Source organism: Paenibacillus sp. FSL R10-2796, from assembly GCF_037965315.1.
In the GTDB taxonomy this organism is placed as follows: domain Bacteria; phylum Bacillota; class Bacilli; order Paenibacillales; family Paenibacillaceae; genus Paenibacillus_AQ; species Paenibacillus_AQ odorifer.
The window spans coordinates 6,166,478-6,224,148 of record NZ_CP150178.1 but is presented as its reverse complement, the minus strand read 5'-3'; the positions used below and the strand labels follow the sequence as shown (position 1 = coordinate 6,224,148).

The following is a 57,671-nucleotide window of genomic DNA, read 5'->3' as shown; positions in this document are numbered from 1 at the left end:
GGATCAATTCTTCCTGTTGGGTATTCTCCCAGCTTATTGTGTATTCCTTTCTGGCTGCACTTGGAGCCGAAGCGTTAGCAGCACGCACGTATCTTAACACCTTGGAGTCCTTTTGCTTCACGCTTGGTTATGCTTTTGCGCTGGCGGGGCAGATACAGATTGCTCATTTATTTGGAGCAGGCAAACTAAAAGAAGCTTATCGCAGTGCGTATCGTACACTCTTTATTGGTTTGAGCATTGTGTCAGCTAACATGTTGTTATTATTCTTGTTCGGAAAACAGCTGCTCGGTTATTTCACATCTGATCCGAAAATTATTGCGATCGGGGTTTCTTTGTTAGCTCTAAATCTATTGCTTCAGCCCTCCAAAATGCTGAATATGGCCCTCGGCAACGCGCTGAATGCCATCGGGGATACGCGTTATACGATGTATACTTCCATCGTGTCTATGTCCCTCATTGGCGTGGGCTGCTCCTATTGGTTAGGAATCAGCGTCGGCTGGGGACTCATAGGTATCTATTGTTGTATGATAGCCGACGAATTGGTGAGAGGTTTGCTTGTTTTGGCGCGCTGGAGGGGGCGAAAGGTTCTCCGCCAAGCGGATATCGGCTTGAGTGAAGAGAATGCTTCACTACATGGAGCGGGGAAAAGAAGCGCCTCGTTAACCACATAAGCGGGACTCTATAAGCCTAGCTTGATGGGCAATGGAGTGGCTTTAGAGTCAGATGTTGTTTGTGGAGTAGTGTTTTTGTTTCGGCAGTAGGGTGGTAGTAGTGCTGCAGTAGTGCGATAGTAGGGCGGTTGCGGGAGGCGGTAGTAAGGCGGTTGCGGGAGGCGGTAGTAAGGCGGTTGCGGGAGGCGGTAGTAAGGCGGTTGCGGGAGGGATGACGTTGTGCTTTCGGACTCAGATGCAGTTATTTGCTAATTTAGAGCCTTTTCCGGTTAGTTTCGGACTGGAGGGGCGCTATTCCTCGTGAAATGGCTCATGTAGGGGTGATTTTTCGGCAATAGTGACACTGGAGTCCGATAGCTTATGAAAAGAGACGTTTGTGCGGAAATAACGGCTCTGGAGTCCGAAAGCGACTTTGAAAGCCCAAGTAACACCGTGCACCCAAGCGACAACGAGCACTTCAAGTAACATAGAGCAACTCTGTGGCTTGAAAATTGATTAACAGGGCGTTGTGCTTTCGGACTCAGATGCAGCTATTTGCTAATTTAGAGCCTTTTCCCGTGCGTTTTGCACCAATAGTGACTCTGGAGTCCGATAGCCCATGAAAGAGGCGTTTGTGCGAAAATTGAAATAACGATAGTTTCGGACTGGAGAGGCGCTATTCCTCGTAAAATGGCTCGTTTTGCACCAAAGTGACTCTGGAAAGCGACTTTGAAAGTCGAAAGCGACTTTGAAAGTCCAAGTAACACCGTGCACCCAAGCGACAACGAGCACTTCAAGTAACATTAAGCATCCTGAGTAACGGCGAGCACTCTAGGTAATAATTGAGCATTCCAAGTAACGATGAGCACTCCAAGTAACAATGATCATCCCGATTAACATAGAGCAACTCTGTGGCTTGAAAATTGATTAGTTTAGGGGCAGTAGGGCGTTGTGCTTTCGGACTCAGATGCAGCTATTTGCTAATTTAGAGCCTTTTCCGGATAGTTTCGGACTGGAGAGGCGCTATTCCTCGTAAAATGGCTCCTAATGGGGTCGTTTTGCACCAATAGTGACTCTGGAGTCCGATAGCCCATGAAAAGAGGCGTTTGTGCGGAAATAACGGCTCTGAAGTCCGAAAGCGACTTTGAAAGTCCAAGTAACACCGTGCACCCAAGCGACAACGAGCACTCCAAGTAACATCAAATTTGCTGATGCTTTTTTGAAAGAGGTTACCTCATGAGTAATTACTTCTGTGAGGGCCTCTTTTTTATGCGCGTATAAAGTTTAAGTTTGACGGTCCTCAAATATGATTATTCATTCATATAGAGTTTGATTCTATGATATAAATGAGGTAGCCTTTATAGAATGGGTAGCCGTTATATAAATACATGTCAGTGAAGGGTTTGAGGGAAATGTTGTTGTCAAAATGGAGAGGGTTTTCGTTACTAGGGCTGCTCTTAATGCTTGTACTATTATCAGGCTGTTCTAAAGGAACAGCGCATGTCACAGTGAATAAGAATGGAAGCGTAGATTTTGCAGTGAATATGAAAGTGAATTCGCGGGCAGAAGCGTTGATTAGCGGAAAAATGGAAGATGCTCTGGTAAACAAACTTAAAGATCAGGGGATTGAGCTAGAGAAAAGCCAAGATGGAAAATCTACAGTCTATGAATTCATGAAATCTTATGCCTCTTTTGAGGAAATGAAAGCACTCTCTGGTGACTTGGATATTGTGGACCTGAAATTAGATACCAAAGATTATTGGTTTTATACCAAATATGATGTTGAGGCGAAGCCCAAATTAAATAGTTACATAGACACCATAATGGATAATATGGGATCGCTCAGCTTATCGAAGCCGATTATTCGGGCGTTTTTACAAAACATGGCTTTCGACTTTAAATTAACGTTACCTGTGGATTTATATGGAGACAATAATGCAAATGTGGAGGACGGCAGAACCCTTACTTGGAATGTTACACTAGCGGATACAGAGCCAATTCAAATGCAGGTTTATGTGCCTAATGTATGGAATATCGTGATTGTGCTTATCATTTTAGTGGTGGTTATTGTAACTGCGATTATATTGTTCGTCAGAAAAAGAAAGCAGCGTAATAGAAAACGTTTCTAAGTGGGTTCGTAAGGTTTAGGAAGTGCCGGGAAGCTAAGATGCTTTACCGGCCTTCTTTACTTTTTAGCAGGCACAGAGTTATAATTAGTACCAAGTACTAATATCAGATACTAATTGAAGAGGTGATTGGAATGACAGGTGCAAAAATTACCGCTATCGGAACCTATGTCCCAGCTAAAAGACTGACTAATGCCGATCTGGAACAGATCGTAGATACAAATAATGAATGGATTGTGCAACGGACCGGAATCCGTGAGCGTCGAATTAGTCGGCAGGATGAGTATACAAGTGATTTATGTGCAGCAGCTGTGCAGGATCTTATGACTCGTTATGGAAAAAGCGTTCAGGATGTCGATATGGTCCTGGTAGCTACGAGCACACCTGACTTTTCCTTTCCCTCAGTAGCTTCTTTGATTCAAAATCGCTTTAACATTCCACAGACTGCGGGTGCTATGGATTTGAGCGCAGCATGCGCGGGTTTTGTCTATGCACTGCATACTGCTCACAGTTATGTGGCCTCAGGAATGCATCGTAAGGTACTGGTTATTGGTGCGGATACGATCTCCAAGATTACGGATTATACTGACCGCAGTACATGTATTCTTTTTGGGGATGGAGCGGGAGCTGTGCTTGTGGAAAGTGATGAGCAGTCTACGGGATTTTTGGGCTTCCAGCTGGCAAGTGATGGCGGTGGGGCACATCATGTGTACCGTACGGGGCTTGCCCATACTGTAAACAATATTGAGCTGGTAGATACACAAATGCTGGTACAGAACGGACGTGAAGTGTTTCGCTGGGCGGTCAGAACGGTTCCTTTAGGTGTGCAACAACTGCTTGAAAAAGCGGAGGTAACTCTGGAGGAAGTAGACTGGTTTATTCCACACAGCGCTAATATGCGCATGATTGAGCCAATTTGTGAGCGATTAAATTATCCGCTGGAGCAGGTGCTGCACAGTCTTGTGAATTTCGGCAATACTTCTGCTGCCACGATTCCTTTAGCACTCGATTTGGGCATCCGCGAGGGTAAAGTACAAAATGGACAAAAGATCCTGATGTATGGTTTTGGTGCCGGATTGACCCAGGCTGGACAATTGATTGAGTTGAATTTGGATCATCAGGTAGGGATACCTACTCCATATTAAGAGGTGGAATTTGGCGAGTTAATGTCCAATGAATGTTTATAACGAAACGTTTCGGTTAATCAATAAAAAGACAGCGCCGTTTGCGGAAACCCGCTTACATTAGCCGTTGTCTTTTTTTGTTGAGTAACTAAGTATTTAATTGACTGCCACAGGATTCACGTACAATAAGCACAGGCTCCACTACAAACGATCCACCGCCAGACTGATTGTTAATCAAGTCATAGAGCATATGAGCAGCGAGGATCCCAAGCCGTTCTTTGTTCTGGCGGATGGTCGACAGTTTTGGACTGGTATATTTACAGGCTTCAATGTCGTCACAACCGATAATGGCAATATCTTCAGGAACGCTGAGGCCGTGTTCTCTCAAAGCCCGGATGGCTCCCAGAGCCAGCAAATCAGAAGCCGCAAAAATGGCTTTTGGTAAATTTCCGGCTTGAATTAATTGCTGCATAGCCGTATAACCGCTGGGCTCAAAGAAATCGTCGCCATGAACAAACCACTGACGGTTCAAAGTGAGGCCGAAGCTTTCAATAGCTTTGACATATCCAGATTCCCGCAGGTTAGAAATATCTGAATCCGCTGCACTTCCGATAAATCCAAGCTCTCTATAGCCAAGTAGATAAAAATGCTCCACGACCTTGGAAGAAACCTGAAAGTTATCTGACATCACAAAGCCAGATTTTTTGCCCTTTAGCTCAAGGTCGACCCCGATACAAGGAATACTGCTCATATCCAGATCGCGGATGGTAGGCTCCATCTTTTGCCCGGAAATAATGACACATCCATCCACATTAAAATGAACAGATCGAGCGAAATAATCGCCGCTGCTGATGAATTTCTCGTTGGAAAAGAAAATGAGATCGTAGCCCAGAACGCCCATCTGCTTTTTAAAGGAATTTAGCACTTCTACGAAAAAGGGATGGGTAAATTCGACATTAAGCTCGCCAGCAAAAATAACCCCGATCAGATTCGACTTCTTAGTTGCGAGTGTCTTGGCGGAGTTGGAAGGTGAATATCCGGTTTGTTCGATGATCTCCAAAACTCTTTGCTTGGTTTTTTCGGAAACATCGCTGTAATTGTTCATAATTTTCGAAACAGTCGAGACAGAAACGCCGGCCATTTCGGCAATCATTTTGATATTCATAGTTAATAAAGCCACCCTCCGCTAAATAGTTGAAATTTGAGAAAAAGACTGTTCTAGAGCGGTTATTTGCGAGTTATTATGAATAGGGTGAATGAAAATTCAATTATTTTCAGTCTATTATTATTGCCGAAACAAGTCAAATATATATTTCACTATGCAGATTTATTCCAAAATAATCTATGTAAAAAAATTCAAAATTATATCTTTACAAAAATAGAAAACTAAGCAACAATAGCATTGTCGAAACCGATTTCGATTTTTCGCTTGAATTACGAATATTACGAAATTCGAGGAGTGATGTTTAGGATGAAAAGGAATTTCACAGCAGCGCTTGCTGCTATGCTCCTTGTCACCGGGCTGCTATCACCGGTTGGGAGCATGAATGCTTCAGCGGCAGAGGCGTTAAAGGAAAACTCACCTGATTCAGCGGCAACGAAAGTGGAAAATGAACCAATCAATGGATTGAAAGCGTTTACCGATGTATCTCCAAGTCATTGGGCCGCAGGCCCATTACAGCGTTGGAGCGCAAATGGGATCATAAGCGGATATGACGACGGGTCGTTTCGTCCGGGTAAGGAAGTCACGAAGGCAGAATTCGCAGCTATTATGAATCGTATATTTAATTATCAGGAGCAATCGGATAAGGTTCCCGCTGATGTCCAGGCTACAGACTGGTATAAAAATGATATAGCCAAAGGGATTGCAGCTGGATATTTAAGCAGTGATCAGAAGAACAATATTTATCCTTCAAAAGCACTTTCGCGCGCGGAGGCGGCGTTAGCATTGGAGAAAGTGTTTCGTTTCAATGCAGACAAAAGCAGTACAGCAGCATTCACCGATCTGAACGGAGTCAGCGATGAAACCGCAAAAGCAATAGCTGTTCTATCGAGTGCAGGTTTTGTAAAAGGATATCCTGGAGGTTTGTTTAAGCCAGATGGTGGGATCACCCGTGCAGAGTTAGCTCAGTTGGCTGATCGAATGGTTTCGGGACTCCTCCTGAAATCAGGAGAGACTTCACTAGGAACAGTTAAGGGCAATGTAGTCATTAATCGGGCTGATGTGATTCTTAAAGACACGGTCATCCAAGGTAATCTTTATCTAACCGAGGGGATAGCTGACGGGAATGCAAAGCTTGAAGGTGTAAAGGTAACAGGGACTACTTTTGTACGGGGAGGCGGCGAGCAAAGTATCGGCTTATACCATACTTCTCTTGGACTGCTTCAAGTAGCCAAGCCTAATGGTAAGGTTCGGATTTATGCCAGCGGGTCGACAGCTGTGGGTACAGTGCAGCTGCTATCTGGGGCAATCTTGGAAGAAAGCAGCGATCTTACCGGGGCAGGGTTTGGGGATGTTGAGATGGATGTCGTTCCTCACAATATTTCGCTTCGCGGAACATTTGCAGCGGTTCGTTCGGCAGACTCAGCAGTCAGCGGTTCTTTGTTAAGAATCCTTGGAACTGTCGGCAGCCTTATTCTGGGAAGTCCGGCCCAATTAACATTGGAGAACAATTCACAAGTGGCGGCACTAATCCTATCTGCGAGCGCTGGAGGTACAACAATTCAAGGCAGCGGAAGCGTAACCACAATAGATAACAAAGCCGATGGAGTAACGATTGGCGGTGTAGCATTAAAAAAGGAAACACTGGCAAAACAACATTGCCAATAGCAAGCTCAGCGCCAAGCAGTTCGGGGAATGTAGGTCCAATATCGACACCAAACTCCACACCTGAAGCAACGGCGACACCTACGGCAACTGCTACGCCAATCGAAACACCAACACCAACACCAACACCAACACCAACAGCCACACCAACACCAACACCAACACCAACACCAACACCAACACCAACAGCCACACCAACACCAACACCAACACCAACACCAACACCAACACCAACAGCCACACCGACACCGACACCAACAGCCACACCGACACCAACATCAACACCGACACTAACACCGACACCAACAGCCACACCGACAACAATACCAACAGCCACACCGACACCAACAGCCACACCGACACCAACACCAACACCAACACCAACACCAACACCAACACCAACCACTGATCCGTGGACACTGGTGTGGGGGGATGAGTTTGATGATGGAGACATTGATGCCACAAAGTGGACCTATGACCTTGGAGATGGATCGCAATACAACAATCCAGGTTGGGGAAACAATGAGAAGCAGTGGTATACCAACGATGAGAAGAATGTAAAGGAACAGGACGGTAACCTGATCATTACGGCCCACAAAGAAGAAAAAGCTGGCAAACAATATACTTCTACACGGATTAAGACTAAAGGGTTGTTTAGTAAGAAATATGGGAAATTTGAAATTCGGGCCAAAGCACCTACTGGAAAAGGGTACTGGCCGGCGATCTGGATGCTGCCGGAGAACGATGTGTACGGGACTTGGGCTGCTTCCGGTGAGCTTGATATTATGGAAGGCTGGGGCAGTCGTCCAGACACGGTAGCGGGGACGATTCATTACGGCGGTATGGCGCCGAACAATGTATACTCCGGCAAAGAGTATGTATTTCCGGATAACGCTACGATTGAGCAGTTCCATACGTACTCTATTGAGTGGGAGCCGGGCGAAATTCGCTGGTATGTGGATGGTGAATTATATTCGACCAAAAATGACTGGTACAGCATCAGCAATGGGCAGCCTGCCAATAATGTGTATCCAGCGCCGTTTAATCAGAAGTTCCATTTGCTGATGAATCTGGCCGTAGGCGGTAACTTTGATGGTGATCCGACTAGCGAAACCGTATTTCCAAAATCGATGGAGATTGATTACGTTAGAGTCTACGAGCTGACAGGTCGTGAGTACCGCGAGCCTATTCCAGTTACACTGGAGAAGGAAGCCTATCCAGAAGGCTCCAAGCTTGCACTGGCAGACGGCAACATGGTCTATAACAACAATTATTCGGAGCAGGTGCCGGGGGATGACGGTATGGGAATCCCAAATACCGCACATTGGGCACTTTATAAAGAAGCAGGGGCTGAAGCTACGGTTTCTACCGTTCCTATTGGGGAGCGCAATTATGTGAAGGTAGATATCAGCAGTGGCGGCGGGAATTTTTATTCGATTCAACCCCAAGCTATCGTATCTATAGCTAAAGGCAGGTTCTATAAACTCAGCTTCGATGCCAAAACCGATATGTCCCGCAGTATGAGCGTTCGGTTAACAGGTGGAGAATCTCGTGGATTTGCAGCGTATTCTCCATCGTTTAAGGTAGATCTAACTTCAGCGATGACGCATTACGAAACGATGTTTCAAATGAAGGAGAACTCAGATATTGCTGCACGCGTCGAGTTCAACGTGGGTACCAATACTTCACCGGTATGGTTTGGTAATGTCAGATTAGAAGAGATTGAGAATATTCAATTCCCGCATGATAGTGTGAAGGAACCGCTGGCCAACGGTAATCATCTGTACAATGGTACTTTCGATATTGGCGAACCCAATCGGATGAGTTATTGGCATACGGAAGCAGCTGGTGGTGTCACGGTAGAATCAAGCGTTAATGACAATGGCCAGTTAAAGCTGCAGATTGGCGGCAGTGAAAATGGTGAGGTTCGGTTACTTCAGAAGGGAATTCAGCTCATTCAAGGGCAGGACTACGAGGTTACCTTCAATGCTTCAGTATCCTCTGCACGCACAGGAACGGTCCAACTACTAGGAAAAGACGGCAGTGTACAGGCAGAACAACCGGTTAGCTTAAGCGAAGGTGAGCAAAAAATTAAAGCCACCTTTATCAATCTTGCAGGTGCAACCGATCATGAAGGACAATTCGTATTATTGTTAAACGGGGCAGCGGATACAGTCGTTCTGGATAACTTCCAGATGATACGTACTAGCTTCTATTTTGATCCATCGCTAATATATTACCCGCTCCTGAATGGTGAATTTAACTTTGGGTTTAGCGCCTGGGACCGCCTGTTGACAGAGCAGGGTGGTCAGAGCAGCGCTACGGTTGTAGATGGAGCAGCGAAATTTAGCATTACGAATACTGGCAGTCAGGCTTATTCTGTAATGTTGTTTCAGAACAACTTGAAAGCTGCTGCTGGAATGGATTATGTGGTTGAATTTGATGCCAGTTCAACCGTAATCCGCAAAATCGGGGTGAACGTAGAAAATGGTACGTATCAGGCCTCGTTCAGCAATATTCTGGAGGTAACGCCGGAGACGAATCATTACAGATTCGAATTCCGGCAAGGCAGCAAGGATACATTGTCTCTTAAATTCCTGCTTGGGAAGGTTGAGGGGATTAGTATTCCTCAAAACCATGATATTATCATTGACAATGTGAAATTTGAGATCAAAAATGCACCGGCCAAACCGCAGGAGCTGCTGAGCGACAGCAGTAATAACAGAGTTTCGCAGCCGATTGAGCTTACTTTTATCGACAATGCAAATTGGCGGAATCAAATCATGGCGGTAAAGGTTAACGGTACAACACTTAATGCAGAGCAGTACACTATTGAACCGGGAAAAATCACAATTGAAGCAGCAGTATTTCCGGCAGAAGGAAGTTATACCATTACTGTTGAGGCTGAACATTATGTTACTGCAACTGTCGCGCAGACTATTCTAGCTAATGATAACAATCTAGTCATCAATGGTTCGTTTGGCAGCGATAAGACGGGCTGGACTACATGGTCCGGAGAAGGTGGCGTCTCCGCGTTTAATGTGAAGGATGGCGTAGCTGAAATCCTGATTACGTCGGCCGGATGGGAAGCGTGGCATACACAATTTTTCCAAGAGGGTATTCCACTGGAGGGCGGAAAAACGTATGAGGTGAGCTTCAAAGCGAAATCAACGGTTCCGCGCCAAATTGTGTTAGAATACTCCAATACTTCAGCTGCTTCCGCGCAAGCTAAGTTTGATATTCATGCGGATTGGGCTACTTATACAGCACAATTTACGGTGTCGAACAGCAACCCGCTGAAGCTTAATTATCTGATCGGCAAAACGCTGGGCGCTGATCCTGCGGCTAACAATACGCCGCATACGATTTCTTTTGACGATATTGTGGTCAGGGAAGTACAAGGGGGTCCACCAGTAATACCGCTAAGCGGTACGCTGGATAATGGAACCTTCGATGTAGATGCAACGGGCTGGAGCCAGTATTTTGACGGAATCGGATCTGCTTCTGTTCAAGAGGGGGAATTTGCTATCAACTTAACAGGTACCGGGCAAGCCCCTTATAGCGCACAGGTGGATTACGAAAATCTCAAGCTCGTTCAGGGAAAAACGTACACCTTGAAGTTTAAAGCTCGTTCTACAGTAAACCGCAATATTCAGGTAGCTGTGGAGCATAAAGGCGGGGACTACACCAAATATATGGAAGCTGAGCTTGTAGCCTTGACCCAGAATATGGACGAATACAGCTACACTTTTACAATGAATGGGGCAACAGACGCTGGTGTTCATCTGGTGTTTTTGCTAGGGCTTATAGATGGGAATAGTACGGAGACGAATAGTGAAATTAGCGCGGGCAGTACAATTTATTTGGATGATGTAAGCTTGATCGAAGGGTAAACGAAAAAAACGGCAGTGTTTTCCTTTTACAGGAGCACTGTCGTTTTTTTGTGTGTTTTTTGTGGGTTTGATTTAAGTTTCTTTAGGGATAAATTCAAAAATTTTGCCACTCTCAAAAGATTCTATTAGTTTCAGCAACCAGCGGTAGTAGTTAATGGATTCAGTTATTTTTTCTTCATCTGTATTTAAGAGCTGCATAAGTTTACTATCGTCACTATACTCTTTTTTCATATCGTTAATTTCTGCAAGTGATTTCGCTAGTGAGATCATATTACCTTCGACGGCTTTTCTCCATTTAATAGAGAAGTAATCACTGAAGTTCTGATGCCAGTCAGGCACAGTGGTGAACAAGTCTTTGCGCGTCCCTCTCCCCCATACTTTGTCGATCATTTTCAGATCTAGAAGGGTACGGACTCCCGTACTCATGGACGTTTTACTCATTCCCATTGTTTTGCTGAGCTCATCCAGTGTCACTGGACCTTGATTGAAGTACATATAACCGTATAAATGTCCAATAGACAAGGTAATGCCATACAGATCCATGTTTTTGCCGATAGAATCGATCACACGTTCACGGGCTTTACTAATCTTCTCTATTTGTTCGGGCGTAAGCCCTTCTAAATCGTTCATGATGTCCCTCCTGAGGAATAGGTCGATAGACTGCAACCTTATACAATGTATTGTAATCAAATCCCCCTCCATAAGTAAAGAATTCATGAATAAAGGAATTTGGCGTAAAACAGAGTATTCCATACATAAAGTTCGTAAAGTTAAAACTGTACACTAATTTTTATCCGTATATGGTGTTTGCATGAATTTTCAATAGTCCGGTAAACTACTATAAAGTGAACTAAACCCGGATAACATTTCGGGAGAAGGAGGACGGCATGGCTATTATAGAGGTGAAACAACTAACCAAAGTATTCGGTCATGATGCGGGACGCGCGATTCCTTTATTAGAGCAAGGGATGTCGAAGGAAAAAATTGCTCAGGAATTGAAGTTGACAGTCGGAGTCAACAAAGCCGAATTCAGCATTGAAGAAGGAGAAATATTCGTCATTATGGGTTTGTCCGGCAGCGGTAAGTCGACGCTGGTTCGTTTGTTGAACCGCTTGATTGAGCCTACAGGGGGGCAAGTTCTTTTTAAAGGGAAAGATGTTGTGAAAATGAATCCGGAGCAGCTGCGCCAATTCAGACGGAAGAACATCGGCATGGTGTTTCAGAAGTTCGCATTATTTCCACATCGAAGCGTACTGGAGAATGCAGCATACGGGCTTGAAGTTCAGGGCGTAGATAAAAAGAAAAGAACTGAACTGGCAACGGAAGCCTTGCATCTGGTAGGTCTGAAAGGTTGGGAGAATCATCGTCCTGATCAACTCAGTGGAGGGATGCAGCAGCGTGTTGGACTGGCACGGGGCCTTGCTAACGACCCGGATATCCTGCTTATGGATGAGGCATTTAGTGCACTGGATCCGCTTATTCGTAAAGACATGCAGCAAGAGCTGCTGGAATTACAGGCCAGAGTGAAGAAGACCATCGTGTTTATCACTCATGATCTAGACGAAGCTTTGCGGATTGGAGATCGGATCGCACTGATGAAGGACGGAGTCATTGTGCAAATTGGTACACCGGAAGAAATCCTCATCCAACCTGCCAATAAATATGTAGAGCGATTCGTGGAGGATGTGGACTTGTCCAAGGTGTTGACTGCAGCTCATGTAATGCGTCAGCCGGAAACAGTCAGACCTGAACGCGGGCCTCGGGTAGCGCTTCAATTAATGCGTGACAGTGGTATATTCAGTCTGTATGTAGTGGACAAGGAAAATAAGCTTCTGGGTGTTATTACAGCTGAGGATGCCCTTAAGGCACTGAATGATAATAAATCTATTCTGGAAGTAACGCGGAGAGAAATCCCACGTGTACAACCGGAAACGCTACTCAATGATTTCTTTGAATTAATATCTGAGACACATTTGCCTGTAGCCGTCGTAGATGAAGCGGATAAATTGAAGGGTATTGTGATTAAAGGAGCCGTTCTTTCCGCACTCGCCGGCAACGCGGTACCGGAAGGAGGATTATAATGGACATTCCTAAACTGCCTTTGGGAAAGGCACTCGAGTGGTTGGAAAATTGGCTGACGACTTATTGTGGGCCCCTGTTTGACTTCATCCATTCGATTATCGGTGGTATGGTGGCTGGCATTGAAAATGCACTTACCTTCCTGCCAGCACTAGTACTTATCGTGCTTATTGCAGCTTTGTCTTATTGGATCGGTAAATGGCGCATGGCACTATTTGCGGTCATTGGGTTGCTTCTGATCGATAATCTTGGATTATGGGGACCTTCTATGCAGTCCTTGGCCCTTGTTCTAACCGCCTCGATATTGGCTGTAGTAATTGGTGTGCCGATTGGTATTTTATGTGCGCAGAGAAATACCGTTAGAAATATAGTTACGCCTATTTTGGACTTTATGCAGACGATGCCGGCTTTTGTATATTTATTGCCAGCGGTATCCTTTTTCTCACTGGGCGTAGTTCCAGGGGTTATTGCTTCGATTATTTTTGCAATTCCGCCAACGATTCGCTTGACCAATCTCGGAATTCGTCAGGTTTCGGAGGAACTGGTGGAGGCAGCAGATGCTTTCGGATCGACACCTACTCAGAAATTGGTTAAATTGCAGCTTCCAATCGCTTTACCAACAATTATGGCAGGTGTGAACCAGACCATTATGTTGTCACTGTCAATGGTTGTTATCTCATCGATGATTGGTGCACAGGGCGTGGGTGCCTATGTATACCGTGCGGTATCACAGGCTAAGACAGGAGACGGATTCGAAGCAGGGATTGCGATCGTTATTATCGCCATTCTGCTGGACCGTTTGACACAGAACGCACTAAAACCAAAACAAAGATAGGAGTTTTAAATAAATGAAGAAGAAAAATATAGGGGTATTCCTGTTAGTTATTATGATGATTGCTGTTATTGCTGGATGTTCTTCATCAAGTAAAGAGAAGGTAAAATTAGCATATGTAGCATGGGATTCGGAAATTGCGAGTACTTATGTAGTAAAGGAAGTACTTGAAACTAAGCTTGGAGCTACCGTTGAAATGCTGCAGGTAGATGCTGGTCCAATGTGGGCTGGGGTTGCAGACGGTAGTGCGGATGGAATGGTTGCAGCTTGGCTGCCAAGCACCCATGCGGCTTATTTAGAGAAGTACGGTGCAAAAATTGAAGATTTGGGTGCAAATCTAAACGGAACTAAGGTTGGCTTGGCTGTTCCGGCCTATATGGATATTAACTCTATTGAAGACTTGAAGAACAGTGATATGGCAGCAAAGCTGAACAATCGCATTATCGGCATTGAGCCAGGTGCCGGCATTATGACAACCACAGAAAAGGCTATCGCGGAATATGATCTTAGCGATTACACACTTCTTGAAAGCTCATCCGCAGCGATGGCTCAGGAACTGCAAAAGGCTTATGACAATAACGAGCCAATCGTTGTTACAGGTTGGACACCACACTGGATGTTCGCCAATATGGATCTGAAATATCTGGAAGATCCAAAAGGGGTTTACGGTGCGGATGAACAGATCCACACGATGGTTCGCCAAGGTCTGAAAGATGACATGCCGAATGTCTACAAATTCCTGGATCAATTCGAATGGACAGCAGAAGATATGGCCAAAGTAATGATTGAGGTTCAGGGTGGCAAGTCACCAGAAGAAGCCGCTAAAACTTGGGTGGAGAGCAATCCGGATAAAGTGAATGCTTGGGTTGCAGGTATAGAATTGTAAGTAGATTAAAAACTGTGTTATGATGTGAAGAATAAATGGAAACAAAAATGTAACTTGTACGCTAACTACTGTTCTTTACACATTACACTTCATAAGCAAGCTCATTCAATAAAACACCCCGTAAGGGGTGTTTTTCTTGGGAATATAAGCAAAGTATTACAAGCTCTTAGTGTACCCTGCTTATATTTCAATAAGAATGGATACCTAGTTTACACACTTAGACTTATGCTTTGTCAAAGTAAATCAGGAGGCAGCTGCTGCAAGGAGTCAAGAGAGGAGACTGCTTCATGACAGAGACCATAAATACCTGGATTGATTGGCTGCTGCAAACGCTGGGCCTTAGCGGGCCATCTATTTTATTCGTGACCATCCCGCTCGCACTTTTGCAGAGTATATTAGGATTTTTTCCATTCGTAATTTTGATCGTGCTGCATGTCTCTGTTTTTAACGTAATTGGAGGCATGCTGATCAGTTGGCTGGCCTGCAATCTGGGCGGAATACTGATGTATTTTCTCATTCGGCGATATCTGTATAACTGGTTTGACCGAAAATGGAGAAGCAAACTGAAGCGCTATGATAAATGGCAGCGTTACTTGGATCGATATGGGATTTGGACACTGGTGCTATTGCGTACGATCCCGATTATTCCGAATAATGTAATCAATTTCATGTCTGCTGTTTCACCGATTAAAGCCTCATCTTTTATATGGGGAACCGTACTTGGTAATTTGTCTTATATATGGTTATTCGGTACGATCGGATCCACCCTAATTGTTCCGCGTGAAGAATGGAATGGTTATCTTACCTGGTATGCGGTGTTTATAGCTATTCTCATTGGCATCTTTATTCGGCGTCATTGGGACCATTTGCAGGAGGATAAGCGGAGCAGAATGCACTAATATCATCTTCCCAGTTCATGATCTAAAGGATGAAGAACGTTACTTCAGGCGCAGTTTGCCGGAGGGAACGTTCTTCTTTTTTGTCCTCTTAGCGAATACCTTAAATTAAGTGGAGGTGGCTTGACCTCTGCGTAAGGCGGGAGGGACTGTTGCAATGGGCAGATTGAAAAAATGGGGAAACCGAAGGCTGAGAATACCTGATCTAGGCCATTTTCGGCTGCCAAAAATAAATGGGGACACGAATCGGAGATTCTCAGCGAGAAGCTCCGCATTCAAGTCAAAACCCAGCCGGGCAGCGGTTAGGCCGCAGCGTACGCGCTTTGAAGCCAAACGTAGCAAAGGCCGCTTTAGATTATCCAGCCGGCCAGAGAGTAAGGTAACGGTTGCAGGCGGAAGAACACATAAGCCAAGAAGCCGACGTAAATTTTGGCTGATAGCCTCCTTAGTAATACTTGTGCTGGTGCTGCAATCCTTGCGCTATGTGGAGCTGCATATGAAACCGCCCATCCTGCATTTAGCACAAATACGTGTGAAGCAAATCGCTACGGAATCGATTAATAAGGCGATTACCTCACAGGTTGCGAATGGAGGGAATGCGGAAGAGCTAATTGATTGGAAGACGGATAAGAACGGGAAAATATCAGGGTTCATGCTCAACTACGCGGAGCATATGCGTATTACTTCGCAAGCGGCACAGGTCATTCAGTCTACGCTGCAGGAATTGCATAATCGAACAGAATATATTCCGCTGGGGCAAGCGCTGGGCAGTCCCCTTATTGCTTCTTATGGACCCGATATTCCGATCAAGATTGAACCACAAGGTGCGGTTAAGGTTGAACTCAGCACCCGCCAGCAAAACGCTGGGATCAATATGATTCTGGTCGAGGTATACATTCATATTGTGACAGAGGTTGCAGTCGTCATTCCTTTTGATATGGAGCCGCAGGTAGTGGATACAGAAATTCCTGTGTCTTATCTGATGGTTGTTGGAGATGTACCTATGTATTATTACGATAATCAAGGTCAACCTGTGGGGGCGAACGGCAGCAGTGCTCCGGGAATTGCCATTCCTGCTCCAGCTGTAGGCGGGGATAAGAGTGGAGTAGTGGATCAGGGCAAGGATACCACCAGTAACAGTCAGAAAGATAACAGCTCGTCTCCAGCGGCAACCGATCCCGCGAGTACGGGTGCAGATCATACGGAAGAAGACAAAGGCGCGGGCGGAGGAAATTAAGGGGATATCACGCTTCAGCGCTCATAGACTATAGGTAGAACAGCTTTAATAAATGGAGCGTGAATCCTAATGTCGCAAGAATCTCTGAATGTGGAACGCTTGGCGGGAAGGTATGGGTTCTTGGAGCGCACGGGACTACTTCCACTGCCGAGTAAAGATGGACTTACCCTTGTAGTTGAGCTAAGCCGCCTGGAATGTGCCGCAGCTTGCTTACCCTTGCTGCTGCTCCATTCTGGAGAGTCTGTGCGCATTATTGCTGTGGCGATGACTCCTGATTTTCCTATGGAAACTTTAGCGGAACAGTTCTCACCGGAGCAGTCGATTCTCTTTCTTCCTTATGAAAAGGAGGAGTACATGCCTAACCAGGCTTTGGCACAGATCGAAACCAGTTTCGCGGTTTTGCTTGAAGATTCGATCATGGTATCGCCTGGCTGGCTAAGTGAGCTATTGTGGGTTCCTTTTGATGACGCTTCAGTTAAGGTGGTGGCCCCTCGCTCTTCAACCGAAAGAGGGGAAGGGAAGAAACGTCTTCACTTCGGCACCTATGATGAGTTTGCTGCTCATGTAAGCTACAATCTTGGCCGGCATCAAGGAGAATGGCGAGAGATGGATGTACTAACGGGTTCTTGCCTCCTGTTCTCTAAAGAGCTGCTTCAGCGTATCGGAGGGTTGGACACCTCGCTTCAAGTGCGGTCTCTTATGATTGCCGATTGGTGTCTTCGAGCGCGGCAGTCTGGAGCCAAGCTGGCGCTAAGTGATGCTGTGTATGTTCATGCTATACATTCACTTGATAGGGGCCAGAGAAGGATGAACGGACCAACACTTGCGGATGGCTGGCAGGCGTATAGTACAAAATGGGCACTGGAAGATGTCTTAGAAGCCGAAGAACATCTTGTACCGCAGAATGGATTCTTACAATCAACACAACCTGTTATTCCACTCGGTAAGGCAACCTTGCAAACGCCATTAGTGACGGCGATTGTTTATTGTGAAGAGGATGGGAATGGGGACCATCTTCCGCAGGAATGGGCAGCTACACAGGAGCAGCAGAGCTACAAGAATATTCGCTGGATCTGGATCAAGGACAGATGGATGAACACAGCTTCCGGCTTGCCAGTAAATGAACAGGATGTAGTGATTGCAGTTCGTGGTCAAGAGGCTTGGCTGCGGGCTTTGAAGAATGCATCTGCATTATTTGAGAGTGAGATAACTGTGTATTTATCAGACTCTATCAGGTATGAGAAATATTACGTTGAACGGGTAGTGAAGGCGATCACCCAAGGTTCCGCGGATCTGATCGTTAGTTTATCTACGGATATGGACGAAGAGGTGGGGCGGTTGCTTAGGGGGGACCCTTCGGGAATTGTTTTTCCATTAGAGCGAGTTGCTCATAAAGGCGGGAATGTGCCTGGAGTGATTACCTGTAAGGCGTCTACTTCGCACCAATTGCAGCTTCACCCTGAAGCTTCACTAACTATAGGTTATGTGGGGGATTTGTCCGAACCGCAGGGGAAGAAGGCAGATAGGAGCAGGGGCAAGGAGGCGCAGTCATGAAATATTTAATTCTGAGCAGAGGCTCCTGGGAGGAATACGAATATAAAAGACTGTTGGATCTTCTGCCCGAGCGGGAAGAGGTCTGTTTTGCCGGAAGAATGACTCTTGAGCAGCAGACTAACAGCCAGATCAAGCCGGTAATGATCGCGGATATTCATACTCTCAAGGCGAGGGAGTACACATTTCTGGTCTCTTCTCCCTATTGGCTACCAGAGGTTCTTTCTTTGCAAGCGGGATATATAGTGGCTTTATTAGAGCGCTGTCCGGAAGAAGAAAATAAGGTCTTATGGGATAAATACAGCGGCTTGCTTGGAGCAAAGGCCGATCTAGTAGGAACCCGGTCAGAACGGATCTATTTGGAGCAGAGCTTGTGCAGGGAGAATATTATTTATCTCGACGGGGATCAGCAGGAATCGTATGGAGTTGTATGTCAGCGCGAGCGGATTTATTTTCTGACAGATTATGAGATGTTGTGGAGTAAGGCGATTGAGAACTTATGGCAGGAGGAGCCCCTCCTTGCTACGGACTGGTTTAGGATTCAACTCCAGCTTAGGGCGGATTATTATACCTCGATGTGCGCCAAGCTGCCCAGCCAGCCTGTTGTACATTATTTGGCAGCATCTTATTTGTATTTGCTTGGGGACTCCACAGCGAATCGATATCTGGCGCAATCCTTTGAGTTAATGGTGCTGTATGAATATTTGGATTGCCTTATTTCACACTTCCGGTTTTTTTCTGCAATAGAAGCCAAGACAGGGAATTTGGAAACGGCGGTCCGCCAATTTGCGATTACAGCATTTACCGCAGAGGAGAAGCAAGCAGTAGAAAGGATGGAGGGCTGGCTCCATTCCGGGCAGGATGAACTGGTTCGCGCGGAGTTGTTCCACCTGAATGAGGATGAGGCAGCGGCAGTAAGAATTTTAAGTCCGCTAACTTCTCCCGAGGCAAAAGCGTTGCTGGTGCAAAATTATGTGCGGACTTTTCAATGGGAAAAGGCAATAGTGCTGCAACATGAGCAGGAAGAAAATGTGGATGAAGCCATGGAAGGCACCATACACTTGCTGTATGGCAGGCGGCACGAGGCCATTCGCAGCTTTTTAAATGCAGGAGGGCAAGACAATCAGGCATGGCCACTTTTGTCAGAGATGGCAGATCTCGAAGAGGCTGTAAGACGATTGAGAAGGAGAGTGGAGGATGAGTAGTCATAGAGGGCCACTCCGCAAAACATCAGGCAACCGTCTGACCGCTATTATGCAGGTTAGGAACGAAGCCGGAAGGTATTTAGAGCAGGTGCTGGAGGAATTAAGTGAGTTCGTGGATGATATTGTGATCGTGGATGATGGAAGTACAGATCATACGGCTCAGTTATGTCTCTCTTTTGCCAAAGTTAAGAAGCTCGTAACCCTGCAAAGCTCTTTGTTTAACCGTGAATGGGAGCTACGGCAAACATTGTGGGAGCTGGCGGTATCTACGAATCCGGATTGGCTGCTGTCTGTGGACGCCGATGAGTTCTATGAAGAGTCTGCTAAACGGGAGATGAGGCGACTCATCGATCAGGATGTGTATGACTGGGTATCCTTCCGATTATTTGATTTTTGGGGCGGCACCACACATTACCGTGAAGATGAGCATTGGAATATCCACACGAAGCATACCCGTACACTAGTCCGCTATTTGCCGAACTTTCATTATTTTTTTCCGAAAATGGATCATCATGTGCCAAGACTTCCGCTCTCTTATTCGGTATTGCCGGGGTTTCTTACCGAGCTGCGTGTGAAACATTATGGTTGGGCGATATCCCCTGAGGAGCTTCGGCGAAAATACTCGCGTTACCTGGAGCTTGATCCAGAGGGGCGCTGGGGTAGTCTGGAGCAGTACGAATCTATCCTTGATGAGCAGCCCCATCTGGTGGAATGGCAAGAGGAGCTTTGAAATCCGCATCTGATCTGCCAACCGGCTAAGTCCGGCTGGCAGATCTCAGAAGCAGCGCAGAAGGGATATGAGCTGATGGTATCCCTTGCGGATATACTTCTGCTGCGAGCTGCAGCTTGTAATAAGCGAGGCTCACGGCTGCGGTAGCCCCCCCGACTCTACGCAAAGCGGCTTCATCCTCTACATGAAGGATGGGCATCTCTCCACAGGAGTAGGCTATCGCAGCGTATAATTGCCACTCGGTACAGTCCGCAGGTGTATGATATTGAGGGTGCTTGCTGACATAAATAGAGCACCATTGTTTTTTTATGGAGGTGGGGGCTTCAAGTAATCCGTAGAGTAAGGGCTGCGGCAGACTGGACCAGTGTAAGGAAGATCCTTCCGAATGGCGATAAAGTGCTAATAAACTATTCCAAGCACCAGTCTGAAGCAGCAATTGTGCTGCATAGCTTAGATCCGAAAGATCAGCTTTAAGGCTATAATTCCCTGCTAAAATATGATGGATCGATAAAATCCCCGGTCTGTAAGGCAATAGACAGACAAGCCAGCGCATGGCAGACTCTGTATCTCCAATACGGCAAGAGAAAGCCCACAGATAGCCAAGTACAAAGGATCGGTTGGAAAGATGGGAAGGATCATGAAGCAGCTGTTCAAGCGGTGCGAGTGTCTGAAGATGTTCCGGTTGATTGTTTATTTCCAGAATCGCCTGCAATGCAGTCTGAACAGATGAGGGTAACTGGCTGGCTGTAGAAAGCTCAGCTTGCCATTCCGGATCGCGGGCATTGAGCGCTGCGGGCAGAAGATAAGTCAAAGTATCAGGAGATAAAGAGTGCAGATGGTTGTGGGTCAATGCTCGTAGTTGTGCCTTCTCTCCAGATAGAAGGCTTAGTGGGATGAGTTCTTTCCACGCCTCGTTATAATCAGGCTTATGTTGTATGGCAGCCTCGTAATGTCTCCACGCATCCGGATATTGGTATAACTTCTCACAGACTCTTCCGGCTAGTAGTTCTGTCCGATACGTTCCACTGCCTGAGGAAGAAGGGTATTTATGTGCTGTATTTCCGCTCTGAAGTGCGTTCTCCAAGAAATGCTTGGCTGAGCTGAGCTTCCCTTGTTCCAGTAACAGGAGGGCATAGCTTTCTAATAAATCAGTGAAATCGGGAAAAAGACCGCTCCCCGTACGAAAAACTTCCTCGGCTTCCTGCTTTCGGCCACATAGTTGTAAGGCGTACGCCGTCTTAAGGTAAATATCTGAGACATAACCGGTAGGGGCTGGAGCATCGGTGAGCAGCGGAAGGAGGATCTCTGCCGCTTCTTTATATTGACCCTGCTGATAATACTCTGCCCCTAACGCGTAACGAAGAAAAAGATGGTTCGGTTGAAGCCGCAGACCCCTGTTGATGAGTGCTAAATTGCGGTTATATTTATTTTTACGCATCAGTTCATCTTCTAAATATCCGTAGTGGAAAATACGCAAATCTGCATAAGTGATCTCCCCAGCTGGAAGCTCCCAAATGCTGCTGGCAATCTCCTCATGAATACTTCCACGAAAAATAATTCTTTTATCATTTTTGAATAATCGACAGACATGATCTGTAACAAAATCCGCTTCAGGTATTTCACCGACATAGTGGATAATGGGCAGCCAATACCCATGAATATACTCGGCACCAAGCAAGGGCTGGAGCAGCTCCTCACTCCAATGATCCACAGCCTCATCAGCATCCAGTACCAGAACCCAAGCGGAAGTTGCATACTCTAGGCTTATATTCCGCGCTTTGGAAAAATCATTTTCCCAAGGAATGTCGATAATCTTTGCACCGAACCTCTGAGCGATTTCTTTACTGTTATCCTCTGAGCCTGTATCCGCAATGATAATCTCAGACACTAGCCCGCGCACAGAGGATAAGCATTTCTCCAGATGGTTTGCCTCGTTCTTAATAATCATGCAAAGTGTGATATCCGGTGTGGTCATAGGAATACGTCCTTCCTAATCTGAAACTCTGGGCAGTGGAAGTGCGAGTCGCACTCTTTTAGCCGCTGGAGAATAGGGGGTTGAAGAAGTGAGGGAGGCAAGCAGACGATCCGCCAACAAAAGCTCCGAACGCCCTGGGTGATAGGCTGGGTTGAATAACGAGTCATTAGATGAGGACTGCCCTGTGGTCTTCATCAGCTGTTTTGCTGCCTCTTCACATCCCTCAATCCGCAATAAATCTAAGAGAAGTCCGCTTTTAGCGGCTGTGTATTCGGGTAGATGAGCGTGAAGCCAGCCCAAAATTTCATTTTCGCGCTCAGCACATTTTAAGGCTCGGATCAGTCGGGTTATAATGGGCGTTGGCTCGGGATGAAGCTGAGCAGCTTTGGTATAACAGACACAGGCCTCGGTCTCATCGCCTATTTCTTCGCATAACTGTCCCAGCAAATAAAATGTCAAATAAGATCCGAATCCGGACTCGGTATGGTAACCGGAAGGAGCTTCTCCAATGACTAAGGCTTGCAGCAATGCTGTTTTGGCCTCAACTAGGGCCCCCATTTGAAACAGCAGCACACCTTTGATATGAGCCAAGTCAGGATAATCTGGATGTAAGGTTATCCCTGAGTCGCAAGCTTCCAGCGCCGCGTTGAAATCTTTTAATTCTGCCAGGCAGCGGATTTGATATTTGTGCAGCAGATGAACATAACTTGTGTCGGGTGGAGCTTCGTTAAGTGATCTTTTGATATGCTCTAGAGCCGGTTGATATTCACCAAGCCGCATATATTCAACAGCCATATTGAAATGGTGGAAGGGGTCATTGGGATTTAACTTTAGCTGTTCCTTGAGCAGCTCAACATTTCGTTTGATCTTATCTTTTTTTGCTACTACGCCGTCTGCATAACCGTAATGATGGATGACTACGTTGCTTAAATGCATTGCTGCTTTGGGTGTAGCTTTTACGATCGTTTCTGCAATCTGTTCGTGGATGATGCCGCTGAAACGGTACTGCGGGCGGTTACGGAATAGCCGGATAATCGGATTAACAGTAATGGTCTGGGAAGCTGCGGTTAAACCTTTATGATTATGAATGCGCAGAAAAAAAGCTTCATACTCCAAATGCTCCGCACACAGCAACAGCTCCCCCTTACTTTTCGCATCCAGTTCCTCGTCTCCATCCAGAATGAGAATCCATTGTCCGTGGGCTTGCTGAAGACCCGCGTTGCGGGCAGCGGCAAAATCGCCATTCCAAGGATGGTGAACAACTTTAGCTCCAAAGCTTAGAGCAATTTGTAGCGTGGAGTCAGTAGAGCCAGTATCGACTACAATAATCTCATCGGCGATACCACGTACACTTTTTAAACATTGGTTTAGGTTATCTGCTTCGTTCTTAACGATCATGCATAGAGAAATCAGAGGTTTTTGGCTGGGCATGCTCATTTGGCTGTCCTCCCCTCACTCTGGCGGAAGCTCCACTGTGTATGCCACGGTGTACGATTTAGTAAAAAGATGGATTTATGGATGGCACCAATATCCGTTTGCAGTGGACCATGAACGTTAGCTGCATCCAAGCTGTTTAGTGCCTCCTCCATGCTATGCTTCGCTTGCTGAAGGTAACAGAGTGCTAAACCCACTCGGGCAGCCTCATGCTCAGGCATCTGCTCCAGCGCTTGTTGAAACCATTCACTGGCTTCCGTGTAATGCCCTTTGTCAAAGACCATCTCACCTATATAAAAAAGAACCTTCGCATCAGCGGCTTGATCGCTAACTAACCTGATAAAATGCTCACCTGCCGCATTCCTATTGCCTTCTTTATATAATGCTGCGGCTAATTCAGACCGAAAGGTAGGGAACAGCTTTATCAAAGCTTCGCTTAACGCGGGCTGGTGTAGTTTTACTGATTGTTCGATCAATTCTGAAATGAATGAGGAATGTAATGGTAATGAATCTACCTCTGCTTCAGCGGGATCTACCTTTTGTTGCTGGTGGCACTTCTGAATGTATTGCAGTCCGAAACGGAGTTCGTCTGGTGCATAGGTTAGCAGGTCATTGTGGAATTCTCCAAAAAGCGCCCAAGAGCAAATAGCCCAGAGGGTAGCCCACTTTTTCAGATATTCTAAATCATGGTTATCTTGCGTAGCTAAGGAGGTCATTTGTCTTATGGTTGCATAGGCGTCCTCTAGCTTGTTGGTGATGAGGAGTGAAGAGATCATCCAATTTGCCGTCTCTAATTCCAAGGGAAAAGTGTCTCGGGATAAGTTAGTGATGGTCTCATTAGCATTTATCGCAAATAAGCTGTCAATGATCGCAGCTCGTTGGGCAGCATTAGTTGGGGGGACGAGTTGTATCAGCAAGCTGGCAATCTCCTCATCGGGTACAGCTAAGCGTTGAAAAGCAGAAGCTATTCCCTGCAAGGCAGGCCTATATAAAGAGTGGTGTTGAAGCGCACGGTGGTAGAATCTCGCAGCGTCCTCCTGAAGCTCAAGCCGCTCTGAGATTAAGCCTAGTCGATAAAGTGGGCGGAAGGTGTTCATCCCTTGCTCAGATACATATTTTTGACTAACCTGATCTCCAGAAATGGATGCTGCACGCTGATAAGCTTGAAAAGCACGTTCTAACAAGCCTTGACTCTCCAAAGATTGGCCTAATAAAAAATGCAGGTCAGGGTAATCCTCATAACGCTCCAATTCAGGCAACAGCAAGGGATCTATGATATTCGTTTTTCCTTGAGTCAGATAAATTTTACAGAGATCTCTAATCATCGTAGGACGGTAGGAAGCTTCAAGTGGCACATGGTGAAGGGTCTGGCGAAGTAATGTCTCTGCTTCCAGAAGACGACCGTCCTGACAGCAGGTGACTGCTAAATTATACGAGTGAAAAGGATCTTCCGGTTGTTCGGCTAAAGCGAGTCGCAGCAGCTGCTCATTGCGTTTGATTTTATTTTTTCGTGCCATGATTTCCGGCAAATATCCGAAGTGTTCAATCTCAATATCACTATGCTCAATCGCCGAGATGTTATGTGATTTAAGGATTGCAGCGTCAATTCCTTCATGAATTCTTCCGCTATATCGATAACCCTGTCCATTTCGGAATAAACGAACCGCACTGTGCTTTACCTTATCTTCAGGCCGAACGCCAAGCCAATTATCAATTTGTACTGTAAAAGCCTGAGCTTGCGTGTTTTGCAGGAGGCTGCGGAGTTCCGGAAGTGGAGTTTGCAGGCGTTCATCGGCATCAAGGACTAGAATCCAATCGGTATCCGCCTGATCGAGACCTTCGTTACGTGCTGCAGCAAAGTTTTCTGTCCATTCCCGTTGGAATACTCTAGCCCCGTGCGCTTGGGAAATAGCTATGGATTCGTCAGTAGAGCCTGTATCTATGACTACAATCTCGTCAACACCTGCTACGCTTGTGAGACAGTGGGGCAGAAGATCAGCTTCATTGTTAACGATGAGGTGGACGCCAAGCGTAATATTGTTCACGTTGTTTCCTCCTTGTTACATATGTAGAAGTAGAAATCAGCTTTTGCTATCAAAAGAAAAAGCACATGGATATCCATGCACTCTTTCGTTACAACATATGATGGGCATCTGCATTACGTTCCCTGTGCGTTGAAACTTACATTGATTGTTGAGGCGGCTCCTGCATTCGTTGATTGATAGGATAAGCGTGTATATTTCAAGAATCTGGCCGGAACTATGACATCTATAGAACCTGCTGCTAAAGGATTATCTCCTGTGGTATCGACGAAATAGTTCGTTCCGTCAGCACTGATTTCTACTCGTGTGTTGACTGGGTTAGCTCCAGTGTTATTGATGAAAAAGGAATAGGTACCCAATACGCTTGTAGTCACTGCTGGCAGTGGAGTATAGGCATTAGCAGTTGCAATACCCGTCGTCGTCTGTTCGATAAAGCTGCGTTGTGAAATAGAGGTCACACTGCTGAGCGTACCAGCGGTAATGGTGGCTCCAAGCACACTGGTAATGGTCCCGTTTAAGAGGTTGGTGACCGTACCTGCTGAGGACAGAGTACCCGCAGTGATCGTGGCTCCGAGCACGCTGGTAATGGTCCCGTTTAAGAGATTGGTTACTGTACCAGCCGAAGACAGAGTACCCGCAGTGATCGTGGCTCCGAGCACGCTGGTAATGGTCCCGTTTAAGAGATTGGTTACTGTACCTGCGGAGGACAAAGTACCCGCGGTGATTGTGGCTCCAAGCACGCTGGTAATGGTCCCGTTTAAGAGATTGGTTACTGTACCTGCGGAGGACAAAGTACCCGCGGTGATTGTGGCTCCAAGCACGCTGGTAATGGTCCCGTTTAAGAGATTGGTGACCGTACCTGCTGAGGATAGGGTACCAGCTGTGATCGTAGCCCCTAGCACACTAGTAATGGTCCCGTTAAGGATATTGGTGACCGTTCCTGCTGAGGACAAAGTACCCGCGGTAATAGTTGCGCCTAGTACACTAGTAATGGTACCAGCCGTAATCGTAGCTCCGAGCACGCTAGTAATCGTGCCTTCGAGAATGTTAGAAATGGTACCTGCGGAAGACAAAGTACCAGCTGTGATGGTAGCTCCAAGTACGCTAGTAATAGTCCCGTTAAGAATGTTGGTAACCGTACCTGCGGAGGACAAAGTACCCGCAGTGATGGTAGCCCCGAGTACGTTAGTAATGGTACCTTCGAGAATGTTAGTAATGGTACCTGCGGAAGACAAGGTACCAGCTGTGATGGTAGCTCCAAGTATGCTAGTAATGGTCCCGTTAAGAATGTTGGTAACCGTACCTGCGGAGGATAAAGTACCCGCAGTGATGGTAGCTCCGAGTACGCTAGTGATCGTCCCGTTAAGAATGTTAGTAACTGTTCCTGCTGATGACAAAGTACCCGCAGTGATGGTAGCTCCGAGTATATTGGAAATCGTACCATCTAGGATAATTGTCGTTAGATTTCCGCCTGGATCTGTAGTGAGCGGATGATCAATCAGCGAGGCATCCCGGCCAAAAATAAGCGTTCGTAGATTATCGGGATTAGCTTGAAAAGAGCTGTAGTTAGGCAAAGTTCCTCGTCCCTCTCTTATAAAATTGTTAACTCATACCTATAGACTGGGCTTGGACGTATACATCAATTTTGCCTAAACCCGTTGACTGTTGCGTGGAGGCGGATATCCGAGTCCACTTTAAAAATCTGCTTGGCACTAGCACCTTCATTTCTTTTGCAGCCACGATCTCTTCTGAATCTATAAAAGAATCAAGACTGTTCGGACTAATCTCCAAGCGGACGCTAACAGGGTGGTCTCCTTGGTTCATAACTGCGTAAGAGATCATCGTTTTGGTTCCGCTTTTTTGCCAAGGCAGAGGTGAAATGGAGCTGGACACGGGGAATCCGATAAATTGATGCTCGGAAAATAAAGGACTGATCGTGACCTTACGGCGGTTTCTTCGGCCCTTTGGAGGTGGAAATGATTGCGGATTTCTAGAACAATTCCCCTGTTTTTTTGAGTGTTTTATTTTGCTGCGCTTTTTTAGTTCCAGACCGGTATGGATTTCATTCACCTCCTACGGGTTTTCTGGAACCCTATCCATAAAAGGACCCTAACCGTCGTTTGAGCCCTGAGCATCAATAAACCGCAGTTCAATAAGCCGCGAACCGTTAGGGACAATCCTTAGCCATTCGAATGGTGATAATAATATATGGTGAAAAATAAGAGGTGATTGGGCTGGGAAAGCAAAAATACGCACATTCCCAAACAACCTGTTACTTAGAGCGGCATAAAATAAGATAAGCTCAAGTACGGGGAGGATAGCGCATGCCAAACGATTCAGTCTTTAATCAGAGTAGCCAGCCACTCTTTACAGAACAAGTCAACACGTATGTTGCACCTGGTATAGATTCAGCTCCGGAGGGAGGAGCGGCTAAGGCGGGGCTATTGTTTGGAATCCCTTTTACTTCTACGGTAACGACTGCTGCACCGTTAGTTGTTCAGATTAGTAATCCGGCAGGCAGCGGACGTACATTGTATGTATCCCGTGTTGCAGCTAGCTCGGCAACAGCTGCTGTTACTTTATCTCTACTTAGGAACGCTACGGTCACCGGGACTACCGTTACACCGATAAATTTTAATTTTGGAAGTGCGTTAACCAGTGTGATGACGGCCAGAACCTCGACTTCTGCCCCTACGGGAGGTCCGGCCACTCTAGTATCTTTATTACTGGCAGCGGGTCCCGTCATTGTTGATTTTACTGGACAAATCGTTGTTCCTCCCGGAAATTCCATAACCACGTCCATCACGATTGCATCGGGAACTTCAGCAGCGACAACATCTATCAGCTGGTGGGAATATTAGAAATGGGAGGGGATAATCATGCCTAATCAATATGTGTTTAACGACAATGATCAACCTCTTTTTGTGGATATGGTCAATACCTTCCAATCTCCGGATATCAGCGCGCCACCTGAAATAAGTGCTTCGAAGGCTGCGGTCTTGTATTCTACCAACACATCCGCGTCTAGTTTGGTCGTACTTAGTCTTATTTCTGCAATTACTTCTATTCGGATTAGTAATGCTGCTGGTAGCGGGAAAACCGTATATATCTCTCGTATTAGCGGCAGTATCGGCGGATCTTCTCTGCTATCGGCTATGTCTGGAAGCTTTACAATTGTAAAAGGAGGGACGTTAACCTCTCCTGCAACCTTGACACCAACCAATAATAATCTCGGAAGCGCGGCTACAAGTGCGATGACCGTTCAATCTTCAACAGCGGCAATTAGCGGGGGGACGACGCTTTACAATTATCAATTAGCTCCAGGCGCTTTCTCACAGAACTTTACGGGCAGCATCATCGTTCCGCCGGGGACTGCTATTTGTGCTAACGTAACTTCATCTAGCTCGGCTGTAGGCTTAACGATTACTTCTGCACTTGGTCTTCTTTGGTGGGAGCAATAGAGTTTATATTTTTTTTTGAAACTATAACGGTGGTAAACCTTGACATCATTTGGTTAAGGTTTTACATAGAAGGTTGGAATGAATAGAAAATAAAGGGGATTGGCATTATACAATAAAGTTGGAATTCAGTATGGAATGTGAAAAGAGGGACAATTATGGAAAGTTGTTTATTTATTCATGGCTTTACCGGAGGTGAGCATGAAATCTCTCCCTTGTCCCAGTTTATGGAGCAGCATAATTATCGTTCCAGAACATTTACCCTGAAGGGGCACGGGGGCAGCAGGAATGATCTACTGCATTCGGATCGACATGATTGGCAGCAAAGTGCTGAGGATGAATTAACAGAGCTGTTAAAGACAAATGACGGCGTTCATCTGATCGGTTTTTCAACCGGTGCTCTTATTGCTTCACATCTTTCCGTGCGCTATAAACCTTGGATTAAATCTCTCACTTTGTTGTCTACCCCTGTGTTTCCGCTGAATCCTGTAGAAATTATTAAGACCCTTGGGAGCTTTTCCATGCTAAAAACTTATATTAGTAAATTCAGTTCAACGCCTCCAAAAGCAACTCGAGAGTTCCAGCGATTGGTTCGTGAGAGCTTTTCTGTCTATCCGCATATTGAGACTCCAACCCTGATCGTGCAAGGAAAAAGAGATCATCTAGTGAAGACTAGAAGCGCCGATTACCTACGACATCATATGATCAAGGCGACCCAAAAACAGGTGCTGATGGTCGACAACAGTGGTCATATGGTGTGCCATTGTGAAGAGAAGGACCGAATTATGAATGAGGTCTTGCAGTTTATTCAGACGGCGGGACGCTGAACTCAAACAGTAAATATTCAACCCCAAGAGCTTCCTAAATAGGAGCTCTTTTTTTGTTGTGCATTTCAATTTTAAGGCTTGACAACGCGTCTGGTGTCATGGTAATTTTTAGTAGGGAAACCGGTTTCCCTAAAATTCGTTTGTTTCTATGCCAAAAACATCGCTGGAAAGGTCGTTTTTAATCCAAGAAGTAGGTTTTAGTGTGTTATGAATACGCTTTAATAAGAGAGGGAGATGCGCGCGATGAAACGTAAGTTATGGTACGTGCCCGTTCTGATTACATCTATTCTTCTTTCTACTGTGATTAATTTATTCGTCTTAGCGCCACAACAGGCAGATGCAGCCAGCATCGGTACGATTAACGAGAATGATACCATTTATCAGATTATGGTTGACCGGTTTAATGACGGGGACTCTTCCAACAATGCTACGGGAGCGGCAATTCGCTATGGCGAGAACTCTGAAGAAGATTTCCGTTATATGAAAGGCGGAGATTGGCAAGGGGTGATCGACAAGCTGTCTTATATTAAAAATATGGGCTACACCGCGATCTGGATTTCCCCAGTGGCGGAGCCGCAAATGACGAATCGGGAGAACAACGGCAGTGGTAAAAACACGGCGTATCACGGGTACAACGTTAAGGACCCTAACGCAGCCAATCCCTACTTCGGTACAAAGGAGAAGCTGAAGGAGTTAGTGGATTCCGCACATGCGGTTGGCATCAAGGTGGTTATAGACGTTGTGCCAAACCATATCGGGGATTATATGCTGGGTACCCAAGCCTACTATGATATCCCTAGTCTGCAGCCAGCAGCTCCTTTCAATAACCCGGCTTGGTATCACCATAATGGAGATATCAACTGGTCTTTGGCAGACGGAAGATACGATCAATGGGCACAGGATTACTTAGAAAATCATGATCTAGGCGGACTGGATGACATTGACTTCGATGTCCCTGCTGCTAAAAAGGCCATATTTGATTCGATTAAAGGCTGGTTTGACTATACAGGGGCAGATGGTGCGCGTGTAGACGCAGCCAAGCTGATGAAGCCGACTGATATTGGTGAATTGCAAAATTATCTGGGGGTTAATACCTTTGGCGAGAATTTTGACGGCAATGCTGAATTTGTCTCGCGCTGGGTCGGCAACAACAAGGAGTGGGGCATGCTTGATTTCCCAATGTTCTTCTCCGTTCTAAATAGCTTCGCATATGGGCAGTCTTTTGACTCCAATATTAAAAGCACCTTGGCACAGGATTCCTACTATAACGGAAATGCCAATCACATGGTTACCTTTATCGACAATCATGACCGCAATCGTTTTCTCACAGAAGCTGGAGGAAGCGTAGATAAGCTGCAGAACGCTTTGAGTTTTATTTTTACAGTGCGTGGAACACCCGTTGTCTTCCAAGGTACGGAACAGAACAAAGGCAATGGTAATGGGCAGATTATGACGGGAGGCATCGCCGATACCTGGAACCGCTGGTCAATGGTGAAACGGGATGCAAACGGCAATGTAATAGAGAATTATTTTAATGAGAATGCCAGCACCTACAAGCACGTAGCCAAACTTAATGAGATTCGGAAAAATAATCCGGCACTCCGTACAGGCACTCAACGTGAAATGTGGTCTGCACAGAACTTATATGCTTTTTCACGTCGTATTGACACTGGAACTAATCTGGGGCAGGAAGTTATCTCCGTATTCAGTAATAAATCCAGCGGCTCGCAGACCGTTACCATTCCACTGCGTGCAGAGAGCAGCTTGGCAGTCGGGACGGTTCTTTATAACCAGTTGAACACTTCGGATACGGTAACCGTACAATCGGGTGGAGCAACTGGCAAGCAGATCACTGTAACCGTGGGTGCAAATGCAGCCAAAATCTATGCAAAACAACAGCTTCCTACAGATACAGTTGCTCCAACTGTACCCACTAACGTGACCGCAACCGTTCAAAATGCATCCAGTGCTTTAGTAAGCTGGACCGCTTCCACCGACAATGTAGGTGTGACCGGATATGAAATTTATCGCAACGGCGTAAAAGTGGGTACATCCGCAACTACTTCATATACAGATAACGGATTATCTGCCAGTACTACGTATGACTATACGGTAAAAGCAATGGATGCAGCAGGCAATCTATCCCTCCTTAGCGCGATTGCTTCAGTGACAACACCAGCGGGGAACAGTGTCACTATTTACTATAAGCAGGGCTATGCCTCGCCTTATATTCATTATCGCCCTGCAGGCGGAACTTGGACGACATCACCGGGTGTGGCGATACCTGTCTCTGATGTAGCAGGCTACAACAAAATAACGATTAATATCGGCTCAGCCAGCCAGCTTGAAGCTTGCTTTAACAATGGCAGCGGCACTTGGGACAGTAATGGGGGCAGCAACTATTTATTTAGTACCGGCACCTGGACCTATACACCAACTGGCAATATTCAATCGGGTGGACCCGTGACGCCGACACCAACGGTAACGCCGACACCGACACCGACGGTAACACCAACGCCAACTCCGACGGTAACGCCGACACCGACACCAACCGTAACGCCAACACCGACGCCAACGGTAACGCCGACACCGACACCAACCGTAACGCCAACACCAACACCAACGGCAACACCTGTCGGCAGCACGGCAACGATCTATTATAAGAATGCGGCTTATAGCAGCTCTTATATCCATTATAAGCTCGATGGTTCAACGGTCTGGACGACGTCTCCAGGCGAGCAGCTTCAAGCTTCTGCTTTTACAGGATATAAGGCGGTTACGATTCAGTTGGACACGGCAGCTGGGCTGACCGCAGCCTTTAATAATGGCAGTGGCACATGGGATAACAATGGAGGCAATAACTATCATTTTGCTGCGGGCACCTGGAGTATGGTGAATGGCAACATCACCGCAGGAGAGCCACAAGCAGATAGTGTTACATTCCGAGTAACTGTTCCTGCGTCTACTCCTGTGAGTGGTCCCGTTTATCTCTCCGGTTCCTTTAATAGCTGGAATGCGGCAGATCCGAACTACCAACTGACGAAGGGTAGTGACGGTATTTACTCCATCACACTAAGTCTACCGGCGGGAACAGCAATTCAATACAAAGTTACACGAGGCGCTTGGACTAATGTGGAGGTGAATTCGAATGGATCGGATCTTTCCAATCGAACCCTTACGCCATCAGGCGGTGCACAAACCGTAAATCTGACGGTTCAGCGCTGGAAGGATCTATAAGCTTCATAATATCTACAGCTTAAACACAACAAGGAGCGGCTCCCGTATGGGGCCGCTCCTTGATAAGCAGTATGAAGCTTTTTAATTGCAGAAAATACAATTAAACTTTCTGTTTGAAGCTGGAAGAAAGATTTAACTGTATTTTGTGCAGTAGAATTCAGGAAAAAGGCTGTTTTTTGCCGATTTCACGAGTTTTGATTGCACAAAGTGCAATTAAATCGAATGTTACCCATCTTATAAGGATTTCTATTGCACAAAATGCAATTAAATCCGATGTAGCCATGTTAGCTACTCAAATTCGATCAAGCTAAAGCAGTTACTCCAGACAATCAAGCCGAATCAGCACGCAGCGCAATAAAGTTCAGTCAACTATACAAGCTCAATCAAGCTCAGTTACTCCAGACAATCAAGCCGAAACAGCATGCAGCGCAATAAAGTTCAGTCAGCTATACAAGCGCAACCAAGCTTCCTGCCTCTTCACTAAGTTCCCGCCGGGAACTGGGATCTCATAGTTGACTCACGAGGAATGAGTTCTGGCTCGAGAAGCAAATGCCTAGAGGGTATGTTGTTATTACGAATGCGTTGCATCAGCAGCTCGCCTGAAGATACCCCCAGCTGGAAGGTGTCGATATTTAGCGAGGTTAGAGGAGGCGTAGTGTAACGGGACAGAGGATATTCATCAAATGCGGCAATGCCGAGCTGTGAGGGAACATGAATATCCAGTGATTTTGCAGCTTGAAGCACCCCGAAGGCAACATAGCTGTTCATGCATACTACGGAGTCTGGTTGATCTTCGCTCTGTAGAAGCTCAAGTGCAGCAAGATAGCTCTCATGTTCATCAGCCTTACAATTGATAATCCATTGCTGCTGATCGGCAAGATCTGCTAGCTGCAATGCTTGCAAATATCCACTCAGACGATGAGTATAAATCTTTTCCTGCTGCTGCCCGCCTATGAAGGCTATTTTGGAGTACCCCTGCTTTATTAAATGTGAGGTCAGCATGCTGCCGCCTGCTTCATTATCGAAATCAACCCAGCTTCCGGGAGTCATAATTTCGCCGATGGAGATGTAGGGAAACTCCAAGCGGTTTAGTTCTTCGCAAAGCTCTTCCGTTAGTACGGAGTTATTCGCTATGATTCCGTCGACACGTTTGCTGAATACAAGTCTATTTAGAAAATGTCCTTCCGGACTACTATGCTGTACATTGGAAATAGTCAGCTCGTATTTTAAAGGCGCAATTACACTTTCTATTCCACCGATGATGTTGTAGAAAAACTGGTTTAGAAATTCACTTTCCTTGGACATATCGACCAGGAGACCAATATTACAGCTGCTTTGTCTGGCTAATCCGGTAGCGATACTACTTGGTGTATAGTTCATCTGCTTCATAATTTCGCGAACTTTGTGTTTCGTTTCCTGTGATATTTTGGGGGAATCGTTTAATACTTTGGATACGGTAGATTTAGCCACATTGGCTGCTTTGGCAATATCAGAAATGGTTACTTTCATTGTCTTCCCCTCATAATCCGGAACGGTATTTGTAACCATAATAACACAAATTTAGCAGTCTCTCTAATTACAAAGAGTCTTATAGATTTAACGATAAAAGCATAAAAAGGAGTTTAGAAGTTATGCCTCATACATGGTTTTTATATCATACAAGTGAAGATCCGTTTGCCTATCCTATGGGTACGGGCATCTTGAAGCTCAGACTGTTCACGCAAGCTGGACAGCAATTATCCTGTACCGTCATCTACTCAGACCGTTATGATTCTCCGGGGCATGAAGTTCCTTTGCAGATGGAGCGGATTGGGTCGGCAGGTGTTTATGAGATACATGAAGCGGTCATTGAGACCCCTACTAAAAAATGCAGATATCTATTCCATGTAACTAATCCTGCTGGTGAATATGTCTGGTATGGAGAGAGAGGGGCGTCGGAGAACCGGGAACGTGCGGGTTCTTTTCAATATGCATATCTCCATCATTCTGAGGCGTTGAAGTTACCTTCATGGAGCATGGATGCAGTAACCTATCAAATCTATCCCAGCAGTTATAACGAAGGAACCTTACAAGGCATCTCTGACAAAATGCCCTACCTGCAACAGTTAGGAGTAAATGTTGTTTATATGACGCCTGTATTTGAGTCTCCTTCAGAACATAAATATAATACCTCCGATTACTATAAGGTTGATCCAGTATTTGGGGATACGGAAGGATTGAAGGCACTGGTCAGCCAGGCGCACAGACATGGAATCAAAGTGATTTTAGATGCTGTGTTTAATCATTCGGGAGATCGCTTTTTCGCGTTTAAGGATGTGTTGGCAAAAGGAGAGCAATCTCCGTATAAAGATTGGTTCTTCATTCATTCCTTTCCGGTTACGCAGACCCCTGTACCCAATTATGAAACGTTTGCCAAAGCTGAAGCGCATATGCCAAAGCTGAACATGGACAATCCGGATACGGCGAATTACATGATTGAGGTTGCGAAGTATTGGGTGCGCGAGACAGGGATTGACGGCTGGCGTCTGGATGTGGCCAATGAAGTTAATCCGCGTTTTTGGGCCCGGTTTCGGCAAGAACTCAAATCTGAATATCCTGAAATCCTGCTGATCGGTGAGATTATGCATGCTTCTGGGCCATGGCTTAGAGGGGATCAGTTCGATGGAGGAATGAATTATGTGCTTCGTGATGCAGTGTTAGAATTTTTTGCGGAACAATCGACGGGGCCAGTTCGCTTTATGGAGCAATTGCTCCATCAGGAGGCGTTGTATAATGACCAGGCGAATTCAGCTATGTTTCAGTTGCTTGGCAGCCATGATACCCTGCGGTTTCTTACAGCGTGTAAAGAAGGTGGGCGTGGTTGGGACCGCTTGGGTACCGCTGTTGAACGTATGATGCTGGCTGTTTTTTTCCAGATGACCTATATCGGCATTCCAATGATCTATTACGGGGATGAGGTTGGGATGGAAGGGGCGACGGACCCCCACTGTAGAAAAGCTATGATATGGCAAGAACAAGCTCAGAATGCAGTGCTGCATAAGTGGTATCAACAGTTGATTTCTCTGAGAAAAAGTCATGAGGTTCTGCGCAAAGGCTCCTTCCGTCCTTGGTTTACTGATGAAGTTCGTAGTGTGCTTGGTTACATACGAGGTGTGGAGCACGAAAAGATAGGGCTGATTATCAATAATTCTCCAAACCCTTACCAACTAGAGCTTAGCCCATATCGAGCTGATAAGAACGAATTAACTGATTTATTGTCTGGAGTAATTTTTAAAAATAATAATAAGCTTACGGTCAGCATTGAACCATTCGGCTGTTTGATGTTGTATTAAAAAAGAAAAGGCCCCTCTCTAAGGAAAGGGACCTTATTCTAATTTACGGCACTTTTTTTGCTTCTTTTGTTCTTTAAGTCTCTATATTCCTGATTCTCCCATTGTTTCAGCAACGGAAACGGATCAAAAGCCCATTCGGTAATTCCGCGATCGCGGTAAATGCCAAAATGTAGATGCGGAGGAAATTTCCCTTGTGTTCCGGGATTGCCGTAACCCGAGCTGCCTACCCAGCCAATAATTTCACCGGGGGTGACTATATCTCCGCGAGAAATGGTTTTGTTATATCCAGATAGATGAGCGTAATAATGGTAACGGTTCTCAATATCGCGAATCCCGATTCTCCAGCCGCCGTACCGGTTCCAGCCTTTTGTCTCCACTAAGCCAAAGCAGGTGCTTCGGACTGGTACTCCTTGAGGTGCAAATAAATCTGTTCCTTCATGGATACGTGCTCCACCCCAGCTTCTTCCAGTGCCCCAAGTGCTACGATAAGAATAAAGGTTGCTTAAGGGAAGCGGGAAGGCATTGCCGGATAAGTCCAGCCGTCCAAAATGTTCATATAACTTCGCGAACTGGGTAATGCGCTGCGAGGCGCGGCCATTGTGATAATACTCCCAGACCCCGATACTGAAATCACTAGCGGATTGTCCATACTTCAATAAGTGTCTAGCCATACTATACAGAACGTCCGCATCATTCTCTGGATCAGCAATCCCGTCTCCTGAGCCATCACTGCCAAAACCATCAAAGAAGCTAATGGAGTTCGGGGAAGTATCCCCTTGATCCGGATTGAGTGGACCAGCCCATACCGGTGCCGGGATCTTTATGGCTGTAAGGCGCGTGGAGACAGGCTGCCCTGAGGCTCCCTTTTTGGCGAGCGTGCGTTCATATTGATCAATGGCTGCGAACCTAAACCACGGGATACCAGTAGCTGCGCTCATTTGCTCATAAATCTGTCTTCGGCCAGACCATTGCGCTTCTTTGCTAGCACTAGCGGGATCCCCGCTGCTCATCACCGGTTGGATTGTAGGCCGCGCTACAGCTGCTGAAACGGGAAGGTTTAAACCACCCCAGAGGATAGCGGCCGCGGACAGGCATAACAGGGTTCTCCGGTCTTTAATATTCTTAAATAGGGCCAGCAAGATAACAGCCTCCTTTTGTCCGGGCATTAAATTGAGTGTAGTCACTTCGGATGAAGCTTTTTTATAGATTGGTGCAAAATGCTACTTTTTATCCGTTCTTGTCTAAAGGTACCAGAAAAATCTCGCTGGAAACTCCAGATGATACACCCTGCATATTTCACAAAAACAGGCAATTGTAAATCGCACATGTTATAATATGAGGCAGCAACTTTCATCTGCAGCATCACATTCAGGAGGAAGCGGGGTTTATCATTTTGTCTAATAAAACAGCAAAGCAACCTAAACCGGATTGGATTAAGATTAAGCTAACTACCGGTGACAACTATCAGGAAATCAAAAGCATGATGCGTTCCAAAACTTTACATACCGTATGTGAAGAAGCTAGGTGTCCGAATATTTATGAATGCTGGGCAAACCGTACGGCTACCTTCATGATTTTAGGTGATATTTGTACACGCGCATGCCGTTTTTGTGCAGTGAATACAGGGATGCCTACAGAACTGGACCTGCAGGAGCCTGAACGTGTAGCTGAAGCTGCAGAGAAAATGAATCTTCGTCACTGTGTGGTGACTAGTGTGGCCCGCGATGATCTTGCGGATGGTGGCGCTCAGATTTTTGCTGAGACGGTAGCGGCGATTCGTAAACGCCTTCCGTTATGTAGCGTTGAAGTGCTTATTCCAGACTTTTTAGGAGACCGGAATAGTCTTGAGATTGTCATGAACAGTAATCCAGACATTCTTAATCATAATATTGAGACCGTGGAACGGATGTCAGATCGTGTACGGGCTAAAGCGAAGTACCCTCGTTCCTTGGAATTGCTGCGTAGAGCCAAGGAAATGAAACCCAATATTCCAACCAAATCGAGCATCATGCTTGGTGTCGGTGAAGAGTGGAATGAGATTTTACAAGCAATGGATGATTTGCGAGCCGTAAATTGTGATATATTGACTTTAGGACAATATTTGCAACCCACTCCAAAACACTTAAATGTGGAGAAATATTATCCACCGGAGGAATTTGCACTGTTGAAGGAAGAGGGAATGAAGCGTGGCTTCAGCCACGTGGAATCAGGCCCGCTAGTTCGCAGCTCTTATCATGCGCATGAGCAGGTGAAGTCTGCAGCTCAAGCTCGCGAGGAGCGTGCGGTTTCTTCTAGCTAATTATTGCTTTTCTGTGGTTTAATTCACAGAGAATGTTAGTAAGAGGAGGAAGAAGCGACAGCGTTCTGATATCTCTGCTCTTAGGTTACCCATAAAAATCGTTGATTTGCGTCATCGGAGGGGAATATTGGTGCTGTAGGAGCGGTTCTAGAACAGCGACCGAAAGCCCAATATTCCACATAGATGGCGGTATAATCAACGCCACGATACCCAAAGAAAGGCAGGCGACAAAAGGTTTGATCGTAATAGGCGGAAAAGGCTATGAACTTATGTTGGATCATAAGGATGGTTGGAATCCGGAGGCGTTTCGCGGGAGATATAGCGAGGTGCTGGAAAGATACGACTATATTATCGGTGACTGGGGTTACAGTCAGTTGCGTTTGAAAGGTTTTTACCGGGACAACCATCCTAAGGTGAATCGGGATACAGCGATTTCGGGTATGGTTGATTATATTAATGAATATTGCAATTTTGGCTGCGCTTATTTTGTGCTGTATAAATTGAAAGAGGTACCACAGGAAGGCATGTTCAAGGATATTTTAATCAAAGAAATACCAGAGCCGAGTGATGAAGAGGCCTTGGAGCAAGAAGGGGAAGCTAGTGATGAAGCGGCTGCAGATAAAGAGTTCTCTGTTAAAGAAACATCCTCTAAGCAAGGCACGAATCACTCATTGGCATTTAAAGAGATGACTTCTTCTAAGGACAATATGGCGAAGGATAGACCTGTGAGAGAACATCAGAGCCGAAATCACCGGGGCAAGGATTCACAGGGCAAGAAATCCAAAAAGGATTTCCAAGGCAGACCGCCACAAGGTCAGTCTCAGAAGCCCCAAAACACACCAAAACCTCAAAGCGCTCAAAACAACCAGAACAACCAGAACAATCAAAACAATCAAAACAATCAAAACATAGAAAATTCACAACCTTAATGATGAAAGCTGAACCATAAGTAGAGTCCTTCTACGAATGAGCCAGCTTTTTTTCTTATAAAAAATAGCAGAGCAGCGTTTCTCCCGGTACTTGGAGATCGCTGCTCTGCTGTTGCTGTGCTGCTCGGTGTTGCTGTGCTGCTGTGCTGTTCAGTGTTGTTGTGCCGCTCGGTGTTGCTCAGTGCTGCTCTGTGCTGTGGGCTCGGTGTTGCTGTGCTGCTCGGTGTTGCTGTGTGGCTCGGTGTTGCTGTGCCGCTCGGTGTTGCTGTGTGGCTCAGTGTTGCTCTGCTGCTCTTTGCTGTTAGTCGTTGGCTGCTTGACCCAGCAGTTTCATCATCCCCTAAGGCTTAAGGACCCAGATGCCGTTATTTGCGAATTTTCAGCCTTTTGAGCGGTGTTTCGGACTCCAATGATGCTATTCGTTAGAAAGAGGCGTAATTATGGTGTTTTTCATACCAATAGCGACTATGGAGTCCGATAGCATAACAAATATGGATTAATATTGCGTTTAGGGTCATCCATGTCCGATAGGTGCTACAGATGTTTCGTAGGTGCAAATATTATCAAACTAAACAAAGAACAGGAGTTGTCCCAACGGCCATTTCATGGCTTATGTGACAACTCCTGTTTTTACTCATTGGTGCTTGATTCAGCAGCTTAATGATTAGTGAGATTAAGGATCTATTTTACAGATAATTTCAATTGTTTCTGTGTTGCATTGTAACTCCATACAAGCGCAGGGAACTTCTTCTTAAAGGCATTTAATTCAATGAAGGTCTCGCCGTTCTGAGAAAGCGCCTCTTTGGAGGACAATGTAAAGCCGGTCGCTTTACCTGCCCCGTTCGTTACGATGACTTTTTTGTTCTTGGCATCCCATGTGATGTCGCCTTCGATCAGAGCACCTAATACGAGCGAAGAAGCATAAGTCTTATCTCCTTGCTTTATTAGACCCACATTACCAGCAAAGGCAACCCCGTTGACGTTCAAGATATGATGATCACCGGAAACCTCAATGCTTTTCATTCCTGCAATCTGAAGAGCGGTAATCAGCTGTGCAGTTTTGCCTTTAACCTCAATATCCGGTGCAAGGCCGATGTGATTAAAGTCTTCTTTATTTGGAGTTAGGTATTTCTGCGTAGTCAGCTTCAGCATGTCTCCATTAGACATTGGAAGCAGGCTCTGAATACGTGCTTTGCCGAAAGAACGAGTGCCTACGACGGTAGCGAGCTTATTGTCACGTAATGCGCCAGTAAGCGCCTCAGAAGCGCTGGCAGTGTACTCATTCGTTAGAATAACGACGGGTACGCCTATTTTGCTGCCGCTGGTAATCGTTACTGGAGTAAGTGCTCCGGTTTGATCAGAGGTATACATCATAATGCCTTTATCCATAAAATTGGAGGTAATGTTGTATGCCGAATCCATATAGCCGCCTAAGTTGTCACGCAAATCAAGCACCATCGATTTCATACCTGCTGCGCGCATCTTTTTCAGCATGGCGGCGAATTCTTCATCGGAATTCTGTGTGAAACCGCTCAGTGTGATGTAGGCTATCTTCTGTCCAACAATGGTTCCGGTAACGGAAGTTGAGCTGATTTCATTCCGGGTTACACGAAATGATTTAGACACTCCATTCCGGAGCACCTGCAGAGTGACCTTGGTGCCTGCGGCTCCGCTTAACTCGTCACCTTCAGTCTCTTCAACGGGGATTCCGTTAATTTTGACTATCGTATCGCCGCGTTTCAGACCTGCTTGTTCTGCAGGCGAACCGGGTGTTATGTCTTCGATGTAGAGTTCAGTTGCGGTATATTGCAATCTAACACCAATACCAACGTATTCCAGATCAACATCATGTTCAAATTGTGCCGCTTCCTCGGTATTGAAGTATTGGCTATAGGGATCATCTAGGGTGTTCACCATGCCGTCAATGGCTCCACGAATCAAGGTATCCTTATCTACACCGGAGAGGTTATAGTTCTCCAGAATATTCATGACTTCATTGATAAGATCACGGTTATCTGTAGATGCCTGAGCGGCATCGGCAGCAGACACCACTGGAGCAAAAGTTAGGGATAAAGCCAGAAGTGCACTTATTACTTTATTGGATTTCATGGAATCATACGCCCTTTTTATATAATTTATAAGATAAGAAAGTATACACTGCACGAATTAACTTTCTGTGACGTATGGTTGTTAGGATTTCACAAGTTTATAGTAAACGCTGTAGGTGTTATCAGTAGTCCATACCCCGTTATCCGACTTGGATAAAATGAAGATCGTGCCTTGCTCAAAAGTTTCCTCTTCACTGGCATCCTTCTCTTTGCTTTCTACATAAATAGCTGCTTCTTTGGCGCTAAAATAGTAGATACTCGAAACGCTTGGAGTATAAATGACGTCATATGAAGTAAAGAAATCTTCCAGATCTTCCTTAAGGGAAGTATCATATTCTTCTCCGTATGAAGTCATGGTGGAAAGAACAGCGGCCGAATTTTGTTCATTCATAGCTTGATAATATTTGGTGATATTACCTTTGATGGCATCCGCATCATTTTGAGGAATGTTAGCTGCTGTTTTTAGAGCTTGTTCACGAGTCAGCAGTATCACGGAGCTTTGGGATTCCACAGATGATATTTTCCAGCTTCCATTCTTGCGGACAAGTGTATACATGTATTCGTCCTCTGTATCTGGCGTATAGGCCCCACCTGTCCGGCGAGAGCTTTCCAGTGTATAGACAGTAGCGTCATTGCCTGAAATATCAATGATTTCCAAACTCTCAATAGTATTTTTTATGTCAAAAATCTCAAAGGATGCATTAAGATCCGCTACTGACTCCGCATTTGAGGATTCTGAATCCATAAGGGAATAGAAGCTAATCGCTTTTTCTTCATTGAAATACTTATTAGACAAACGGATTAATGCTGTAATCGCTGCTTCGTCCTTATCTTTGGATACTGGGGTGGTAATTTGCACGCTTCTGCTGGTTGAATTCCAGACGGCTGTGCCTCCGGTTGCCTCTGCGATAAAACGTAAAGGAATGTAGGTAGTGCCAGCTGAGGAGACTGGTGCGGTGGTCAGTTTTTTCACGGTTCCGTTAACGGTTGCGCGGTTGCTGCCAATTTTTAGGCTGATCGCCAGATTTGAACTTTTACCTGTTACTGTTCCAGTCTTGGCATCCCAAAGCACCTGCAGTCCAAGCTTTTCGAAGATGACCCGGAAAGGGACAAGTACAGAATTGTTCGCTAAGTATGGGGTTCCTGCGGTAAAGGAAACCTTACTGCCGTTGATATAAACATCAATCGGTTTTGAAGCAGCAAAAGCCGGGACCGCCAGTATCAGGGCCAGAAGACTTATGCTCAAGAGGGATAATAATTTTTTCAACAGTACTCTCTCCTTTTATGTAACTCTTTGTAAAATAGCCTCATTATACCATTTGATTTCTCTCTATGTCTATCAATTGGTGTTAGTTTTGTCACACCAAAAATAGCCGGAGATATTGAAATCTCCAGCTTTTTGATCCCCTGATCTCAGACTAAGAAAGCTTCACGGACACGGTTCCAGAACGGAAACGGACGATACCTTGCAAAGCTGACTTTTTTGTCTGAAACTTGACAGCGTACTGAAATCAGGTCATCAACAGGAATGTTGTTATGATCTACGGTGAGCAGCAAACGCTGGTCTTTACATGAAAAAATGTCACAATGATGATGCTTCGGCAGTAGTAGCGGCGAGCCCATTGTCCGGAATACACGGTTGTTAATAGACGCGATTTCGGCAATCTGCAGCGCTTCTATTGAAGGGTGAACCATAGCGCCCCCAAGGCTTTTGTTATAAGCGGTGCTGCCAGAGGGAGTTGAAATACAAAGTCCATCGCCCCGGAACATTTCGAAGGTGACATCATTGATGTCGATTTGGATCATTATAGTTCCATCCACCCCTTTAAGGGTAAATTCGTTGAGGGCAATGTGAGACGAAGATCCCGATTTTTTGTGAATCTCCAGCTCTATTAATGGATATTTCACAATGCGCGGTTTCTGCGGCTCAGTATCACCGGTTCCGCACATATAATCGATTAAGGTGGGCAGCTCTTCTGCTTGCCAGTCCGCATAGAAGCCGAGGTGTCCTGTGTGCACACCTACAAAGGCTAAGTTGGGAATCTGATCGATAAAGGTATGAAAAGCGTGCAGCATTGTGCCGTCTCCACCTATCGAGATGACGATTTCCGGAGACTCGGCATCCAGTTGCAAATCCCGCTCCGCCGCCAGCTTGTGAAATTGCTCGGCAAGTTTGATTGACAGCTCATCACCGCGGTCCAGAACATAATATCTCAAGATGTACAAGCTCCTTTATATAATTCCGTCATACACCGATCATAATCAATCTTGCCCCGGAACACAATATGTAATCAACTTCGGCGCATCAATCGGAGCATTGCCATAAAGACAGGAATAAGCAGTGACACTAGAAGAGCAGCGGCCAGTATAAGACTCAGTAGAGCTAGGCTGGCAGTGACACCAGAGGCTGAAGGTGTGAAGGCGGTGGAGGCTGGCAGAGAGACCCAGGCAGAAGACAATCCTGATCCCATCACAGGCTTCCATAGCAGCACCACGAGACCTGCTGCGAGTACGGCATGTATTAGTCTCGCAGTTAAGAACGGCAGATAACGCAGCCCGGTACCGTTCAAAATACTGGCGACTTGGGCATGTACAGATAATCCGCCCCAAGAGAGAATAAAGGCAGCTGCTGCGACCTTGAATTGAAGCGGGATGGAAGAAGCGGCTTCACCAGCAGAACGGGCACCTATGGTGACCTCGAACAATCCGCTGATCAAGGCCTGAGCTAATTCGGGAGGCCCTCCAACAAGGGAGACGAGAGATCCGGCCAGGCTAAATAGTGAGGGCAGGATTCCGGCACGGGCAAGCAGCTCCATTAGCACGTTGAAGAATACAACCAGACCCCCTACGACAATAATAAGCTGTAGCGAGGATTGGATCGCTCCTTTTAACAGCTCCCCGAAGCTCCGTCCATCCTTGCGCCGGGCTTCGGACATTGCAAGGAGTGCGGCATGTATTCTGCCGAATCCTTGTTTTGCTGGAGCAGAGGGGACGTCAGAACTACTTTTTGTTGGGTCTTGGGTGGGAGTCTTTTGTTCCTTACGTCCATGAAATGACATTAGGAGACCAACCATTAAGCCACTTCCGTAGTGGGCTAGTGCCAATATTAGCCCCAAAGAAGCATCGCGAAAGAACCCAACGGATACCGCCCCTAGTAGAAAAATAGGATCGGAGGAGGTTGTAAATGCTACAAGGCGCTCACCTTCGATTCTGCTGATCAGCTTCTGCTCCCGCAGCTTAGCGGTTAATTTGGCTCCAACGGGATATCCTGATACATATCCCATGGCCGCGACAAAACCACCGCTGCCTGGTATACCGAAGAGGGGACGCATCAGTGGATCAAGTAAAGCGCCGAAGAGATGGACAATGCCTAAGCCTAGCATGATTTCAGAAATGACGAAGAAGGGAAACAGTGAAGGGAAGAGCACGTCCCACCAGATGGCCAGGCCACGTAAGGCTGCGGCAAGAGATGCCTCAGGATGAAGTAACATAAGCAGCATACAACCAGCCAATATGAATCCCAGCAGCGGGCCGCCAATCTTTTTAAAAGTCATAATTAACGCCTCCTGGTCTATGGTTAGATGTATGCAAAAAGAGGGACAAACAGCACAAAAAAATGGAGAAAGCGGTTACAATTATCTGTGCTTTTTCGCAGGAATTATGATATTATGTAATAAATAAATGCACCCTCTGTTACACGATTAAATGGGATGGAGTGATGGCGATGAGCGTTATAGCCGGAGTTCTCGTTTGTGCTTTTGTATATGTAATCCGGGTCTCTCTCGTCCCTCCTGGTGATGAGGAATTTAGGACCTACTAACCTTACTCTTCAGGCGCTGAACTATAGTTTAGCGCCTTTTTTCTGTAGTTTAGAGAGCACTTTCGACGGATATCCGTGTTATGCTTATCTTTGGTATAATAAAATAAGTAACGTTTCATTAATATGGAAGAAGGCTGGTAACCTTAATGAATCCAAATGAGAGTATATATGACAATCTAGGGGGGGCTGAAGCACTACATCGGTTGGTGGAAGTGTTCTATGCCAAGGTACAGCTTCATCCGCAGCTGGGACCCTTGTTCCCTGAAGATATTACTCCAGTTCTGGAGAAGCAATATCAATTCCTGACACAGTTTTTTGGCGGGGGTCCACTTTATTCGGAATTACATGGACATCCCATGATGAGAGCAAGGCATATGCATATTCCTATTACTCCAGAACGTGCTGAGGAGTGGCTACAATGTATGAAAGAGGCACTGGTGGAGACTGGAGTCGAAGAACCACTGCGTTCATTCGTGCTTAGCCGCCTTGCAGGTCCTGCACATCATTTTGTTAACATGCCCCAGGAATAATAAGGGACAGGTTGATCCTGAAAGGAATGAGAGTACTTGACAGAGTTAATACCCCTATATTCTATTAAGGTCAAGTGTTGCAACTGTGAAAATGAATTTTCAACCTCGCGGGTTCGCCCTAGTCTAAAAAAGGCTATTCGGCGTGATGCTGATTTCTGCGCGTATTATAAAAATGAGAATCCGGATTATTATGTTGTACGGGTCTGCCCCAATTGCGGGTTTGCCTCCACAGAAAATTCGGCTGACAAGCTGACGGAACGCCAGCGCAAGGCATTTAATGAACAGGTAGGGAAACGCTGGAAGAGCCGGGACTTTGGAGAGAAACGAGACTGGGAAACTGCGCTCGAGACCTATAAGCTGGCGCTTTTATGTGCTCAAAGTATTAACGATAAAGATCGGATTATCGCAAGTCTGCTGCATCATATTGCTTGGCTCTATCGCTATCAAGGGGAGACTGAGCAGGAGAAGCGTTTTTTACGCTATTCTTTGGACGAGTATGTTAAGGTCTATGAAATAGATGGCATTGCCGGCAATGATGCCCGGCTCATGTACCTGATCGGCGAACTTAATCGGCGGATCGGAGAATACTCAGTGGCTGTAATGTGGTTCTCCCGTCTGATCAATGATCAGAAGATCATGGATGCGGCGATGATTCGAGCGGCACGTGAGCAGTGGGTTATTTTACGGGAGCAAATGCGTGCTGAGGCTCTAGATGTTGAAGTAGATATCGAAGGCTTGTCTTCAAGTTCATAATGTTTGCGAACAACAAAAAGCGCAGAAGAGAATTAAATTCTCCTCTGCGCTTTGTAGAAAGAAAATGTTAGGATTTGCTTATCTGACAGCTCGATCGAACAAAAGGTAATCGCCGTCATTATCTATAACTGTAGGACTGGCGCTGCAGCAGGGGAAGACGAGCAGTTTTTTCTTGCCGTCACGAACGATTTGTAATTCTTTTGGCTTCATAGGCAGAAGCACATTCTCTGAGTTGCAGAATGGACAGTATTGCACATACATATCGCCTAGAATGATGTCATAAGGCCAGGTATGACTAAATGGAATCATTGTGAGTCCTTCCCAGAAGGAGTCTCTTCATTTTCGCCCTCAGTTTGTGGGGGATTTTCTTTTTTGGATAGCTCCGCTATTTTTTGTAGTAAAATATGTTGGGGCATATGCATCAAGTGTTCCAAAGGAACGCCTAGTTGCTTGGATAACGTAATGGCTGTTTCCGGTGAAATTTGTAGTGGCTTCATATGGATGCCCTCCTAAAGTTTATCGGCTATAAATGTTCAGATATCGTTATTCACTTTACCATGGTGTTAAGACAATTACAAAGAAAGTCAAATGAAAGCAAAGGAATGGTGAGTACACATGAAACAACCGTTATCACTGACTTGGGAACTCGATACTATTTTTCCGGGGGGTTCTTCGTCTGCAGAGTTAGAAGGGTTCTTGAGCAAGCTTGAAAAAGATATTTTATCCTTGCAAGGCTTTGTGAAGGATGCTGTGACACCAACGGATGTTGCGTCTACAAAAGCATTGGATGAGGTTATAGCATTGCTTCAGAGCTGTTCAGGAAGACTTGTGGAGGTCACTTCCTTCGCAGACTGTCTAGGCGCTCAGAATCAGATGGACAAGGGTGCGGTAAGACTGGCGGCTAAAGTGACAAGCATGCGCGCCGGATTCGAAGGGATCAGCTCGCAATTTAGCAATGTCCTTCGTCAGACTACGGACAAGGTATGGGCTGAGTGGATGGCTCGTCCAGAGATTGCTCCTTTAACGTTCGTACTGAGCGAGAGCCGTGATTTGGCCCGTGAGAAGATGAGCCCTGAGCTGGAAAGCTTAGCGTTGGAATTAGCTGTTGACGGATATCATGGATGGAGCGGGCACTATGATACGATTGTTAGCTCGATCAAGATCCCATTTGAGGATGAAGAAGGAACAAAGCTGCTATCTGCTGGTCAAGCTTTTAATAAGCTGGATGATCCAGATCCAAAAGTGCGGCAAACGATGTTCCATAAATGGGAAGAGGCTTGGACTGAAGCGGCAGATAATTGCGCGGATACCTTAAATCACTTAGCAGGCTTCCGCCTGAAGCTCTATAAGGGCAGAGGCTGGGACGATGTTCTGAAAGATCCGCTCAGCATCAATCGTATGACACAGGACACCTTAAATACAATGTGGGACGTGATTACGAATAGCAAACCTGTACTTGTGTCCTACCTTCAGCGTAAAGCTAAGCTGCTGGGGCTGGATTCTCTCTCATGGGTCGATGTCGAAGCTCCTGTAGGCAAATCCTCCGGCAAGATCCCTTATGATCAAGCTGCGAAGGATATCGTCACACAGTTCCGTAAATTTAGTCCTAAGATGGCTGAGTTTGCAGAGCGTGCCTTTGATAATAACTGGATCGAGGTTGAGGATCGTAATGGCAAACGCCCTGGTGGATTCTGTACTTCCTTCCCTGAGAGTAAAGAATCACGGATATTCATGACTTACAGCGGCACACCTTCCAATGTTTCAACATTGGCCCATGAGCTGGGACATGCTTATCATTCCTACCTGCTTGATGATCAACCTGTATTTAATCAGAATTATGCAATGAACGTTGCAGAGACCGCTTCAACCTTTGCAGAAGTGATTGTATCTGATGCTCAGGTTAAAGCTGCGGGCAATGCAGAGGAGAAGCTGGCTCTGCTTGAAACGAAGATACAGAACAGTGTGGCATTCTTTATGAACATTCATGCTCGATTCTTGTTCGAGACTCGCTTTTATGAGAAACGTAAGGAAGGCCTTGTAAATGCTGAGGAACTGTCTGCTCTGATGGTGGAAGCACAGAAAGAAGCTTTCTGTGGTGTGCTTTCTGAATACCATCCTCACTTCTGGGCGTCAAAGCTGCATTTCTATATCACAGATGTACCTTTCTATAATTTCCCGTACACCGTTGGTTATATGTTCAGTACAGGCTTATATCGTCTGGCATTACAAGAGGGAGCTTCCTTTGCAGACAAATATGATAGCTTGTTGCAGGATACCGGCGTGATGACATTGGAGGATTTGGTGCTCAAACATTTGGGTGTGGATCTGACAAAACCGGATTTCTGGCAAGGAGCTACAGATCTGATTGTGGCTGATATCAACGAGTTCTTGGAGATGACAGAGCATTTAGCATGAAATGTCTAAAATAAGACAAATTTCAGTGCGCAAAAAATAACGGAATTTCAGTGTGAACACGCAAAGACCCCGGTTAAGGGGTCTTTTTTTAATGCTTAAATGTCGAAAACCCCCGGTTTATAAAAATTAATATACGAATGATCCATGAATTTTGCGCATTACTAGGGATAATAACCCAATTTTGTAGAATAATGTTGTTTGACGTATTTAAGGGGTCTATAATGAGCCTTGAGCCTTATAAAAGGCTTGCATGGAAGACAAATGAGCTCAGCTCAAAAAGCTTAAGTAAGCGCTTACTAAGCCGATTTGTACGAAGTAAACTCGAAGTAGCTAAGCTCACAAAACGATATAAATCGAACCAGAAACTTGGGAAAAGGGGAAGGAGTGGCGGAGGGGAATTTTGGAACTGTAAGAGCGAGAGCGACTGCCTTTGTCTCCGAATTTCACCCGCTATACGCGTAAGAATTCAAGAAATTTGGAGAGAACAGCGGCTGGAAGTCCAAACATTCCCCGCAGTGGCGACGGGCCCTTAGCCCAAATATTTAGGGTTCGATTTATAAGACGAAGTAAACTCGAAGTAGCTAAGCTCACAAAACTTTTAGGAGGAAAGATATGCTTAAGACAGAACAGCTATCATTAGCAAGACAGATGGATTTGGTGTTTAGGGAACTGCAAGAGGAATTGTCAGGACTATCTTCCGGTACGGTATTTGTGCAAATACGAAATAATACCATTGGCAAATTCGGCATACGTCATCATCCTTTAGCCGGTCGGGGGGGTGGATTCACAGAAGTGAAGGAAGGAATAACGGAGAGCCAGCAGTCTTCTTTTCGTCTAATGGCACTGGAGAGTCTGAAATACAAACGCCGTTGGACTCATGGTGAGATCAGCTATGAGTTCGCTATAAGACAGGGAAAGCTAATCGTAGATGCTACGCTGGAGTCTAATTATAATATGGCGAATCTGATGATTCGATCTCCCCGTAATGCTTACGCCGAGAGTGCTGATCAATTTTTAAGTTAAACGTTTTACATAAAAATTGTTTGCAGCTGGGATTATAGGCTATAAATTAGAAAAACCTCCCACAGCTTCTGGAAGAAGTGTGAGAGGTTTGAAAGCTAGTCGGCAATAGGCTTTTTAAGACCTCTGCCGGATAAAACACTTAAGATAACGATGTTACTGACGACCGGACAGTTGTTGTTCTGCCAGTTGTACTAGACGTTTAGTGATGTAACCTCCCAAAGAACCAGTTTCGCGGGAAGTGTAGTTCCCGTAATAACCGTCAGCTGGGATCGTTACTCCAAGCTCTTGTGCTGCTTCATATTTCAATTGTTGCAACGCTGCATTTGCTTGAGGAACTACAAGGTTATTGGAACGGCTGCTACGACCTTGACCTGCTTGACCCATGTGTGTCACCTCCTTCGCCCGTTGTGAAGATAGTATGAGCGCTAAGAGGCTAATTCATGCATGCTATCGAAAGGTTTTAAGGATGGTAATTATTAGTCGATTAAAAGTAAGGGTAGGAAAGCCTAAATAACTAAGCTCGCACAAAAAATCGGCCTTCTCTTACGTAAACGCAAGGGAAGACCGATATAATGTATATCTGCTTTAATTCTCGGGATAGATCATTTCCAGCATAGTGGACAGCTCAAGACTTTGACCTGGTTCTACCTTCAGCAAGCCCGTGAAGGAAGGGTCATCTGAAACGTTAGGAGCATCCGGGAGCCAGGTGTAAGGTTCGATGCACAGAAATTGATCGGCCGGTCCTTTGGTATACAGGACCCAGTGACGGAAATGATTCTCGTCAGCTGTATAACGAAGACCATAACCATCATCGCGTAATAGCAAGGCTTCTACGGGCTGCTTGTCACCAATACGTAGAGCAGTATCAAAATTAGTTCCCTGGAGGTTGATTCCAGAGTTTAGTGAATCTAGATCACCAAGTGGAATTAGATTGCCGCTAGGGAGCAATTCATCGTTTAGTTCATAAATGCTGTTTACGGGCAGCTTGAGATTCCAGCGTTCAGGTTCTCCATCGATCATAAACCAGGTGTGATAGCCGATCCCAAAGGGAATACGGTGATCGCCGAGATTTGTAACCTTTAAAGTCTGGCTGAGCCGGGCATCCTGAAGCCTGAATGTCATTTCGAATTTGAGTGGAATGGGAAATTGCTCCATCCAGTGCGGATCATCTTCAGTAAGGAATTCAGTAGTGACTGCACAACCGTCCTCGTCTTCTTCAATATCGCTGACACACCAGGATTGAGTCCGGTGTAGACCATGGATATGATTGTCACCAGCGGTATTCTGGTCAAATTGATAACTTGTACCCTCGAATTGAAATTTTCCTTTACGAATTCTTCCGGGTGGAATTAAGAGCGGGATGCCAAAATGGTAAGGTTTTTGCATAAAGAAAGCTTGATCGCTTTCATCAGGCCGCCGCAGAATTTCCCGTTGTTCTTTTACATCAAACAATGAAATCACGTTGTTTCCTAGTCGCGGCAAAAGCGTGACTTCCAGTTCGCGGCTGTGCAAAATATAAGTATCATAACCGCCCCACTGCCCTTTGGTCACCTGTTTCATGAGATATGCTCCTTTATCGTAACTGTAATCGAATAGAACATGGATAACCTTATCATAACAGATTTATGCGGAAGTGGTTAAGTGATTTGACAACTTCTCTTTATGGTTCTATGATGAAGGCATTAAATTATGATGAGAATGTGATGACGGGGACAAGTAGACAGGAAATACACCTTCAGAAAGCCGGTGGTTGATGCGAACCGGTAGGACACTCCTGATGAATGGACCCCTGAGCGCCGCGCTTGAACGGGAGCAAGATGCCCTAGTAGACCGGCCGGATCTTCCCCGTTAACGGAAGACTAAGGCTGTTTCCCTTTGACTATACAAAGGTTAAGCAGCGAATAAGGGTGGCACCACGGTCTCACGTCCCTTGCGGATGAGGCTTTTTTTGCGTTCTCGGAAATCGGAAATTACATCTAACGGAGGTCTATATTATGTTGAAAAAAGTAATGTCAGGCATACAACCGAGCGGTTCTCTAACTTTGGGTAACTATATCGGAGCGCTGAAAAATTTTGTGAAGCTGCAAGACGATCATCAATGTTTCTTTATGGTTGTCGATATGCATGCGATCACCGTTGCTCAAGATCCTGCGGCACTGCGTGAGCAGTCTGAAGCTGTAGCTGCACTCTTTATCGCGGCAGGAATTGATCCTGTGCGTTCGAATGTATATATGCAGTCTCATGTGCCTCAGCATGCGGAATTGGGCTGGATCATGACTACGCTAACGGCAATGGGCGAGCTTGAGCGTATGACACAGTTCAAAGATAAATCATCAGGTAAGGATTCAGTTGGCGCGGGCCTATTCGTATATCCTTCTTTAATGGCAGCAGATATTCTTGTTTATAATGCGGATCTTGTGCCAGTAGGTGAAGATCAGAAGCAGCACTTGGAGTTGACCCGTGATTTAGCTGGCCGTTTCAATAACCGTTTTGGCGAATTCTTTACGATTCCTGAACCGTATATCCCTGAAGTGGGCGCACGCATTATGTCTCTGGATGATGGCACTAAAAAAATGAGCAAGAGCAGCCCGAATGCAGGCAGCTATATTGCCCTGTTGGATTCGCCGGATGTGATCCGTAAAAAAATCAGCCGCGCAACGACTGATTCTGGACGTGAAGTGATCTTTGATCCGGCTAACAAGCCAGAGATTAGTAACTTGATGAGTATTTACTCGGAATGTTCTGGGATGTCCCTCCAGCAAATAGCCGATCGTTATGAAGGACAAATGTATGGTGGCTTTAAGAAGGATCTTGGGGAAGTGGTTGTATCCACACTTGAGCCTTTGCAACAAAGATATCATGAAATTCGCAGTTCAGGTGCGATCACTGATATTCTTGCTGAAGGTGCTGAACGTGCACGTATTGTTGCAGCTGAGACGTTGAATGGCGTAAAAGAGCGGATGGGCTTTCTGCCAGCTCGTTAATCTTAGTCAGAGCTTAAGCTTTCCTGTTTGCGTCTAATTCTGGCTTTGAGGATAAATCCCCAGCCAATATTCATTACGCAAAGAAAACCAAGCAGAAGTGCCAGCCAGAAGCTATAGCTGATCGCGATTGAAGCGGCAGTGAGAATAAGAATAGAAGAACAAGCGAACCAAAGTGAGAGTCCTTTACCCATTAAGAGCTTTCCTTTCCGTGTCTGCTAAAATGAATCCCGGAGTATTATAAAATACTCCGGGATTTTTTGTGATTATAGAATAGATCTCTCAGTAAGTCTACAGTTTCATCGTAAAGAACCAGGGTCGATGGAAAATCGTTTGTCGAGCTTATCACTGCTAAGCCAGCCTACATAAGTATTTAAAGGTTTATATTGGTTATCCATAACTAATACAGCCACAAAAGGGTATTGTTTGCGGTGTAAATAACGAACGTCTCCCCAGCGCACCATATATCCTGAAGGAAGCTCCTCCACTTCGGCAACCGCATAAGAGGTGAAATATAGAAAGGACTGAATATCTGGATGCGACTTGGATATTTCCACAGCGGGATGATTCGAGCAGACCGCATGTTTGAACCATTCCAGACGGTTGTTCAGTAGCTGCCCAACGTCATAGCTGCCGTCTTTTTTCACTTTAACTACGTTCCAGCGTTTAAGTGAAATTGTAGGGATTACAATATAACGTTCACCAGCATTATGGTGTATATCTTTAAGCTTGATGTTTCGTGTAAGGCGGGCATGAACAATTGTTCTCCAAATATAATAAAGAATGGTACAGGCATAAAGCGTAATAAATAAAGGTTTGGGCGGCACAATCCCAGTGATCCAGAGTAGAATAGCTGCGATATGGCTGCCAAAAATAAATGGATCGAAAATGTGGATGATATTCCAGGCAATCCATTTCTCAGTAAATGGACGGGCGGCCTGGGTTCCATAGGTGTTAAACAGATCAGAGAAGACGTGCACGCCTACGCCTATGAAACCCCAGAGTGCAACATGGCTTAAAGCTGCCAAATCAGTAAATCCAAACAGAGGCCCTAAGACTAGGGCAATCAGAGCGGGCCACAAAATTAGAAAAGGCAAGGAGTGTGTGATTCCCCGGTGATTACGAATATATATTGCATTGTCCTTTAGTCTTAATGCGGTATCGGCATCAGGAGCTTGTGAGCCTAAAATCGTAGCCAGCATAACGGCCCCGGCCAGTTTAGGGTCAGAAGCAACGACAGGATCTACGAATGAAAGTCCGGCTAACCCTATGCCCATAACTAAATGTGTAGCGGTGTCCATTGGTCAGTTCTCCTTTGTTGTTCGGAAGTACATTATTAATAATTACCCAAATACAGCTTAGGTTATTAACGGGCTGGAAATAAATATTGTCACGTAATTGTCAAATTCATGAACATACTGTGCCATGACTGTCAAAGTCTCCTCGGGTTTGATATGATAAAGTTAACAGCGAAGTCTATTTAGTGCTTCGGCTAGAACGTTAGAAGTTCGTTTAGAAGGAGGATCATTTGGTGTGGATAATCATATAACATTTCAAGCTTCTTCCGATTCTGCAGCTATGTCTGCAAAATCTCCACCGGAAGGTGCAAGTTGGCGTGATTTCATTACCGTAACAAAACCCGGTATTATCCGATCTAACCTCATCGCTGCCTTTGCAGGATATTGGCTGGCTTCAGGTTGGGATGTTCAATACGGCAGATTAGTTCTGACTCTGCTCGGTACAATGCTGGTTATGGCTTCGGCCTGTGTTTTTAATAACTATTTCGACCGTGACCTGGACATGAAGATGGAAAGAACGCGCGATCGGGGGCTTCCTACAGGACGACTGAAACCCAAAACCGTATTGCTGTATGCTATAGGGCTAGGGATTGCGGGCTTGATTGTACTGTTTGCTTTTTCCGGAGTTTTAGCCGGTCTGTTCGGGATTGTAGGGATGTTCGTTTACGTTGTAGTATACACCCTTTGGTTGAAACGGACATCAACATGGAGCACTTCAGTAGGTGCGATCTCTGGAGCTATGCCACCGGTAATTGGCTACGTTGCAGTTACGGGAACAGTTGATCTAGGGGCTTGGCTGATGTTTGCGATGTTGTTTCTGTGGCAACCTCCCCATTTCTGGGCACTCGGGATTAGACGTAAAGAAGAATATAGAGCCGCTGGATTTCCGCTGCTGCCTGTAGTCAAAGGAACACGTCGTACGAAGTTTCAAATGATTCCTTATGTAGCACTGTTGCTGCCTATTCCAGTGTTAATGTACGCCTACGATTATGCAGGCATTTTTTATCTGGTGATTTCAACAGCGCTGTCCCTGGCTTGGTTAATCATAACCTTGATGGGCTTTGCAGCAAAAGATGACGAAGTCTGGGCGAAGAAGAACTTCCTCTTCTCCATTAACTACCTAACGGTAAGTTTGATCGTACTTGTATTGAATACGATTCACGGTTAAGAAGAGGGAGGGTATTATTGTCCGTGCAGACCTTTAAGCGTTATAAATGGACCTGGATTCTACTATTGCTTGCTTTGGTAATGGCTGGTTATCTGGCAGTTAATTCTTTGAATTTAGGAAAAGAAAAACTGCCGGTAATCGGAGAAGTGCAGGACTTTTCACTTGAAAATGTGGATGGAGACCAGATTACTCTGGCTGATACACAAGGTAAGGCGCGGCTGGTATACTTTTTTTTCACACAATGTCCGGATGTATGTCCTATAACTACGTTTCTGTTATCTCAGACGCAGAAAATTCTGGTCGACGATGGCAGCTTTGGAAAAGATACGGCGTTCGTCTCCATTTCTTTTGATCCAGAGAATGATACGCGTGAAGCCATTAAAAGCTTTGCGGACCGTTTCCAGGCAGATTATAAGGGTTGGTACTTCTTACGGGGGGATCAGGAAGTCATTCGTAAGCTGGCAACTGATTCTTTTAAAGTACTAATTGCAGGGAATAGTAAAGAAAATTTCGTACATGCCAATCGCATAGCATTGGTTGATCGGGACAATCGTCTCCGTGCATTGTATGACGCAGGGGATACGGATAACATAACGCCTGAATTTCTTGCCGATAGGCTGAATGAATTGGCTCGTGAATAGAACATAACCGCATAACAGAAACGCCTTTTTCGAATCCCATTTATTGAAGGATAACGAAAAAGGCGTTTTTAATTTCTTAGGCAATATATCGCGAATCAAAAAGGAATGGGTTCAGGGTAAATGATGAACTCTTCCAGACCCGCTTTTTCAAGCTGATTGATATTGTATTCATCTGGAGTGCCTTCCACTCCGGCATAACCCCGGCGTGTATAGATGTGACCAGCATCGGGAAAGGCATCGCGGAGAATTCCGCGTATTTTTTTGCCTGAACTGTCGTTATCCATATAAAGATATACTTCTCCATCTCCTACTTTTTGTCGCAGGGACTCGAGTTTGAGCGTATTTAATGTACCAAAGGTACAGAGGATTTCGACTTCCGGTACCAGCACGCGTCGTAATCTGCTGCGATCGTTTTTGCCTTCGACAATAATCGTAATGGACATTTGCTGACAATCACCTCCGGAAATGAAGTCTGAACTTACAGACTCATTATAGTTTACCGAAGGAGGAGCAGTTTTAACAACTGTTTCTACAGGAAAATCTTCATTCCCCGGGAAATGTCGTAAAAACAATAAATCATGCGGCCCGCCCATTCCATTTGGAAGAGTAGGTAGACAGCTTGGTTGAATTTTTTGGCGGAAGCAGTAATAGTGCAACCATCAGCAATAGAAAGGCAATGAAATAAGGCGAAACAACGGCTCTTAATTGTCCTGCGGCCACAGGGCCTGCGAATGCGCCTAGTGACATGGCTATCGACTGCATGGAGAAGGTGCGTCCCATACGTCCTGGTCCACCTAGACTAATAAAGAGCGATGCCATTGCAGGAAATAATATTCCTTTGGCTGCACCCAGCATAAAGAGAATAACGGAAGCGGGAATGTTGTGAAGTGAGGCGAGCGCAAAAAAACAAAGGGCCATACCTAGCAAGGCCACGGCTATTCTTCCTCCTGGGGAAAAGCGGTTCAGGAAGAACAAACTGAGTGTTACCAAAGCCCCTAAGCTAAGGAGCGATAAAAGAATGCCTGTGGAAACAATGCTATTACTTCCGGTCTGAGATAGAGGAAGTTCAAAAAACAGAACCCCTTGTGAACAAGAAACGAAAAAAGGCAGCAGATAATAACGTTTGGAAACTGGATTGGCATCGGATATAGGGACCGAAGGAAGATCCTGTTTTTTTAAAGGAGGTGCTGCAGAGTTTACAGGGCGTACTAAACGCCGGGCAGGCGCCGGTACACTGAAAAAAGCCATGATGCCTGTAGCGATAAGCAGCCATCCCAATGTGGTGAAGGTGCCGGAATAGCCAGCTTTAGCTACGATAAAGGCCCCCGCTGCCGGGGATACCACTGAAGCTAAGGTATGAACGAT

The 57,671-nt window shown here is 45.7% G+C and carries 49 protein-coding genes and 1 other annotated feature (2 of these 50 running past the window's edge); of the genes, 28 read left to right on the top strand and 21 right to left on the bottom strand.

Annotated elements, in window-relative coordinates; translation table 11 throughout:
- The 3 genes from NST58_RS27760 to NST58_RS27750 form a co-directional block, all read left to right on the top strand.
- Positions 1 to 671, top strand: the end of a protein-coding gene (locus NST58_RS27760; RefSeq protein ID WP_076128031.1) for an MATE family efflux transporter. 730 nt of this gene lie to the left of the window's left edge; only the last 671 of its 1,401 coding nucleotides appear in the window; its start codon lies off the left edge, out of view; the stop codon is at positions 669 to 671.
- A gap of 1,397 nt (positions 672 to 2,068) precedes the next feature.
- Positions 2,069 to 2,779 (top strand): hypothetical protein, encoded by a 711-nt coding sequence (locus NST58_RS27755; RefSeq protein ID WP_175619000.1) that lies wholly within the window; start codon positions 2,069 to 2,071, stop codon positions 2,777 to 2,779.
- A 131-nt stretch (positions 2,780 to 2,910) separates the two neighbouring features.
- Positions 2,911 to 3,921, top strand: a complete 1,011-nt coding sequence (locus tag NST58_RS27750) for a ketoacyl-ACP synthase III (protein WP_076128027.1) — start codon at positions 2,911 to 2,913, stop codon at positions 3,919 to 3,921.
- A 127-nt stretch (positions 3,922 to 4,048) separates the two neighbouring features.
- On the opposite strand, the gene NST58_RS27745 is transcribed toward NST58_RS27750, so the two are convergent.
- Positions 4,049 to 5,065, bottom strand: coding sequence for a LacI family DNA-binding transcriptional regulator (locus NST58_RS27745; protein ID WP_339244898.1), 1,017 nt, complete (start codon positions 5,063 to 5,065; stop codon positions 4,049 to 4,051).
- A gap of 306 nt (positions 5,066 to 5,371) precedes the next feature.
- On the opposite strand from NST58_RS27745, the gene NST58_RS27740 reads away from it, so the two are divergent.
- Together NST58_RS27740 and NST58_RS27735 are read left to right on the top strand one after the other, a co-directional pair.
- On the top strand, positions 5,372 to 6,730 hold the full coding sequence (locus NST58_RS27740; RefSeq protein ID WP_339244895.1) for an S-layer homology domain-containing protein: 1,359 nt from the start codon (positions 5,372 to 5,374) through the stop codon (positions 6,728 to 6,730).
- Positions 6,721 to 10,620, top strand: coding sequence for a carbohydrate binding domain-containing protein (locus NST58_RS27735; protein ID WP_339244892.1), 3,900 nt, complete (start codon positions 6,721 to 6,723; stop codon positions 10,618 to 10,620). The genes NST58_RS27740 and NST58_RS27735 overlap by 10 nt, the downstream gene beginning before the upstream one ends.
- A gap of 72 nt (positions 10,621 to 10,692) precedes the next feature.
- On the opposite strand, the gene NST58_RS27730 is transcribed toward NST58_RS27735, so the two are convergent.
- Entirely contained in the window at positions 10,693 to 11,250 is a 558-nt protein-coding gene (locus tag NST58_RS27730) for a transcriptional regulator (protein WP_036685364.1), read from the bottom strand.
- 257 nt (positions 11,251 to 11,507) lie between these two features.
- Here NST58_RS27730 and NST58_RS27725 point away from each other — a divergent pair, with 257 nt between their 5' ends.
- The 8 genes from NST58_RS27725 to NST58_RS27690 all read left to right on the top strand — a co-directional run bounded on the left by NST58_RS27725 (position 11,508) and on the right by NST58_RS27690 (position 20,036).
- A complete protein-coding gene (locus NST58_RS27725; RefSeq protein ID WP_036685362.1) occupies positions 11,508 to 12,701 on the top strand; it encodes a glycine betaine/L-proline ABC transporter ATP-binding protein in 1,194 nt (397 codons plus the stop codon).
- Positions 12,701 to 13,534: a proline/glycine betaine ABC transporter permease gene (locus NST58_RS27720; protein ID WP_076099393.1), complete on the top strand. Its 834-nt coding sequence runs from the start codon at positions 12,701 to 12,703 to the stop codon at positions 13,532 to 13,534. Before NST58_RS27725 ends, NST58_RS27720 begins: the two co-directional genes overlap by 1 nt.
- A 13-nt stretch (positions 13,535 to 13,547) precedes the next feature.
- On the top strand, positions 13,548 to 14,417 hold the full coding sequence (locus NST58_RS27715; RefSeq protein ID WP_038573223.1) for a glycine betaine ABC transporter substrate-binding protein: 870 nt from the start codon (positions 13,548 to 13,550) through the stop codon (positions 14,415 to 14,417).
- Between the two features lie 287 nt (positions 14,418 to 14,704).
- Positions 14,705 to 15,316 (top strand): VTT domain-containing protein, encoded by a 612-nt coding sequence (locus NST58_RS27710; protein ID WP_076099392.1) that lies wholly within the window; start codon positions 14,705 to 14,707, stop codon positions 15,314 to 15,316.
- A 154-nt stretch (positions 15,317 to 15,470) separates the two neighbouring features.
- On the top strand, positions 15,471 to 16,550 hold the full coding sequence (yunB, locus tag NST58_RS27705; RefSeq protein ID WP_076184782.1) for a sporulation protein YunB: 1,080 nt from the start codon (positions 15,471 to 15,473) through the stop codon (positions 16,548 to 16,550).
- Positions 16,551 to 16,619: 69 nt separating this feature from the next.
- Positions 16,620 to 18,104: a hypothetical protein gene (locus NST58_RS27700; RefSeq protein ID WP_076184781.1), complete on the top strand. Its 1,485-nt coding sequence runs from the start codon at positions 16,620 to 16,622 to the stop codon at positions 18,102 to 18,104.
- Positions 18,101 to 19,306: a hypothetical protein gene (locus NST58_RS27695; protein ID WP_076184780.1), complete on the top strand. Its 1,206-nt coding sequence runs from the start codon at positions 18,101 to 18,103 to the stop codon at positions 19,304 to 19,306. The genes NST58_RS27700 and NST58_RS27695 overlap by 4 nt, the downstream gene beginning before the upstream one ends.
- On the top strand, positions 19,299 to 20,036 hold the full coding sequence (locus NST58_RS27690) for a glycosyltransferase (protein ID WP_076193397.1): 738 nt from the start codon (positions 19,299 to 19,301) through the stop codon (positions 20,034 to 20,036). Before NST58_RS27695 ends, NST58_RS27690 begins: the two co-directional genes overlap by 8 nt.
- Before the next feature lie 25 nt (positions 20,037 to 20,061).
- On the opposite strand, the gene NST58_RS27685 is transcribed toward NST58_RS27690, so the two are convergent.
- From NST58_RS27685 to NST58_RS27665, 5 genes are all read right to left on the bottom strand, one after another.
- Complete coding sequence (locus NST58_RS27685; protein ID WP_339244886.1) at positions 20,062 to 22,011, bottom strand: glycosyltransferase; 1,950 nt, start codon at positions 22,009 to 22,011, stop codon at positions 20,062 to 20,064.
- Between the two features lie 15 nt (positions 22,012 to 22,026).
- Positions 22,027 to 23,448, bottom strand: coding sequence for a glycosyltransferase (locus tag NST58_RS27680; protein ID WP_280753713.1), 1,422 nt, complete (start codon positions 23,446 to 23,448; stop codon positions 22,027 to 22,029).
- Entirely contained in the window at positions 23,445 to 25,490 is a 2,046-nt protein-coding gene (locus NST58_RS27675) for a glycosyltransferase (RefSeq protein WP_339244882.1), read from the bottom strand. The genes NST58_RS27680 and NST58_RS27675 overlap by 4 nt, the downstream gene beginning before the upstream one ends.
- A gap of 113 nt (positions 25,491 to 25,603) precedes the next feature.
- Positions 25,604 to 27,061 carry a DUF6385 domain-containing protein gene (locus NST58_RS27670; RefSeq protein WP_339244880.1) on the bottom strand — a complete coding sequence of 486 codons (1,458 nt, stop codon included), beginning with the start codon at positions 27,059 to 27,061 and terminating at the stop codon, positions 25,604 to 25,606.
- 28 nt (positions 27,062 to 27,089) lie between these two features.
- Positions 27,090 to 27,329, bottom strand: coding sequence for a DUF6385 domain-containing protein (locus tag NST58_RS27665; RefSeq protein ID WP_036685337.1), 240 nt, complete (start codon positions 27,327 to 27,329; stop codon positions 27,090 to 27,092).
- 482 nt (positions 27,330 to 27,811) lie between these two features.
- Between NST58_RS27665 and NST58_RS27660 the strand changes: the two genes are divergently transcribed.
- From NST58_RS27660 to NST58_RS27645, 4 genes are all read left to right on the top strand, one after another.
- The gene (locus NST58_RS27660) at positions 27,812 to 28,348 is read left to right on the top strand and encodes a hypothetical protein (protein ID WP_036685336.1); all 537 of its coding nucleotides are present in this window, start codon (positions 27,812 to 27,814) and stop codon (positions 28,346 to 28,348) included.
- An 18-nt stretch (positions 28,349 to 28,366) separates the two neighbouring features.
- On the top strand, positions 28,367 to 28,948 hold the full coding sequence (locus tag NST58_RS27655) for a hypothetical protein (protein WP_036685335.1): 582 nt from the start codon (positions 28,367 to 28,369) through the stop codon (positions 28,946 to 28,948).
- 155 nt (positions 28,949 to 29,103) lie between these two features.
- Positions 29,104 to 29,772: an alpha/beta fold hydrolase gene (locus tag NST58_RS27650; RefSeq protein ID WP_036685332.1), complete on the top strand. Its 669-nt coding sequence runs from the start codon at positions 29,104 to 29,106 to the stop codon at positions 29,770 to 29,772.
- 243 nt (positions 29,773 to 30,015) lie between these two features.
- Positions 30,016 to 33,009 carry an alpha-amylase family glycosyl hydrolase gene (locus NST58_RS27645; protein WP_339244877.1) on the top strand — a complete coding sequence of 998 codons (2,994 nt, stop codon included), beginning with the start codon at positions 30,016 to 30,018 and terminating at the stop codon, positions 33,007 to 33,009.
- Between the two features lie 480 nt (positions 33,010 to 33,489).
- Here NST58_RS27645 and NST58_RS27640 read toward each other — a convergent pair whose 3' ends face one another.
- Positions 33,490 to 34,518, bottom strand: coding sequence for a LacI family DNA-binding transcriptional regulator (locus tag NST58_RS27640; RefSeq protein ID WP_339244874.1), 1,029 nt, complete (start codon positions 34,516 to 34,518; stop codon positions 33,490 to 33,492).
- A 122-nt stretch (positions 34,519 to 34,640) separates the two neighbouring features.
- Between NST58_RS27640 and NST58_RS27635 the strand changes: the two genes are divergently transcribed.
- A complete protein-coding gene (locus NST58_RS27635) occupies positions 34,641 to 36,341 on the top strand; it encodes a glycoside hydrolase family 13 protein (RefSeq protein WP_339244871.1) in 1,701 nt (566 codons plus the stop codon).
- A 38-nt stretch (positions 36,342 to 36,379) separates the two neighbouring features.
- On the opposite strand, the gene NST58_RS27630 is transcribed toward NST58_RS27635, so the two are convergent.
- Positions 36,380 to 37,480 carry a M23 family metallopeptidase gene (locus NST58_RS27630; RefSeq protein WP_076099379.1) on the bottom strand — a complete coding sequence of 367 codons (1,101 nt, stop codon included), beginning with the start codon at positions 37,478 to 37,480 and terminating at the stop codon, positions 36,380 to 36,382.
- 254 nt (positions 37,481 to 37,734) lie between these two features.
- Here NST58_RS27630 and lipA point away from each other — a divergent pair, with 254 nt between their 5' ends.
- The 3 genes from lipA (at position 37,735) to NST58_RS27615 (ending at position 39,920) form a co-directional block, all read left to right on the top strand.
- Positions 37,735 to 38,640 (top strand): lipoyl synthase, encoded by a 906-nt coding sequence (gene lipA / locus NST58_RS27625; RefSeq protein ID WP_036685320.1) that lies wholly within the window; start codon positions 37,735 to 37,737, stop codon positions 38,638 to 38,640.
- A 236-nt stretch (positions 38,641 to 38,876) separates the two neighbouring features.
- The gene (locus NST58_RS27620) at positions 38,877 to 39,569 is read left to right on the top strand and encodes a YutD family protein (protein ID WP_339244868.1); all 693 of its coding nucleotides are present in this window, start codon (positions 38,877 to 38,879) and stop codon (positions 39,567 to 39,569) included.
- Between the two features lie 153 nt (positions 39,570 to 39,722).
- Positions 39,723 to 39,920, top strand: coding sequence for a hypothetical protein (locus NST58_RS27615; RefSeq protein WP_339244864.1), 198 nt, complete (start codon positions 39,723 to 39,725; stop codon positions 39,918 to 39,920).
- A 330-nt stretch (positions 39,921 to 40,250) separates the two neighbouring features.
- On the opposite strand, the gene NST58_RS27610 is transcribed toward NST58_RS27615, so the two are convergent.
- From NST58_RS27610 to ylbJ, 4 genes are all read right to left on the bottom strand, one after another.
- Positions 40,251 to 41,678 (bottom strand): S41 family peptidase, encoded by a 1,428-nt coding sequence (locus NST58_RS27610; RefSeq protein WP_081391913.1) that lies wholly within the window; start codon positions 41,676 to 41,678, stop codon positions 40,251 to 40,253.
- 81 nt (positions 41,679 to 41,759) lie between these two features.
- Complete coding sequence (locus NST58_RS27605; protein ID WP_076279682.1) at positions 41,760 to 42,944, bottom strand: copper amine oxidase N-terminal domain-containing protein; 1,185 nt, start codon at positions 42,942 to 42,944, stop codon at positions 41,760 to 41,762.
- A 146-nt stretch (positions 42,945 to 43,090) separates the two neighbouring features.
- The gene (locus NST58_RS27600; protein ID WP_076184770.1) at positions 43,091 to 43,894 is read right to left on the bottom strand and encodes an NAD kinase; all 804 of its coding nucleotides are present in this window, start codon (positions 43,892 to 43,894) and stop codon (positions 43,091 to 43,093) included.
- Positions 43,895 to 43,968: 74 nt separating this feature from the next.
- On the bottom strand, positions 43,969 to 45,231 hold the full coding sequence (gene ylbJ, locus NST58_RS27595; RefSeq protein ID WP_036685315.1) for a sporulation integral membrane protein YlbJ: 1,263 nt from the start codon (positions 45,229 to 45,231) through the stop codon (positions 43,969 to 43,971).
- Between the two features lie 412 nt (positions 45,232 to 45,643).
- Here ylbJ and NST58_RS27590 point away from each other — a divergent pair, with 412 nt between their 5' ends.
- Positions 45,644 to 46,027: a globin gene (locus tag NST58_RS27590; protein WP_076134176.1), complete on the top strand. Its 384-nt coding sequence runs from the start codon at positions 45,644 to 45,646 to the stop codon at positions 46,025 to 46,027.
- 36 nt (positions 46,028 to 46,063) lie between these two features.
- On the top strand, positions 46,064 to 46,780 hold the full coding sequence (locus NST58_RS27585) for a DUF2225 domain-containing protein (protein WP_036685310.1): 717 nt from the start codon (positions 46,064 to 46,066) through the stop codon (positions 46,778 to 46,780).
- Positions 46,781 to 46,858: 78 nt separating this feature from the next.
- Here NST58_RS27585 and NST58_RS27580 read toward each other — a convergent pair whose 3' ends face one another.
- Together NST58_RS27580 and NST58_RS27575 are read right to left on the bottom strand one after the other, a co-directional pair.
- Positions 46,859 to 47,089 (bottom strand): hypothetical protein, encoded by a 231-nt coding sequence (locus NST58_RS27580; RefSeq protein WP_036685307.1) that lies wholly within the window; start codon positions 47,087 to 47,089, stop codon positions 46,859 to 46,861.
- Positions 47,086 to 47,277 carry a YycC family protein gene (locus NST58_RS27575; protein WP_036685305.1) on the bottom strand — a complete coding sequence of 64 codons (192 nt, stop codon included), beginning with the start codon at positions 47,275 to 47,277 and terminating at the stop codon, positions 47,086 to 47,088. The genes NST58_RS27580 and NST58_RS27575 overlap by 4 nt, the downstream gene beginning before the upstream one ends.
- 118 nt (positions 47,278 to 47,395) lie before the next feature.
- Between NST58_RS27575 and NST58_RS27570 the strand changes: the two genes are divergently transcribed.
- Positions 47,396 to 49,195 (top strand): M3 family oligoendopeptidase, encoded by a 1,800-nt coding sequence (locus NST58_RS27570; protein ID WP_076281941.1) that lies wholly within the window; start codon positions 47,396 to 47,398, stop codon positions 49,193 to 49,195.
- Between the two features lie 612 nt (positions 49,196 to 49,807).
- Positions 49,808 to 50,218: a hypothetical protein gene (locus tag NST58_RS27565; RefSeq protein WP_036685297.1), complete on the top strand. Its 411-nt coding sequence runs from the start codon at positions 49,808 to 49,810 to the stop codon at positions 50,216 to 50,218.
- Positions 50,219 to 50,371: 153 nt separating this feature from the next.
- On the opposite strand, the gene NST58_RS27560 is transcribed toward NST58_RS27565, so the two are convergent.
- Together NST58_RS27560 and NST58_RS27555 are read right to left on the bottom strand one after the other, a co-directional pair.
- Complete coding sequence (locus NST58_RS27560) at positions 50,372 to 50,602, bottom strand: alpha/beta-type small acid-soluble spore protein (RefSeq protein WP_036685295.1); 231 nt, start codon at positions 50,600 to 50,602, stop codon at positions 50,372 to 50,374.
- A gap of 201 nt (positions 50,603 to 50,803) precedes the next feature.
- On the bottom strand, positions 50,804 to 51,778 hold the full coding sequence (locus tag NST58_RS27555; RefSeq protein ID WP_076184767.1) for an aldose 1-epimerase: 975 nt from the start codon (positions 51,776 to 51,778) through the stop codon (positions 50,804 to 50,806).
- A gap of 134 nt (positions 51,779 to 51,912) precedes the next feature.
- Positions 51,913 to 52,152: a binding site (T-box leader), on the top strand.
- 63 nt (positions 52,153 to 52,215) lie between these two features.
- Here NST58_RS27555 and trpS point away from each other — a divergent pair.
- Positions 52,216 to 53,202, top strand: a complete 987-nt coding sequence (gene trpS / locus NST58_RS27550) for a tryptophan--tRNA ligase (protein WP_036685592.1) — start codon at positions 52,216 to 52,218, stop codon at positions 53,200 to 53,202.
- Positions 53,203 to 53,204: 2 nt separating this feature from the next.
- On the opposite strand, the gene NST58_RS27545 is transcribed toward trpS, so the two are convergent.
- Positions 53,205 to 53,393 (bottom strand): hypothetical protein, encoded by a 189-nt coding sequence (locus tag NST58_RS27545; RefSeq protein ID WP_036685291.1) that lies wholly within the window; start codon positions 53,391 to 53,393, stop codon positions 53,205 to 53,207.
- A gap of 105 nt (positions 53,394 to 53,498) precedes the next feature.
- The gene (locus tag NST58_RS27540; RefSeq protein WP_036685288.1) at positions 53,499 to 54,500 is read right to left on the bottom strand and encodes a metal-dependent hydrolase; all 1,002 of its coding nucleotides are present in this window, start codon (positions 54,498 to 54,500) and stop codon (positions 53,499 to 53,501) included.
- A gap of 232 nt (positions 54,501 to 54,732) precedes the next feature.
- On the opposite strand from NST58_RS27540, the gene cyoE reads away from it, so the two are divergent.
- On the top strand, positions 54,733 to 55,665 hold the full coding sequence (cyoE, locus tag NST58_RS27535) for a heme o synthase (RefSeq protein WP_036685285.1): 933 nt from the start codon (positions 54,733 to 54,735) through the stop codon (positions 55,663 to 55,665).
- A 23-nt stretch (positions 55,666 to 55,688) separates the two neighbouring features.
- Positions 55,689 to 56,306, top strand: a complete 618-nt coding sequence (locus NST58_RS27530; protein ID WP_036685589.1) for an SCO family protein — start codon at positions 55,689 to 55,691, stop codon at positions 56,304 to 56,306.
- Between the two features lie 95 nt (positions 56,307 to 56,401).
- On the opposite strand, the gene NST58_RS27525 is transcribed toward NST58_RS27530, so the two are convergent.
- Positions 56,402 to 56,749 (bottom strand): DNA primase, encoded by a 348-nt coding sequence (locus NST58_RS27525; protein ID WP_036685586.1) that lies wholly within the window; start codon positions 56,747 to 56,749, stop codon positions 56,402 to 56,404.
- 133 nt (positions 56,750 to 56,882) lie between these two features.
- Positions 56,883 to 57,671, bottom strand: partial view of an MFS transporter gene (locus NST58_RS27520; RefSeq protein ID WP_339244858.1) — the 3' portion only. Its footprint extends 399 nt past the window's final position; the window shows 789 of its 1,188 coding nt (coding positions 400-1,188); its start codon lies off the right edge, out of view; its stop codon occupies positions 56,883 to 56,885.

Bases quoted from the DNA above. Each gene is read 5' to 3' on its own strand.
- NST58_RS27590 (WP_076134176.1), top strand. From the start codon at position 45,644: ATGAATCCAAATGAGAGTATATATGACAATCTAGGGGGGGCTGAAGCA.
- NST58_RS27730 (WP_036685364.1), bottom strand. From the start codon at position 11,250: ATGAACGATTTAGAAGGGCTTACGCCCGAACAAATAGAGAAGATTAGT.
- NST58_RS27610 (WP_081391913.1), bottom strand. From the start codon at position 41,678: ATGAAATCCAATAAAGTAATAAGTGCACTTCTGGCTTTATCCCTAACT.
- NST58_RS27560 (WP_036685295.1), bottom strand. From the start codon at position 50,602: ATGGGTCAAGCAGGTCAAGGTCGTAGCAGCCGTTCCAATAACCTTGTA.
- NST58_RS27640 (WP_339244874.1), bottom strand. From the start codon at position 34,518: ATGAAAGTAACCATTTCTGATATTGCCAAAGCAGCCAATGTGGCTAAA.
- NST58_RS27695 (WP_076184780.1), top strand. From the start codon at position 18,101: ATGAAATATTTAATTCTGAGCAGAGGCTCCTGGGAGGAATACGAATAT.
- yunB (WP_076184782.1), top strand. From the start codon at position 15,471: ATGGGCAGATTGAAAAAATGGGGAAACCGAAGGCTGAGAATACCTGAT.
- NST58_RS27655 (WP_036685335.1), top strand. From the start codon at position 28,367: ATGCCTAATCAATATGTGTTTAACGACAATGATCAACCTCTTTTTGTG.
- NST58_RS27570 (WP_076281941.1), top strand. From the start codon at position 47,396: ATGAAACAACCGTTATCACTGACTTGGGAACTCGATACTATTTTTCCG.
- NST58_RS27715 (WP_038573223.1), top strand. From the start codon at position 13,548: ATGAAGAAGAAAAATATAGGGGTATTCCTGTTAGTTATTATGATGATT.
- NST58_RS27555 (WP_076184767.1), bottom strand. From the start codon at position 51,778: ATGAAACAGGTGACCAAAGGGCAGTGGGGCGGTTATGATACTTATATT.
- NST58_RS27725 (WP_036685362.1), top strand. From the start codon at position 11,508: ATGGCTATTATAGAGGTGAAACAACTAACCAAAGTATTCGGTCATGAT.
- ylbJ (WP_036685315.1), bottom strand. From the start codon at position 45,231: ATGACTTTTAAAAAGATTGGCGGCCCGCTGCTGGGATTCATATTGGCT.
- NST58_RS27700 (WP_076184781.1), top strand. From the start codon at position 16,620: ATGTCGCAAGAATCTCTGAATGTGGAACGCTTGGCGGGAAGGTATGGG.
- NST58_RS27575 (WP_036685305.1), bottom strand. From the start codon at position 47,277: ATGAAGCCACTACAAATTTCACCGGAAACAGCCATTACGTTATCCAAG.
- NST58_RS27745 (WP_339244898.1), bottom strand. From the start codon at position 5,065: ATGAATATCAAAATGATTGCCGAAATGGCCGGCGTTTCTGTCTCGACT.
- NST58_RS27565 (WP_036685297.1), top strand. From the start codon at position 49,808: ATGCTTAAGACAGAACAGCTATCATTAGCAAGACAGATGGATTTGGTG.
- NST58_RS27665 (WP_036685337.1), bottom strand. From the start codon at position 27,329: ATGATCTCTTACGCAGTTATGAACCAAGGAGACCACCCTGTTAGCGTC.
- NST58_RS27710 (WP_076099392.1), top strand. From the start codon at position 14,705: ATGACAGAGACCATAAATACCTGGATTGATTGGCTGCTGCAAACGCTG.
- NST58_RS27645 (WP_339244877.1), top strand. From the start codon at position 30,016: ATGAAACGTAAGTTATGGTACGTGCCCGTTCTGATTACATCTATTCTT.
- NST58_RS27750 (WP_076128027.1), top strand. From the start codon at position 2,911: ATGACAGGTGCAAAAATTACCGCTATCGGAACCTATGTCCCAGCTAAA.
- NST58_RS27540 (WP_036685288.1), bottom strand. From the start codon at position 54,500: ATGGACACCGCTACACATTTAGTTATGGGCATAGGGTTAGCCGGACTT.
- NST58_RS27635 (WP_339244871.1), top strand. From the start codon at position 34,641: ATGCCTCATACATGGTTTTTATATCATACAAGTGAAGATCCGTTTGCC.
- NST58_RS27545 (WP_036685291.1), bottom strand. From the start codon at position 53,393: ATGGGTAAAGGACTCTCACTTTGGTTCGCTTGTTCTTCTATTCTTATT.
- NST58_RS27580 (WP_036685307.1), bottom strand. From the start codon at position 47,089: ATGATTCCATTTAGTCATACCTGGCCTTATGACATCATTCTAGGCGAT.
- NST58_RS27685 (WP_339244886.1), bottom strand. From the start codon at position 22,011: ATGACCACACCGGATATCACACTTTGCATGATTATTAAGAACGAGGCA.
- NST58_RS27650 (WP_036685332.1), top strand. From the start codon at position 29,104: ATGGAAAGTTGTTTATTTATTCATGGCTTTACCGGAGGTGAGCATGAA.
- NST58_RS27525 (WP_036685586.1), bottom strand. From the start codon at position 56,749: ATGTCCATTACGATTATTGTCGAAGGCAAAAACGATCGCAGCAGATTA.
- NST58_RS27740 (WP_339244895.1), top strand. From the start codon at position 5,372: ATGAAAAGGAATTTCACAGCAGCGCTTGCTGCTATGCTCCTTGTCACC.
- NST58_RS27680 (WP_280753713.1), bottom strand. From the start codon at position 23,448: ATGAGCATGCCCAGCCAAAAACCTCTGATTTCTCTATGCATGATCGTT.
- NST58_RS27720 (WP_076099393.1), top strand. From the start codon at position 12,701: ATGGACATTCCTAAACTGCCTTTGGGAAAGGCACTCGAGTGGTTGGAA.
- NST58_RS27660 (WP_036685336.1), top strand. From the start codon at position 27,812: ATGCCAAACGATTCAGTCTTTAATCAGAGTAGCCAGCCACTCTTTACA.
- NST58_RS27690 (WP_076193397.1), top strand. From the start codon at position 19,299: ATGAGTAGTCATAGAGGGCCACTCCGCAAAACATCAGGCAACCGTCTG.